The following is a 57671-nucleotide window of genomic DNA, read 5'->3' on the forward strand; positions in this document are numbered from 1 at the left end:
GGGTCACACATGAGCGCATTCCGCCAAAGACGCCGAATAAGAATGCGCACATTGAATCGTTCCATTCACAGCTAGAAAGCGACCGGCTCTCTGGCGCCGAGTTTGAGAACTACCAAGTAGCATACGCAGCCGTGACAGAATACATTACGTTTTACAACCAGCGCCGAATTCACGGTAGCTTATATGATCTGTCACCGGAACAGTTCATGCGCGCAATTGCCAACAACGAAGTGCAGCCATTCGTCGTTAAGGTCTAAGCAATCCTACGAGCAAGTGAGATTAAGGGAGCAAGACTCTAATATTGAGGGGTTAAACCGCTCAATGGTTTTTAGACCAGATGATTATCACATGTACTCAACTTTAATTTTGGGTATAAGCTTATGAATGAATTTAAAAGGAAATGGATTGATAGATTTTGTTGATGTTGAATGGTGTGGTGCGAATTGAGAGTACCGTTCACAGGAATGTAATCCAATAGTGTCATATCAAAGGTATTTCTTGCAATAGAGAAGATTAATGATATTCTAATTTTTTTAAATTTATTTGTCAAAATCAAGTACAGTTTTGGTTGTGAAAATCTGTCTTTCGGAAAGATTCTAATTATCTATTTGAATGCTAGGTTCAAGTTGATATACTTGTCCTAACATTGGCACGAAACTCATGTTTGCGAGCAACGATGGACACATGGTCAGACTCCAAACTTTCCTTCACAACCTTGTTCCTTAAACTTCTGGGAAAACAAACTAACGCCTGACCATGAACAATCCCTCCTGAGGCTATCCTTCTACAAACATCAGGGCTTGTCCAATTATATAATGGGGCTGAAGAGAAACCGTGTTTGGAGCAGACAGACATGATGTCTATAAAGCACTGTACCGTAACATGCACGCAGGCATGGTGTTACGTGACGAACGTGATACTGTTTGTGGCTTTGCGCTGTCTGTGAAAAGAAACGATCTTCTTGTTGTTGGACCCGTGATTGCAGAGAATCAAGAGGCGGCTCTGCATCTTGTTCAAAGCCTTTGTTTAGATTGGAATGGGAGAGTTCGGACCGATGTGCCAAGCGAGCAGACTTCCTTTATGGCACGGCTATCGAAATCAGGGTTCAGCGAAAAGATGGTCTCTGCGGTGATGGTTCTTGGGGCTACCTGCTTGCCTGGTCAACGTAATTGTTTGTTTAGCATCGTTGATCCGGTATTCGGATAATCCTCGCCGTTTAGAAGTCTCCTTTATGAGCCAATCATTCTTATATGACCTCTTCCGCAATCTATTTCCACTGTCATCGAACCTTTGACATGGAGTTATCTCACCAAGCTGTACGAGCACTCCAGTATGTCCAGATGAGCGGTTCCACCACCATCCAGCAGATATCCAGCCATCTGGGCCGTGCCCAGAACACCGCTTCGGAAATAGTACAGAGACTGAGACAGAAGAAGCTCCTTGAGAAGCATAGGCGCGGTGACGACGAACGGGTCGTTAAAGTGCAATCGACGGAGGCTGGTCGATTGGTGGTGCTTCAACATACGGGTCTTGATGTCGACCATCTTAGCGTCAGGTTAGAGCAAGTTTCGGAAGAGGAGCATAATCGGATCCTCCAAGGGCTAACATCGCTTCTAAAGGCTGTACGGGGTGAGGAGAAATGATTGCGATTCTTGTAATAGTGATAGTGTCTGCACTGGTCATTGCAATAGTGACAGCTATCTCAAAACAATTTCCTGGGATTGATGGATGGATTGTGGCTTTGCCCATAGTTAGTCAGACATGAAAAACTGCGAATAAGCTAGAATGAGGGAGAAAACGAAAGGTTATAGAGAGGAATGGGCATGATAATCCAATTTGACTTTTTATCAAATTCACCCAAAAAGGTACCGTATAGTGGTGGAGATGTACGGAAGGAGCATGGACCTTAATGGGAGATATCCTTTAATGGCTGAGTAACTGCATGGATATAGTTGCTTCCTTTGGTTGAAGGGGTTAATTGTGTCCATATTCACTCATACCATTATAGGAACGTTGGGGTCTTGTGCTATAAATACCAAACGCCAAGCGAATGCCTATGTCGGTATTCGTCTTTTTTGCTTGGTGAACTACATCTCCAATAGTGCTTGTTCAGCGTTTCTAAAAAGGGGATGCTTTTTATGAAACGATTAACGAATAAGATTGCGATTGTTACTGGTGCCAGCCGAGTAAACGGAATTGGTACTGCAATATATCGAGAATTAGCCAGAGAAGGAGCAGATATTTTTTTTACTCATTGGTCAAGGTATGACCGCCAGATGAAGTATTTCATTGAGGATGATTCCGCTTGGTCACAGCATTTGATGAAGGAGATCCGAAGCCTTGGAGTCCGATGCGAATCGATGGAATTGGACTTATCGCAACCAGATGCCCTGAGACAACTGCTCGATGAAGTTCATGAGAAATTAGGTTCTCCATCAATTCTTGTTAATAATGCGACGCATTCTGTTGACGTGGATTTTCGTTCGATTAGTGCGGAAATTCTCGATGCTCATTACAGTGTGAATGTAAGAGGAACGTGTCTTTTAACTGTAGAGTTTGCTCGCCAAATCGAGGGCAAACATGGTGGGCGAATCATTAACATGGTGTCAGGACAAGACAAATCACCTGAGCCGGGTAATTTGGCATACGTTTCAACAAAAGGTGCGATTTCCACTTTTACCGAAACAGTCGCTCTCGAATTGGCACCACTTAAAATCACGGTTAATGCTGTAGATCCTGGACCGACAGACTCTGGGTGGATGAGTAGCGAATTAAAAGAGTTTTTATTGCCAAAATTCCCGATGGGTCGAATTGGGGAACCATGTGATGTGGCAAAGTTAATCGTTTTTCTTGCGAGTGATGAGTCCGAATGGATTACCGGGCAAATTATTCTCTCCGATGGTGGCTTCTGGTGATGTAGCATTCTCGATCGCTCCCTGCAGTGTTCTTTAACTAAAGGGCGCAAAAATTCAAGTTCCCTGTGCCCACCTGTAATATGATTATATGATGGCGTACACTTTCGGAATCTTGCGAATTAGGTCAGTTATCTTCGATTGTATAATATATCAATATATATTAATATAAAAATAAGTTTGTATTTGGGGGAGGTATCCCATACATGATCTGCGATGCTCATGATGTTTTTAAGGCTCTCTCCGATCCAAACCGTTTAAGGATTATCCAAGGGTTATCCACTAGATGTCAAAGCGTCAATGAAATATCAGAGACGGTTGGGATGTCCCAACCATTGACATCTCATCACTTAAAAGCTCTTCGCCGGGCTGGTATTGTTCGTCAGGAGATTTGTGCTACATCTCGATATTACTGTTTATCAAATGAAATCATTCTTGATATGATTCGACTCTGTCATGAATTTATTTCAAGAGATATTTCGAAAAAAGGAATTTATTGCAGCGAACAGGAGGTAATACAACAATGATGGTGGGTACGGCGGATGGGGGAGTATGCATACTGTACCGATTCTAGGTATTTTAATGATGGTCATGATGATGTTCTTTATGAGACGTATCATAATGGGAAGGCACAATAACCATCACTATAATGATTTATCTGAAGTGATGCGTGAAATCCGTGGATTACGTCCTGATATTAAAGAACTAAAACAGCAAAGAAACAAGGAGGATTTCTGATGGAGGAATCTGATGTTTTAAACGGGCAACACCCCTATTGGGAACAGGCTTTCGGGAAGAATAAGGAAATGTTTGGGGATTCACCAAGCGAAGCCGCCGTGAGAGCTGCTGAGATATTTAAGTCTCATGGTCAAACACATATTCTAGAGTTAGGTGCAGGACAGGGGCGTGACACGTTATTCTTTGCCCGAAATGGATTTACGGTACACGCTCTTGAATATACCAAAGAAGGCGTAGATAGGATACGACAAAAAGCGTATAACCAGGGTGTATTAGACCGAATTACCGTTACACAACATGATGTACGCCAACCATTTCCGATACAAAATAACTCCTTTGACGGTTGTTATTCACATATGTTGTATTGTATGGCTTTGACGACTTCCGAACTGTCTAGCCTCAATGATCAGGTTAGAAAAGTTCTTCGTCCTAGTGGGTACAACATTTATACGGTACGTCATAAAGGGGATGCTCACTATGGGCAAGGCATTCATCGAGGAGAAGACATGTATGAAGTAGGGGGCTTTATTGTTCATTTTTTTGATAAAGCCAAAATTGAAGAGTTGACATATGGTTATCAGATTGTTGACATTCATGAATTTGAAGAGGGCGGATTGCCAAGGCGACTGTATCAGGTTACTTTAAGGAAAAACTGATCACAATCTGTTCTTGAACTTTCGGGGCCTGATGCCGAAGAAAGCTCCTTCCTCATGATTGCATAAATATCTAAACAGGGATTTTCTGGGTTATATCGTTAACGGGCAGAAGAATTCAATAAGAACGCAATCAAAATTTCCCGGCGAAGTGGTTCAAATTAAATCCAGCGTTGACATGAGTGACCAAACACGACAAAGAGAACAAGAAATCGTTTTAAGGGGCACGTGATGAGCCGATTTAAGAAGTCTATATTTTCGAATAAACGGTTTTTATCTCTACTGAGTGGGCAAGGAGTGTCTTACTTTGGCGATTCGATTGCTTCTGTGGCACTACCCATCCTCATTTTAACTGTGACTGGGTCAGGCTTCCTCATGGGCTTGGTTGGAGCATTGGAAGTTGCTCCTCTGTTCATCGTAGGTTTACCAGCGGGTGTTTGGGTAGACCGAAGGAATCGCAGTAGAGTGATGCTCCTTTCGGACTTTGGCAGAGCTGTCTTGATGGCTTTGATTCCTATTGCGTCATGGGTGCATATGCCTGTAATGCCGGTCGTTGTATTTGTGGCAATAATGAGTGGGACTTTGGCTGTGTTTTTTGGTGCAGCCTAAACCGGGATGATTCCACGTATCGTTGCACCAGAACAACTTGGTTGTGCCAACGGTTATTTTGAAGCTATCGAAAGTGCGGCGTATGCTTTCGGTCCGTCTAACACCATAGGATTAGATGCACTATCCTTTGTATTTTCGGCGTTATCGATTATCAGCTTACGTGATAACAGGAATGAGATTACTCAAAGTTCCGGTCAAGATTTTTTTGCTGAAATGCGTGTGGGTATCAAAACGGTTCTGCAGGATTCTGTATTAAAAACGATTACGTTGTTGTGGGGTAGTAATCGCTTTGTGTTCGCTGCTTTGATTCCTACTTTGACCTTCTATGTACTAAAGACGTTGCATGGAGGAGCAGAACAAGTCGGTGTCTCGGTGAGTATATACGCTATAGGTTCTTTACTAGGAACTCTGGTTGGGTCGAGAATCCCGGAACGTTTAGGCATGGTCACGGCAATGTCCGCACAGAGTTTAATGTTTGTGGGTGCAATTCTTCTTTCAGCAACTAATTGGGTCCCGATGGTTTTTGGGTGTTCTGCAATTCTAGGGTTGGGTGAAGGGCTGCTTTTGGTCATTTACCTAACATACAGAGTAAGCAGAGTTTCTGAGGATGTTGTGGGGCGAGTTTATACGATAACGTCGACAGCCACACAAGGCATGGGAGCAATTGGATACCTCGTGATTGGTAGCCTGTTAAGCATCTGGGGCGGTCACATCACATGGTTTGTACTATCTGTGTTATCCATCCTGGGCATAGCATCGTCCCTTTTACTATTGAAAAAGAAGCTAATTATTCGGCAAAACATTGAGTAGACTCAGGCAATCATTTGTTCAGGTAACAGGCGTAAAAATTCAAGTTCCCTGAGCGACCACCTGTTGTATGATTATAAGGTGGCGTACAAATTCGGCATCTTGCGCAAACGGGCAGTATAATGCCATAACATGGTCACCATTTGGGGAAGCGGTGAAAGTAAATGAATTTGGATGCGTTTGAGGCTGCAAACCATTTTGTTGAATTCCGTTTTCCAAGTTGCCAAGCTGCGTTATTGGCTGGAAGCGTTGTGAGAGGAGAAGCAACCAATACTTCTGACCTCGACATTGTTGTTTTCGATGACAGTCTCAGTTCCGCATATCGAGAATCGTTATTCGAATATGGATGGGCAATTGAAGTGTTTGTTCATAGTCTGCAGTCCTACCGGGACTTCTTCGACAGTGATTGTAAACGCGCACGTCCTTCTCTCCCAAGAATGGTAAGCGAGGGCGTTGTCTTAAAGGACTCGGGTATTATCGATGCAATCAAATCCGAAGCGAAAAAAATTCTCGAAAACGGTCCTGACCGATGGTCACTAGAGACTATTGCGATGAAGCGATATATGCTTTCCGATGCACTTGATGATTTTATTGGCTCGTCGAAGGAAGATGAAGACTTGTTTATTGCAAACACCTTAGCCGATGCCATACATGAGTTCTTTTTAAGAACACATGGACAGTGGATCGGTGCTTCAAAGTGGATTGTGCGAGCGCTCAAGCAATATGACGAAGTGTTTGCGAACGAGTTCATAAATGCTTTTACGACGTTTTATCAAACTGGGAATAAAATCAAAATAGTGAAACTCACGGATAAAGTATTAGAGCCTTTCGGTGGGAGACTGTTTCATGGTTTTTCAATCGGCAAGAACTGATAAGGTCGTTGCAGATTTTTCCGTCGCTAAAGGGCGCTGATCTCGAAGAAGGATTTGCTTACGCCGATGCATAAATATATATAGCGGAATTTTCTGGGTTCCGAGGCTATCGGGCAGGAGAGCGCAATTACACTTTTTTTCAGAATAGAGGGAATCTGATGAATGATGATTGGAAAAAAGATAGGTTTGGAGCAATTGAACGCAATGAAAACCCGATGGTCCTTACAAAAATGAAGAGTGGCTATGCAGTAATTGGAGATACTCAATTTCTTCCTGGGTATTGTGTTCTATTTGCATATCCAAAAGTTGGCTCTCTCGAAGATTTGAGTTTGGAAGCTAAGACGGATTTTTGCGAGATATGAGCATGCTGGGAGAATCAATTCAGTCTGTATGTAATCCGAGGCGAATGAATTATTCCATCTATGGAAATTCAGATGAATTTCTGCACGCTCACATCTTTCCAAGGTATGTTTGGGAACCAGAAGAAAGAAAACCTTATCCAGTGTTTCAGTATCCAAAAGAAATGTGGGTCATGCCAGCAGTGCAATATTGTGATGAGAAGAATTTGTCTTTACGTCATCAAATTACAAAGACACTCACCACTTTAATGACAAAGGATCAAAACGTTAAATAATGAATTTGAAATATCCTTGTTGAATATAAGGGCGCGAAACTGCTGTAAAGCTGTCACGAAATGCGGTGTAAATATGCCAAAGTGCTGCTAAAAATAAGCCTCCTCGGCGTTTATGTGAACATACGCTCCGTACGCACATGCATCAATACTTTCCGCCTCGTGGGTGTACAATAACGGTAAACCCATCCAGAAAGCAGAGAGGATGACCCAACCGTGACCCACCCAAACGGTGTCCACAAACACACCAACCGCCTCATCTACGAGAAATCTCCATATCTCCTGCAGCACGCCCACAATCCGGTCGACTGGTATCCCTGGGGGCCAGAGGCGTTCCAAAAAGCCGCCCGCGAATCCAAGCCCGTCTTCCTGTCCATCGGCTATTCGTAGCCCTGCGGGGCTACGAATAGCAATATACGCTGAAAGTGGAGTAGCTTATCGACCTGTCATTGGTGCCACGTCATGGCACATGAATCTTTTGAAGATGAAGAAGTTGCAGCTTATCTGAATCGTTATTTCATTTCAGTAAAGGTAGATCGCGAAGAACGGCCGGATGTCGATCACGTTTATTTGTCGATCTGCCAAGCATTTACAGGTCAGGGTGGATGGCCATTAACCGTTCTTCTCACACCTGAAAAACTGCCGATTTTTGCGGGGACGTATTTTCCTAAGCGTCGCATGTTTGGTCGTATCGGATTAATGGAGTTATTGGAGCATTTTACACGATTGTGGGAAACAGATCGGAATAGGCTTGTAAAATCCGGACAGCGTATGATTCAAGCTATGGAAGAGTCGCAAAGACAGATATCGAAAGTAGAGTATAGGCGCTGGGATTCAACGCTGTTGCATACAGTGTATGAGCAACTGGCAGATAGTTTTGACTCGCAATATGGAGGATTTGGTGATGCACCCAAATTTCCCATGCCACATCAACTCTTGTTTTTGTTAAGATATTCGCTTTTTGAAAATCAGCCAATGGCACTTCAAATGGTGGAAAAGACGTTGCAAAACATGCGAATGGGGGGAATTTTTGATCAAATTGGATTTGGTTTTTCCCGTTATTCAGTCGATGCTCGCTGGGAAATTCCCCATTTTGAAAAAATGTTATACGATAATGCCCTTCTGGCTATGGTTTATTTGGAAACCTACCAAATGACAAACAAACGTTGCTACGCAGAAGTGGCGCAAGAAATATTCGGTTATATGAAAAATTCGCTTCTTTCCCCAGAAGGTGCTTTTTATGCTGCAGAAGATGCTGATTCAGAAGGGGAAGAAGGCAAATTTTATAGTTGGGATAAAGAAGAAATTGTAAGCGTGTTGCCAGAAGAATTGGCCCAGTCGGTTATTGAGATGTTTGGCATTCAAGATATAGGGCATTTTGAAGGGAAAAATGTATTGCGTGGATTTTGGGAGCATGCTGATCTCGATATGTTCAAAAACGAACGTGATCCATATCAGATACAAAAATGGTCCCAGGATTGGCGTGAGGCTCGCCCCCTATTGCTCAAAGCGAGATCGGCCAGAACACGGCCACATCTGGATGATAAAATTCTAACCGGATGGAACGGTTTGGCGATTGCTGCATTGGCCATAGGGGCGCGTATATTGGAAGACTCTGATTTGCTTGAGTTAGCCATTCAATCAGAGGCATTCCTCTGGGGAAATTTACATTTAGAGACTGGCCTGATGGCACGCTATCGAGCAGGAGAAGCTAAATATCGCGCTTATCTTACAGATTATGCAACTTATATATGGGCGCTTGTAGAACTCTATGAAGCTTCTTATGACAAACGTTATTTGGAAAAGGCTCTTACGCTTTTACACGAAGTTGTGACAGATTATTGGGACAAGTCAGGTGGAGCTTTCTTCCTTTCAGCACATGAAATTCAAGATGTTCCTGTACGAAGCAAGATTGCGGAAGATGGAGCTATACCTTCGGGGAATAGTGTACTTGCTGTACAGATGTGCCGTGTCGGGTATTTGACGGGTGATACTCAGTGGATTCAGTTAGCGGAACAATGTTTGCAAACGTTCCTGCAAGATGCTCGTGCATATCCAGAAGCGCATATCCATCTTTTATCTACAGGATTTTGGTTCAGCTTTCCTGTGAATGAGTTTGTCGTTGTCGGCTTACGTGATCATCCGGCTACTCAGGCTATGTTAGAGCCGCTTCGACATGTTTTTCTGCCCAATTCAGTGACTCTATTCTGGGATCAACGCGAAGAAAAATCGAATATATGGGATGGACTTCCTTCCTTCACTACAGTAGAAGGGAAAACTACAGGTTATCAGTGCAGTAACTTTGCTTGCCAGGCCCCCGTGACAGATATCGCGAGTTGGTTGAGTCAATTTGCCAGTCCATCCTGATTCTTCAAAAACTAATCGTCAACAGACGTTGCGCATCCGCATATGCTCCTCTTAGGGGGGAGTGGGGATGCGCTTAGTTGTTGTACAAAATGGGGATACGTTATCATCCATAGCTAAAAAAATGGGCGTCGATGTTGAAGAAATCGCGGTTCAGAACGCACTGCCCAGTGAGAAAGTGGTAGCTGGCCAGACATTGGTTGTGCCAGGCGGAAGAAGTTATGTGTGGATGCCGGGGGATACTTTTTCTGGAGTTGCCGAGCGGTATGGTTTAACTGTTGAAACATTACGTTCCAGCAATAAAGGGATAGCCAATCCGCAACCGGGTGATATTCTCGAACTTCCGAGTCAACAAAAGGGAGGGGTAGTTGTAGCCGGTTTTCTTGAACTCACAACACCAGATCAGGACGCAAAAAATGTAAAAAAATTTGCGCCTGTATCCACAAGCATCGGCCTTTTTAGTCAGGGTATGACCTCAAATGGACAAATTGTACCTGCTAACGACGCTTCCGCTCTTCAAGCGTTTGAACAGACCCGAAGTGTACCAGCAGCCGTTTTTTCCAATTGGATTGGTGAGCAATTTAGTGCCGACGCACTACGTGTCATGCTTCAATCCGACACAGAGCAGCAGAAATATTTGAACACTTTGCTCGATATCTTAGATAGAAAAGCGTACAAAGCAGTTATCATTGATTTTGAAATGATTCCAGGTTCCTTACATACATCCTTTCTTATATTCATTGAACAATTGTCCGGATACTTGCAGCAACGCAACATTCCTCTTCTCATTTGTATGATGCCGATCACGTTGAATGATAATCCGAATGCTTCTGGCTTGGCATCTTACGATTATAGTGCTCTGCAAGCTTATGCAGATTATCTTATCGTCATGGCCTACAACTGGCACTGGGGAACAGGAAGACCTGGTCCTATCGCTCCGTTTATGAACGTTGCGTCATCCATTGAATATGCACTGAGTCAAGTGCCTCGTCAGCAACTGTTGTTAGGACTCATCCGTTACGCTTATGACTGGCTTGTTCCTTTTCAAACGGGTGAAGTCGCCGGGGTAATCGGTGTTCAAGATGCAGTACAAATCGCTATTCGAGAAAATATCCCAATTCAATTTGACCGGCGAAGCCTAACTCCCTGGTTTGCCTATCAAGACAAAAAAGGACGCATTCATGAATTATGGTTTGAAGATGCGCGCAGCTTACAGCTCAAGTTGCAGCTTGTTGAATATTTTTCTCTGGCTGGTATCGCTCCCTGGCAGTATGAACAGCGTTTTCCCCAGTTTGTCCCAATGCTTCAAGATAACTTCCAGTCAGTCAATTGGCTTTAAATTTGCCAAAATTTCTGCGCGTTTTGGTTCGAGAAAAGGTGGCAGGACAACTTTTTCACCAAGCGTTTCTGGGTTTTCATCAATGGCAAAACCGGGATCGTCCGTAGCAATTTCAAACAAAATTCCGTTAGGTTCGCGGAAATACAGGCTGCGAAACCAAAAACGATCTACCGGACCACTGTTTGGAATTCGCAAACTGCGAATTTTCTCAATCCATTGTTGATATTCTTCTTCATTGGGTGTGCGAAATGCGACATGATGGACGGCTCCGGCACCCAGTTGCGATGGGGGCAGATGAGGTTCCTCCTGTACGTGAAGTTCAGCAGCTGGTCCTCCTGGTCCCATCTCATAAACGAAGGTCTGCAAATTCTCCTTTTGCGTATACTGTCTGACTTGACGCATGTGTAGAACCTGGGACAATATGGCGTCCAGATAGCGCATATGTTGAACGGAAAGCCAAATAGGCCCTTGCCCGCGTATCTGATAAGCGGCGGGAATAGGACTTTTCTCCCAGGCGACGTGTTGATTGGATTCAGATTCATCCACTATTAGCGCAAATCGCTGACCTTCAATGTCATTGAAGAGAAGTGTGGGACGATTGTCTATCTCTTGAATCGTATTGCTAGTGATTCTATGTTCCATCAACCAGTTACGCCAAAATTTTAACGCTTCCAGTGTAGGGACACGTAAGCCAATCCTGGTAATGCTGTTACTGCCTCTCTGTTCTTTGGGAATATCCCAGTCAAAGAAGGTTAAATCATTTCCTGGAATCCCACGTGCGTCTCCACTGTAGAATAAATGATAAGCACTGACATCATCTTGGTTGACACTTCGTTTAACCAATCTAAGACCCATGATTTGCGTATAGAATTGATAATTCTTTTTTATATTGGCCGACACAGCGGTTACGTGATGGATTCCATGCAGTTGTAACGACAAGGTGATCAATCCTTTCTAAAATAACATGAAAGAAGCATCTTTAAATTGATAAGTTACATCGTTGAGTATAGCATAATCTTTTCATAACTTGTCTCATGCTGTCCCATACTACGCTCAGCCATTCAAAAATGAATTGCAGTAGACTGGAGGAGACAAAATGACACAAGAACACGGAAAACCTGCACATAACGATGCCAATAAAACACTGCCACGCGAAGAGCATGAAGAGAAGATTGTTGGTGAGAAACGCCGTTCAGGCAAACAAATGCCGAAAAAATAATCCAAAGTTCAGTTCTTTTGTGGGTCAGTTTCCCATGCTGAACAAACTGATGTAAAATAAGAGAGTTGGCAGAAAAGGTTTGTTTAAGCGTATGGAAATTTGAAATCGCGGATCCACTCGGAGAAAAATACTTTCGTTATAAAAACGAAGTAGCGACCCCGCGGCGCGGGATAGACCAAAATCCGCGATAGCGAGGAGGAAATAGAATGGAACTGACCACTTTGACTCAATTCGAGGAAGCTATTGCAAGCGGGCATGTGATTGTAGAGGTTTACGCTAATTGGTGCCCAGACTGCCGTCGTATTGAAGGTGATATGCCCAAATGGGCAGAAGAATTTGCCTCGCAGTTTCAACTTTATCGTATCAATCGCGATGAGGTTCCAGAAGTTGCTGAAAGATATGAAGTCTTGGGTATACCCACGTTTCTGGTCTTTGAAAACGGCGAGTTGAAGAATCGTCTGCTGAGTCGTGACGCCAAATCGGCACAACAGGTTCACCAATTTCTGGTTGCTGCGTACGCTTAATTAAAAGAACTGTCCATCTGTTTTCATTTGGGAAGCTTCTATTTCCACTTTTCTTGTGGATTTAGAAGCATTTTTTTGTATGAAACGAGAGTAAATTCGAAGAGTAGTCTGTCACAAATCGGATATCATGCATAAAGGTCGCTTCTACGCCCATACTGGGTATGAAGTGACCTTTTTGTTATGGTAACCAGGTTATTTCGAAAAGCAGGTAAAGGAGCGTTTACTCAATGCAAAACCAAACGCAAACCACATCGTCCATGAATATGGCGAATGCGCAATCTCTAGCACCAGGTACACTGGCAGTGAAAGATGTGCAGTATTTGCAAGACGAGATTTCTTGGCTGACAAATGCGGCTAAAAAATGTATGCATAACATTTCCTCCTGCCAAGATACCGAAGTGCAGTCCTTGCTCCGACAAATGGCTCAAACGCACATCAGGCATGCGCAATTGCTCGCAGGTCACTGCACGAATGCAGCTCAAAAGATGGCTTCTTCTCAGCACTGAATCAGACAGGAGTGTGCTATTGCGATGAATTCCGTATCTACATCGAATGTTCCATTTGCCGATCGCGAAGCGTTGACCGATGCTTTGTCCACATGCAAATATTTAACAGACTCATTCAACACAGCTGTTCGTGAAGCAGGATGCGATCATCTTCACAGTGATTTAATGACCGTTTTGACGGAAACTCACCAAATGGCTCGCCAGATTTTTCATGTGATGCAGAAAAAAGGTTGGTATCCGATTGAACAGGCTCCTGCCGACAAACTGCAAAAGGCGCAAGGTCAAATTCAAAACATGATTCAGGAAGTATCCCAAATTCCTCTTCAATAATCATTGGCGAAGAGAATATTTATTTCACCTTTCAATACGAAATTTTGCGCACTTTTCTTGTTCTTTCAAAAGAAAGGTGCGTTTTTTCATGGACAAAAGTCTGTAGGATATGAGAAACTTTCAATAAAGCACATATTTATACAAACGGGTGATGAGATGTCAGACAATGCCTTGTTATTGGATGAACGATTGCGTGAGGGTCAATGGGTTGGAGATAATGGCCATCTTTGGATTGGGCAGTGTGATGCAGTTGAATTAGCAAATACTTATGGGACGCCTTTAATTGTTTATGACGAAACACAAATCAGGACAAACATTCGCCGTTATCTGGACGCTCTGAAAAAAACAGAATTGAACTATCGTCTGACGTATGCGAGTAAGGCTTTTTGCAGTAAAGCTATGTGTCATGTGGCTTATTCAGAAGGTTGCTTTATTGATGTGGTCTCCGCTGGCGAAATGATGACTGCCTTGGCTGCTGGAGTACCAGCAAGCTATTTGCATTTTCATGGGAACAATAAGTCATTGGATGAATTGCGTTTGGCGCTCAAGCAAGAAGTGGGGCTTATTATTGTTGATAATAAAGATGAATTATTGGCTCTTTCGCGTTTAGCAGAAGAAGCAAATGGTCAAGTGGATATTCAATTGAGGATTGCACCGGGAGTTGAAGCGCATACGCATGAATATATATCCACCGGCCAGCAGGACAGCAAATTTGGTTTTGACTGGCAAAGTGATCAAGCGATTGAAGCTTTGCGATTAGCTGCAACTTTACCGGGGATTCGTGTGACAGGGTTACATGCCCATATCGGATCACAAATTTTTGATGCTAGCGGTTTTCATGATGCTGTGGAACGTATGGCAGAGTTATATAAGGAAGGGTTACTGCTTGGCCATTCACTCCAGGTACTGAATATGGGCGGTGGATTGGGAATTCGTTACACGAGTGAAGATACTCCCCAGCCACTGGAGAAGATGATATTAGGCTTAGCTGAGGCCATCAAACGTATCTTTACTCAGTTTGACATACCATTTCCTGCATTGGAACTGGAACCAGGCAGAAGCATAGTAGGTAATGCAGGAACGACGCTCTATCGGGCTGGCTGGAGAAAGCAAGTGGATGGAGTACGCAATTATGTAGCGATTGACGGTGGCATGACCGATAATCCGCGCCTAGCTCTCTATGGAGCTAAATATGAAGCTATGTTGGCCAATCGGGCAAGCGAAGCGGCTGATACGCTTTGGTCAATTGCCGGAAAATGTTGTGAAAGCGGCGATATGATTGCCTGGGATGTACCATTGCCGAATCCAGAACCTGGTGATTTAATCGCAATATTTGCTACAGGCGCCTACAATTACAGCATGGCAAGTCACTATAATCGACTGCCCAAACCAGCTGTGGTGTTTGTTCGTGAGGGCCAAGCGCGTCTGGTTGCTAGACGGGAAACATGGGAAGATTTAATACGCAATGATGTTTCACTATAAAGTTGCTTGCTGGTGTTAGAGAAAAAAGAGATAATACCCTTGGGTTGCATGCGCGCTAAGCAGGCGCGCATTTTTATTCTTGAGGAGTGAATCGAATGCGCGTCTGGCCGCTTTTGGCGTTACTGATGGTTGCCATGATGTGGGGGAGTCACGCTGTAGTTGGCAAAGCTGTTGAGGCTGAAATATCGCCTGACGCTTTGACACTTTATAGGTTTGTATTCAGTGCCCTTCTGTATTTGCCTTGGTGGCCTAAACTGGCTGCAGTTTGGCAATGGTCAGTCAAAGACAAGCTGTTACTGCTAGGCGCTGCCATATCCTCTTCCGTCTTATATCCGCTTTTTTACTATGCTTCGCTGCGCCATATTTCACCTGTTGCATCTTTGTTGTTTGTCAACGCTGCTCCACTTGTGGCCGCTCTGTTAGCTAGGTGGATGTTTGCCGAACGCATTGGCTGGATGGGCTATGTGGGGATGGTCGTCAGTTTTGGCGGTGTATTGCTTCTTGTGATCAACGAATGGCAAGGTGGATTATCTACCATCGGCATTATCGAAGTTGTATTGGCTATGCTGGCGTTTTCTATTTATACCGTTCTTTCTAAGCCGCTTTTTGTTAAAGCGAACCTGTTTGACGTTCTTGTGGGAACTACCGTTCTTGGCGCTGCTTTTCTTTGCGTGATACTGCCATTTTTCCATCCGCTTCAGTTCTATTGGTATACGCTTGTTCATTTGGGCTTTACTGGCTGGTGGGAACTCGGATATATCGTGTTGATAGTTTCCATGACAGCTTATGCTCTTTACGGTTTTGGTTTGCGCAGAGTTCCTGGTGGAATAGCGGCAGCCATCACGTTTTATCCGCAAGCTGTATTTGGAGCTTTGCTACAATGGCTGTGGTTTGGGCTGCAACCCGCTATAGGTCTCGTTTTTTCTGCTGTGTTAATTCTTGGGGGCACAGCTCTGATGCGCTATTCTGAACTCAGAAGTAAGAAAATGGAAAAAGCGGTCGTGAACAAAGCGCAAGCGATGTGAAGTGATATAATAGGAGTTGGAATTTTATCCGCAGGAAGGATACCAATAAAGAGAGGCGACAAAGCATGAGTACCCAAATGCAGGAAAGTCTGCTCGAATTAATTACCCAAACGTCCACCAATTTACCTCCTGATGTACGACGGGCAATAAAAAAAGCACAGCTTCAGGAGGAAATTGGAACTCGGGCAAGTATTGCGATCGACACGATTGTAGACAATATTGTATCTGCGGAAGAAGACGTACAACCTATCTGTCAGGATACTGGTATGCCTACTTTTATTGTTCATTGTCCTGTTGGTTTTAATCAGTTACGTATGACTGAAGATATTCGGGCGGCTGTAGAGGAAGCAACAAAACTTGGCAAATTACGTCCTAATTCGGTCGATCCGTTAACAGGAAAAAACTCCGGTAACAACCTTGGCGCTGGTACTCCGGTCATCCACTATCACCAGTGGGAGCGCGATGAGGTGGAAGTCCGCCTGATTTTAAAAGGCGGTGGCTGTGAAAATAAAAACATTCAATACGCACTTCCGGTGGAATTGCCAGGTCTCGGACGAGCTGGTAGAGATTTGGAAGGCATCCGTAAATGTATTTTGCACGCTGTCTATCAGGCGCAAGGACAAGGGTGCAGCGCTGGCTTTATTGGCGTAGGAATTGGTGGAGATCGGACAACAGGGTATGAATTGGCTAAGGAGCAGTTATTCAGGCCGCTGGATGATGTCAATCCAAATCCCACCCTTGCCGAATTGGAACAATACATTATGGATAACGCGAATCACCTGGAAATTGGCACTATGGGATTTGGCGGTAAAGTGACATTGCTTGGCTGTAAAATTGGTGTCATGAATCGTATTCCAGCTTCTTTCTATGTTTCCGTGGCTTATAACTGCTGGGCCTTTCGCCGCCTGGGTGTTGTCCTTGACGCCACAAGCGGTGAGATACGTTCTTGGCTTTATCGAGACAAGGAAGAAAAAATGGAGCGCCCAACAGGCGGATTTTCCACCGATCAGGCCATCGTCTTAAAAGCGCCCATTTCTGAAGAACAAATCCGTTCTTTAAAAGTGGGAGATGTTGTGCTGATTGAAGGAGAAATTCATACAGGACGAGACGAACTGCACAAATATTTGATGAAGCATGATTCACCAGTATCCTTGCAAGGCGGTATAATTTATCACTGTGGTCCAGTTATGATGAAGGACGATGCGGGAGAATGGCATGTGACTGCTGCTGGTCCCACAACATCCTCTCGTGAAGAACCTTACCAAGCAGATATTATTGAAAAATTTGGTTTGCGTGCTGTGATTGGTAAAGGTGGCATGGGCGCTAAAACGTTGGCTGGTTTGCAGAAATCGGGGGCTGTTTACTTAAACGCAATAGGCGGTGCGGCCCAATTTTACGCTCGATGCGTGAACAAAGTAAACGGTGTGGACTTTCTTGATGAATTTGGCGTTCCAGAAGCGATGTGGCATCTGGAAGTGAAAGGATTTCCAGCCATAGTGACTATGGATGCGCACGGCAATTCATTACACAAAGATGTGGATGAAGCCTCCTTATTAAAATTGGGGGATTTAAAAGATCCTGTCTTTGCGTAAGTGAAGTCAGCAGGAAAGGCAGATGAGTTTAATGAGTCGACATGCTCGTGTAGCGGCGACGTTTGCAGGATTTTGTTTTCTTTACAGTTTTTATCTGTACTTTGAAAAATATCAGTGGGATGCGGGGCAGATGAATCATTATATTTTTCCCGTGTTCTATTTAAGCAGTCCAAGTACATTTGAATTTCTTATCAATCTTTGGACTTGTGTCACATTAATTGTTTGGATTTGGTTTGGCGTGGCTTGGGCTCGAAGTGTGCCCTCCAGTCGAAAAAAAATACAAACAGAAGAAGAAGTTTGAGATGAATCAAGCGGGATCGTTCAAAAATGAATCCCGCTTTTTTCATACACTGTGTGAAATCGCATACATTGAGCTGGTGAGGAGTTTTGTAGACAAGTTCCAAGCATGGAGAAGAAAGGGGAAATCGAGAATGAGTACAGAAGAAAAATTATTCTCTCGAGCAGCTCTAGGTGACAACAAGGTAGATGTCAGCCAATATGCACCACCACGGTTTGAAACCCTTGAGGAAGAGCGTCTCTATCGTAAACAGCGATTAGCTGCGGCATTTCGTCTATTTTCTCGATTTGGTTTTGACGAAGGTGTAGCAGGACATATTACTGTACGCGATCCAGAACATACAGATTGCTTTTGGGTCAATCCGTTTGGCATGCATTTTGGACAAATTCGAGTTTCAGATCTGATTTTAGTCGGTCATGATGGGAAAGTGTTAGAAGGCAATCGGCCCGTTAACGCTGCTGCCTTTGCCATCCATTCGCAAGTTCATCAAGCTCGTCCTGATGTAGTTGCAGCCGCTCACGCGCATTCTATCTACGGCAAAACTTGGTCTTCACTCGGTCGTCTACTGGACCCCATTACGCAAGACGCTTGTGCTTTTTATGACGATCACGTTCTATTCGACGACTATACGGGTGTTGTTTATGATGTGGAAGAAGGACGGAGAATTGGTCAGGCTCTTGGTAAGAAAAAAGCAGCCATCCTGCGCAATCATGGATTGCTTACCGTTGGTGGCTCTGTGGATGAGGCAGCATGGTGGTTTATTACCATGGAACGTTCCTGCCAGGCGCAGCTGCTCGCTGAGGCGGTAGGAAAGCCTACGCAAATTGAACCAGAGTATGCTCGGAAAACGAGCCAGCAAGTAGGTTCGGCACTCGCTGGCTGGTTCTCCTTTCAACCGCTTTATGCGCGGATTGTGCGTGAGCAGCCTGATTTGCTGGAGTAGTGATCAAGCGGATCGAGCAAATTTCTTTTTCGCTAGTAAAATTATTTCCCAATAGGGAATAAAATCTTCTTTTCGCAGTTGCCAAAGCGCGCGTTGCGACGTTCCCGTGACGCGCGCAAACCAAAAGCAATAAGCCACAAAACCAAAAAAGTAGGCACAGGTAGAGGCTAGTGCTGCGCCAACCATGCCAAAAAAGTGTACGAGTGGAACGCAACAAGCCAGATTGATGATAACAGCTAAACCGTTCATCCAAATTGCTGTTTTGGGCTGGCCGAGCGAATTGGTAGCATATTGCAATAAAATATTGCTTGCTGCTTTAAAAATGAGTCCAGGCAAAAGAATCCAGAAGGGCAGGATGGCTTTTAAGTATGCACCATGATGGCCAAGCAGCATAAAGAGAAAAGGAAAAGCTAATGCAATGATAAATGCAAAACCGGTTGAAGTAATCAGACTTTGCCGTGAAGCTTTGGTTGTCACTGAGATGGCATCATCATGAGCTGCGCCGGTCATTCTTGCAAAGACGACGGAAACGATGGATTGTGAGAGTGTATTCAGCACTTCGGCAGCACCTACTGCCGTACCATAAATAGAAAAAATGGTTTTTCCGAGTGTACTCAGCACGTAAAAATAATCGACTCGATAGTTGAAATAATGCACTATATTGGAAATTGAAGACCACGACCCGTATGATACAGTTCCTCGCCATTCAACTTTTGAAAATCCTATGCCGAGCGCTTTTTTCCAACTTCCGACTCTTTGCGCGACACGATGATATGCGGCTGTTAAAGACAGTATCACTGCAAAGACCCAAGAGGCACTCCAAATACAGTAGCTGTAAAATAATCGATCGGCTTCGCGTCCTGGATGTATGGCCAGCAAGACAAGATAGACGAGTAAAAACACAAGCGGTTGGGCTAGGTTGGAGCGATTCAACCAAGTAATATCGTGCAGAGCATTGAGAATTCGCGTTGCGTAGTTGAAAAGAAAGGCGAGTGGCATACAAATGACCATCCAGCCCCAGGCTTCGAGCAATATATGGTGGGTTACCAGCCACCATGTGAGAGGCGTTAAAACAATCCAAATGAAAATGGATGCCACGCACAAGATCAAATTCCCGGTCTGAATAATGTTTTCCGTGTCTTCTCCGCGTTTTGGCAGAGCATAGCCATACCAATTGGTGTAACCGCCAAGAAAGTTCTGGCTGCCATTGAGCAACACCTGGCTGAATTGGAGCTGACCCCTATCGGCTACCCCGAGAAATCGACCTGTGGCAATAATGGTCAGAAAACTGATTGCAGATGATAGACCTCGGTAAATAAAAGAAAAAAATGTGGCTTTACGATTGTTCAAGAAAGGGTCACTCCATCAGTCTTTGCCCCTAGACGGCATCGACAGATTTTTGCATACGTTCAATCTGGCCTACAGTGTAACACAGCTATGGCCCAGGATTGTGTGTCGAATTCGCGGAAATTCTTGAAAATGTGATAATCTGCTTGAAGAGCGCCATTCTTGGTCAGTTTGGAAAAGACAGGGCAGGAGGGCATGTATGCGAGTAGTGGAGTGGATTGAGCGAAAACGGCGCGGGGGACATTTGTCTGGAGAGGAAATTACTCAATTGATTCGAGGGTATGTAGCAGGTGATATTCCAGATTATCAAATGAGTGCCCTGCTTATGGCCATTGTTTTTCAGGGAATGGATGAACAAGAAATCACCTCTTTGACATTGGCTATGGCTGACTCTGGAGATCGACTCACGTATCCCAAAAATCTGGGTTTTCTTGTGGATAAGCATAGTACGGGTGGAGTGGGCGATAAAACATCTATTGCACTCATGCCTTGGCTTGCTGCCATGGGTGTACCGATTGCCAAAATGTCAGGACGCGGACTGGGCCATACGGGGGGGACGATTGACAAGCTGGAGTCGATTCCGGGATTTCGTACAGAGTTGAACCAAGCGGAATTTGTACAGCAGGTAGAGGCTATAGGCATTGCTCTAGCTGGTCAAAGTGGTAATCTAGCACCGGCTGATAAAATGCTCTATGCTTTGCGTGATGTAACCGGTACGGTTGCCAGTTTGCCGCTGATTGCGTCTTCCATCATGAGCAAAAAATTAGCGAGTGGAGCAGACGGGATTGTCCTTGATGTCAAAGTAGGCGAGGGCGCTTTTATGCAGAATGAGGCGGATGCACAGGTGTTGGCTCGTCAGATGGTGCAAATAGGGACGCAGTCAGGAAAAAAAGTAGTAGCCCTTTTATCCCGTATGGATGAACCTCTTGGCTATGCAGTTGGCAATGCACTTGAAGTCAAAGAAGCGATAGACACTTTAAGAGGTTGCGGGCCGGACGATTTTACAGAACTTTGTTATGCACTTGGAATTGAGATGATGTTACTGGCAGGGTTGACGAAAAGTCCGAGTGAGGCGCGGCATAAAATGAAGGAAGCCATTGAGAATGGTCAGGCTTTAGAGAAGATGCGTCAGTGGATTGACGCACAGGGAGGCATTGGCGATGTCGTGATCGAACCAGAAAAGATATTGCCGAGGGCTCCGTTTGTGCTTACAGTTCATGCTCCGCAATCAGGAACAATCGAGAAAATTCACGCATTGGCTGCTGGCGAAATCGCGATGCGTCTTGGTGCTGGAAGAGCTACCAAAACGGATAAAATTGATGTACGTACGGGTCTGGTATTTTTACACAAAGTTGGTGCAGAACTTCAAGCTGATCAACCGCTCGTGGAAATTCATGCTCGTTCTGAGCAGGAAGCGTTGGCTGTGCAGAACGATGTCTTGCATCTCTTTGAGTGGGGAAATCACACCTCCAAAATCCCACCTTCGATTGTGATTGGGCGAGTTGTGGCAGAGGTGGAAGATGTGGATACGCAGCTTTTAGCAACTGCTCAACAAGCCATGAAGCAAGCGTACGTCCCTTATTCGCGGTTTCCAGTGGGTGCGGCCCTGAGGCTTGCCAGTGGGCGAATAATCAGCGGCTGCAATGTCGAAAATGCTTCCTATGGATTGACCAATTGCGCAGAGCGCAGCGCTATTTTTCGTTTTGTTTCCGAAATTGGAGTCGAGCACGATAGGATTGTAGCTATAGCTGTGGCAGGAGATACCGAAGAAGCGATTGCTCCTTGTGGAGCTTGCCGTCAAGTTATGGTGGAGTTCTGCTCTCCAGATACACCTGTTTATTTGAGCAATTTACAAGGAAAAAGAGTTCAGACCAGCGTAGGCGAATTGTTACCAGGATCTTTTGGTTCTTCACAATTACGCTCTCATTCGAGAGATTGTTAAAGGAGAAAAATTCATGCTTATCTCTCGGGATGCACATTTTACTGCAAACGATGAAAACACTGGTGATGAGACTAGAGCTTTGCCAGAAAGGGCAGAAATAGACAGCCGCTATAAGTGGAAACTGGAAGATTTATATGAGACAGATGAACTTTGGCAACAGGATGCGGCAAGACTGCAAGCGGAACTTCCAAAATTGTCAGCATACGCTGGTAAGTTAGGTCATTCAGCTGCCGATTTGCTTTGCGCCTTGCAATTGTCTGATCAAATCGAACAGAAGGCGAGTCGCCTTTATGCGTATGCGCATATGCGCGCCGATGAAGACAGCCGCAACAGCGTTTATCAAGCGCTTTCCGAGCAGGCGCTTTCTCTTATTGTGCAAGTTCAAAGTATATCGGCTTTTCTTGTCCCAGAATTGCTTGCTATACCTGCTGATGTTCTTGAACGTTTTTATACGGAAGAACCTGTTTTACAGATGTATCGTTTTGCCATCGAACAAATTACCCGACAAAAGCCACATGTACTGCCTGCCAATGAAGAGTTGTTGCTGGCTTACACTGAAGAAATGGCCGGATCGCCACGTAACATTTTTTCGATGTTTAACAATGCAGATTTGACGTTCGATCCGATTCAGGACGAATCAGGAAGAATATTGCAGGTGACGCACGGGCGATATTTGACATTATTGGAAAGCAGTAGCCGCGAAGTGCGTCGTCAAGCTTTTGAGTCGGTATATACTGCGTATGAAAAATATCAGAATACGCTTGCAGCAACCTATCAAGCCAGCGTTAAAAAAGACGTTTTCTACGCCAAAGTAAGGCATTATCCATCCGCTCGCGAAGCGGCACTATTTCCCGATAATGTGCCTGTTGCCGTGTATGACCGTCTGATTGAGGCGGTTCATGCTTCCATTCCTACTTTGTCCAAGTATCTGCGCTTGCGTCAATCAGTCCTTTCGCTCGATAAACTTCATATGTACGATCTCTATACACCGCTTGTAGCGGATGTGGAGTCGAAGATTTCGTATGAAGAGGCAGTCGAAACCGTCTTAGAATCCTTGCAGCCACTTGGTGAAGAATATGTTGCAGTAGCTCGCAAGGGTATATTTGAAGATGGTTGGGTAGACGTTTACGAAAATCGTGGTAAACGAAGCGGAGCCTATTCAACAGGTGCCTATCCGGCACATCCCTATATCTTGCTCAATCACACCGAGAATCGACATGGAATGTTTACACTGGCTCATGAGCTAGGCCATGCTATGCATACGTATTTCTCCTATCAAAATCAACCACATGTTTACGCGCATTACACCATTTTTGTTGCAGAAGTGGCTTCAACCTGCAATGAATCTCTTCTATTTCACCATCTGTTGAAGAAGACAAGCGACAACTTGCAACGAGCAGCTTTAATCAATCATCACTTGGAAACCATCCGCACTACGCTAGTTCGACAAACATTGTTTGCTGAGTTTGAAATGTTGGCTCATGCTCATGTCGAAGAGGGTGGGGCTTTAACAGCAGAGTGGTTAAAGCAGACCTATAAAAAATTGATTGAATTATATTTTGGAACCGTTTGTCATGTGGATGATCAGATAGCTATGGAATGGGCCAGAATTCCCCATTTCTACAATGCTTTCTACGTGTACAAGTACGCCACAGGTTTATCTGCAGCACTCGATTTGTCTGAACAGATTCTCAAAGAGAAGGAACCAGCAGTAGAGCGCTATTTGCAATTTCTTAAGAGTGGAGGTTCGGATGAACCGATTGCTCTGTTGCAGAAGGCGGGCGTAGATATGCTTTCACCGGAACCTGTTAAAAAGGCTTTACAACGGTTCGACACTCTGGTTGACGAGTTGGCTTCCACTCTAAATGTTGCCTTATAAGAGTTCATGTGCTTGATGAAAGTGCGCATAGGCCTGCCCATTGGCAGGTCTTTGCGCTACTGCAGATTAAGATAGCTAGACAGCTTTACTTCCAAAGGTTTGGCTGTCTGGTTTGTCTACATCATCGTATGTATTTGATTTTTCCTCTTGGACGATGATTAACCTTTCAGTGCAGAGACGCTATGAGGCAACGGTAATTGGACAATGACCGTAGTACCTTCGTTGGGTTTGGAATGAAATCGAATACATCCGTGATGGGCTTCTATCATTCTGCGACTTACCAAGAGTCCTAATCCTGTTCCCGTTTTTTTGGTGGTATAAAAAGCTTGACAAAGTTTGCTTACATCGGCAATACCACAGCCGTTGTCCCTTACTCTAATTTCTACATGGTTAGGATACTCTTCGACCGCAATGGTTACTTTACCACCTGATTTACAAGCTTGAACTGCGTTTTGGACAAGGTTAATTAAAACTTGTTTTAATTGACAGTTATCAGCCAGTGTATAAACAGGTGTTTCTGGCAATTCTTCCGTTAAATCAATATTTTTTAAAGTTGCTTCTGGTTTTAAAAATTCTTTTACCGATTGAACAATATCGTTGATATTTTCCATCGTGAAATGGGAGTCCTGTGGTTTGGTAAGACACATAAAATCTTTCAGTAGAAGTTGGACTCTGTCGAGTTCCTTAATGGTGATTTGTAAAAAATGTTGATCTTGCGGCGAGCCGGTACGCTGCATAAACAGTTGCAAGAAACCGCGTGCGGTTGTGAGGGGATTGCGTATCTCATGAGCAATCCCTGCTGCCAATGAGGAAAGTGTTGAAAGCTTCTCTAGTTCCTCAAGTTTTTGGTGCATTTTGACTTCTTCTTGATTGTCCATAAAAAGTGTCAATCGAAGGGTGGAAGCGGAGTCCAGAGAAGTCCAAACCCATTGATGGACGCGAAAATGGCTGCCTGAGCAACTCCACTTCGTTTCCTTGTTCCACGTTAGAGCAAATTTTTTCATTTGTGCGCGGATTTCAGGAAGAATAGCGCTAGGGTGATACTCGTAAATTAAGTCGTTGTCTTCGCTGTGCAAAAGTGCGTGTATATTGTATTGCGAGAAAAACAATGGCAGCCAGGACAAAGATTGCATTTCTTGCCAACGCGATTCATAAGCAGTTTGTATACCTGCGACTAAAAAGTCAGCTTGCCAACCCAAGGATTCTTCTCTAGAGTTGTCAGCTTTTAGACAGGCAAGGTAGCCAATTCGCAAGGATCGACTTTCTCCGACAGACAATTTGCGTATACATATCTGACCTGTCCATTTTGAAAAAGGTGAATGTCGTATTCCGTTATCTCTTCTGGACATATCTTCGAGCGTGCAGACAGGAATTTTTTCTCCTGGGTGGATGCCTTCTTTCCACAGCAACCATTGATATTTCGTCTCACCATGTATGTGAATCATTTTACCTGTATCGGAAATTAGACAGATGACAAGATCGGTTGGCCAATCTAGTTCCGGAAGATGCTTGAGGAAATCATGAAAGGCGTTTTTGAGCTTATTTTCTAACCAGTTTTGAATGGCTGGATTGGTTGGGTCAGTCTGTCGCTGTGTTTTTTGCGGGAAAAATTCGTCTGAAAGTGGAAAAAAGGAAGCACATTTTTCATTATGTATGATCTCGTTGATATTTTCAAAAGTAAGTAATTCTTTCAAGGTTTAGCCACCTTCAGTTCTTACAATTTGGAATATCTCTCCTTTTTTATTATCTGCGAGGTTATATCAGGTAGCAAGAGTCAATTTTATGATTTCCCCTGATTCGACAAAGGTTATCAAGATTCGAGTTGTTCTTTATGTGTCGGAAAAGCCGCACGTTTAAATTTTTGCGTGCGGCCATACTTTTTGACAAGCTAGTTGCGGATCATCTGGAGGTTCGCAACCACAGTTCTGATATGGTTTGTTGTTTTGTTTGGCATAAGCTTGGGTTGCTTCGTGAAGCCTTCGAAAAACTTGGAGCAAAGGTTCGTGAAGTACATCTAATCCTCGGGAAGTGACACCTCCCGGTACGGTGATGGAAGATTGAATCTCCTCCATGGTCATTCCCGAATGTAAAAGTTCTAATGTTCCTTCTACCGTAGCCAGCAAAGCTTCTCTGGCTTCATTCTCTGTGATGCGTCGTGTATTAGCTGCTGCTTTTGACCATGTAAGCAGAATTTCTGCAAAAAATGCAGGGCCACAAGAAGTTAAATCAGAGAAAATTCGAATTTGCGACTCTTGAATGAAAATCGGTTTGGCAATAGCAGCAAAAAGCGTTTGTAGTTGAGTAACCGACGAAGTATGACTGGGCGGAACAGATAGTAATATGGAACCTTTGTTCACATGCTGTGTCAGACTGGGGACACAGAGAAAAGGTGTTGCTTTGCAGTGTTTACCGAGTTCGGCTAAAGAGAAAGCTGTGCATGTCGTTCCTAAGAGTTGATGCTCTTGAAGCATGGGGGCTACTTGGGCCAGCAAATGGGGCAAATCTTTTTTTCCCACGCAAAGTAATACAACTTCACAGTTTTGGATCCAGTTTGACAAGTCGAGTTCAGCAGTAATATGCGGATATTGCCTGCTTAATTCGACTGCCTTGGCAGGTGTGCGATTATATACCCAAACTTGTTTCTCAACGGTTTGGGAGAAAGCTTTGGCAAGCATGCTTCCCATATTTCCGCAACCAATGACACCAATTCCCATCTAACATCCACCTCCCTCGTCCAATGGCAGCTTCTTGTAAAGTGTGACGGGGCATTTTGTTTCTGTTATGTATATCTATTCATAGGGATTTGTCCGCTTGCCCACGTTCAAAAAAAGAAGAAGCGGGTACTCCTGCTGTTGCCTGTTTGGCGGGAGTACCCTTACGTTGATCCTATTTTTTATTCATTGGGAGGCAATTTGCTTTTTAAAATATGTGGACGACCTTGAATGCGTGAAGTAGGTCTGCGAAAAAGGATTTCTGTTAAACCGCCTCGCCAACGCCAGGGAATAACAGGCCAGAAATAGGGAATGCCAAACGATTTGCGCGTGGCGAGAAAAATGAGCAGGGCAACACAACTTACAGCAAATCCAATTCCAGAAGCGTTAAACAGGTGCCCGATTTGTGTACAGGCAAGAATCCAGTAGCGCGACATTTGATTGGCTGTGGCCAACTCGTAAGAAGAGATGGCAAATTGGCATATGAGGACAATGGACATATAAACGAGTACTTCCGGATGAAGCATTTGGATTTTAGCCGCTAGAGATCCAAAAACGAGGGCCGCAATAATTGATACCATACTACTGATTTGAGTAGGGGCATTCATAACAGCCAAACGCAAAACATCAAGCGCTACTTCAGCAAGAATCAACTGCATCCAGAGGGGAAGCGGCAAGTTGTTGTCTGCAATAAAAAAATGAAAGATATGCGGCACGTGTCGAGGCGCGTAATTCACCCAGAGAAAAAGACCTGGCAGCATGATGCTGACCAAAACAGAAATGATGGACAGCCATCGCAAATAAGTTCCAACAACTGGATAACTATGGTATTCTTCTGGATTTTGCACCAATTGCCAGAAGGTGATGGGTGCAATAATGACCTCAGGACTAGTATCTACAATAATCACCACATGACCTTCAACCAGAGCTGTTGCCGCAACGTCAGGGCGCTCTGTATAGCGAACGCTCGGATAAGGATTCCATTTGGTGTCGATAATCATATCAGTCACAGCTTGTTCAGCCATGGTAATGGTTTCTGACTGAATGCTTTGCAACCGCTGACGAACGAGATCGACCATTTGGGGGTTGGATATATCCGCTAAATACATGAGTGTGACGTCAGTTTTGGAGCGAGTGCCAATTTGCATCAACTCCGTTCGCAAGGAAGGTTCCCGCAGGCGACGGCGAATCAGTGCAGTATTCTCCAGCATTGTTTCCACAAACGCGTCTCGAGGGCCACGAATAACACGCTCTACTTCTGATTCAGTAATACTGCGCATGGGATAAATACGAGTGTCAATCAGAAGAGCTTGATGATAGCCTTCAATAAATGTCACCAGAGGACCAGAAAGAATAAAGCGCACCGCATCTTGCATTTTATCCACCATCTGTACCTGCACAAAACCAACATGCTTGTTAAGATAGTGGCACAGTTCCTCTATATTGTGGATTTGCTCAGGGTGTTCATTCTGAAACATCAGCACGTGTTTCTCTAGTTCCTGCAAAATCAATACCATATTCATAGTGAGAAAATATCCGTTGAGGACATACGACATCATCTGTAAATTCCCATACCCAAACGGTTTAGCCATAATATCCCAACTATGTCCTGGACCTTGACCAATTCCCAACAGCTCGTTCAGATAGTCAACGTTTTCGTTCAAACGGCTGCTTATTTTAGGGGGATGAATGGTGGTTGTCATAAATGAGAGCAGCCTCCTTGTTTCCATATACCGTTTAGCTTTTTCTTAATAAAGAAAGCGTATTCATGACGATTTCGCGAATTTTTCCGTTGCTTGACGTTTTGCCTTTGGTACAATGGAGTGAGTGTGGAATTTAAACAAGGGGGTTCGATTTTGAAAAAAAAGACGGTCAAAGATATTTATTGGCCAGGAAAACGTGCGCTTGTTCGCGTGGATTTTAACGTGCCGATGGATGACTCAGGAAATGTAACAGACGATACGCGTATTCGAGCAGCATTGCCAACCTTGCAATATTTGTTACAAGAAAATGCCAAGGTTGTTGTAATGAGTCACTTGGGTCGACCAAAGGGGAATCGTGTTGAAAAGTACTCTTTACGTCCTGTAGCGCATACTTTGCAAAAATATCTTCCTAACGTTTTGGTGAATTTTGTCTCTGATTCTGTTGGTGAAGAGGTTGAAAATGCTGTACAACATATGGCGCCAGGCACCATTTTGTTGCTGGAGAATGTGCGTTTTTATGCGGGTGAGGAAAAAAATGACGAATCACTGGCCAGACAGCTTGCCTTGTTAGGAGATGTTTTTGTCAACGACGCTTTTGGTGCTGCACATCGTGCCCATGCCTCGACTGCTGGAGTAGCGCGTTTTTTGCCTACTGTTGCAGGTTTTCTTATGGAACGTGAGGTCGAGGTTTTGACACAAGCGCTAGAGTCGCCGGATCGACCTTTCCTTGCTATTATCGGCGGTGCTAAAGTCTCTGACAAAATTGCTGTTTTGGAAAACTTAATTCAAAAAGTAGATGCTCTTTTGATTGGCGGGGGAATGGCGAATACGTTCCTCGCAGTGCAAGGCCATGATATGGGCAACTCGCTGGTTGAAGAAAATGCCAGAGAGGTTGCGTTACGGCTACTTCAGCGGGCAGAGGAGTTAAAGAAACCTTTACTTTTGCCAAGTGATGTCGTAGCTGCCAAGGCTTTTGCAGCAGATGCTGAGTATGCTGTGAAGTCTGTAGGTGAATTACAGGCAGATGATATGGCGCTAGATATTGGCCCAGAGACTGTTAAACAGTATCAACAGGTGATTCAAACGGCAAAGACTGTGCTTTGGAATGGTCCTATGGGTGTTTTTGAAATGCCTGCGTTTGCCAAGGGTACTTTTGCAATTGCCGAATCGCTCGCTTCTGTATCTGGAACAACCATTGTAGGTGGTGGAGATTCCGTTGCTGCTGTTGAAGCAGCTGGTTTGGCGGACAGGATGTCGCATGTTTCCACCGGTGGAGGAGCTTCACTTGAATTTTTGGAAGGCAAAGTTCTACCCGGCGTTGCTATTATTGAAGATAAGCAGTCTTAACATTGTAGAGAGCAGGTGATGGGATGTCGCGCGTACCCATGCTGATTGGCAATTGGAAAATGAACAAAACGTTGCAGGAAGCACGTGATTTCGCTCAACGTTTAGGCCAACAATCCATGCATCTCAAGCCAGGTTGCGAATACGCCATCTGTGCTCCTTATACTAGCCTGCACTTATTGCGAGTTATGTTGCCCGCACAGGTACAACTGGGGGCACAAAACGTATACCATGAAGTGAGCGGGGCATATACAGGAGAAATTTCTGCGCCTATGCTTGTAGATTTCGGGACGAAATTTGTCCTTGCGGGACATTCTGAGCGCAGAGCGATATTTGGTGAGAGCAACGAGATGATTGCCAGAAAAGTATCCACCATTATGAAAGCGGGCATGACGCCTATACTTTGTGTAGGTGAAACGATAGCCGAGCGAGAAGCAGGTCAAACTGAACATGTGGTAAAGGAACAGGTATTGAGCGGTCTTGCCAATCTTGAATCTGGTGAAGTAGAAACGCTGGTTATTGCGTATGAACCTGTTTGGGCAATTGGTACGGGCAAGACAGCCAGCGTGGACGATGCTGGACAGGTGATTGGCTGGATACGCCAAATTCTAGTTGACCAATTTTCCTCATCCGTGGCTAACCATGTGCGCATTCTTTACGGGGGAAGCGTAAAAGCAGATAATATTGCTTCATTTGTCGGGCATCCTGAAATCGATGGCGGACTGGTAGGCGGAGCAAGCTTGGAAGCTGATAGTTTTGTTGGCATGGCAAAAGCGATAGAGGGTGGACAACGGTGAGCGAGTTCGAAAGAAAAGCCATTCCCTCTGGCCGAGGACCTGTTGCGCTGGTCATACTAGATGGGTTTGGGCTGCGGGAAAGTAGTGAAGGCAACGCTGTGCGATTGGCCAAAAAACCAAATTTCGATTCCTTATGGGCCAAGTTTCCTCACACAACTCTAGAAGCTAGCGGTGAAGCGGTAGGACTGCCGGAAGGGCAGTTTGGCAATTCTGAAGTTGGCCATTCCAATATAGGCGCAGGACGGGTTTTATATCAGGATTTTACGAAAATATCCAAACAAATTGAAACGGGATCATTTTTTGAAAATGAAATTCTGCTAAAAGCTATGCGTTCTGCCAGTCGAAATCAACGAAAACTGCATTTGATGGGGTTAGTGTCGGATGGCGGCGTGCATAGTCATATCCATCATCTGTTTGCGTTATTGCGCATGGCGTATGCCCGTAATGTACCCCAAGTGGTGGTTCACGCTTTCCTCGATGGTCGCGATACACCTCCTACAACGGGCCTGGGTTATCTCCAGCAGCTTCAGGAACAAGTTGAACAGGCTGGTAACGCTGTGATAGGCACCGTCCAAGGCCGCTATTACGCTATGGATCGTGACAAACGCTGGGAGCGAACGGGTCGAGCGTATCGCGCTTTAGTCTATGGAGAAGGCGAGAAAACACAAGACTTGTTGAGTGCAGTGAGTGACAAGTATGCTGCCGGGATTACTGACGAATTTATGGAACAACTCGTTCATGTTGATGTGCAAGGACAGCCACTTGGCAATATCGAGGATGGAGATGCTGTCATTTTCTTTAATTTTCGTCCCGATCGCGCTATTCAATTATCCATGGCTTTGACCGATGAACATTTTCAAGGCTTTGATCGAGGTCCAAAGCCCCCTAAGGTGCATTTTGTTTCTATGACAAAATACGCGGATGAAATTCATGCTCCTATTGCTTATCCTCCAACCTCACCTGTTCATACCTTCGGAGAAGTGGTGAGTCAGGCGGGGCTGACGCAACTACGTATTGCTGAGACCGAGAAGTATCCGCACGTGACTTTCTTTTTTTCTGGCGGTAAAGAGACACCCTTTGCCGGAGAAGAACGTGTTCTTGTTCCTTCGCCGAAGGTAGCCACTTACGACTTGCAACCCGAAATGAGTGCCTATGAGGTAGCGAAACGGGCCAAAGAGCGAATTCTGTCTGGTGAAATCGACGTGATGATTTTAAATTTTGCCAACCCTGACATGGTAGGACACACCGGCAGTTTGGAAGCGGCTATTCGCGCTGTTGAGGCAGTGGATGAGTGTCTTGGCGAAGTCTACCAGGCCATCGAGGAAAAAAATGGGGTTGCGTTGATTACGGCTGATCACGGTAATGCAGATATCATGATTGATCCGCAGACAGGCGGCCCTTGCACCACGCACACCGTCAGCCCGGTGCCCATGATTGTGACTGAACCGGGACTCGTTCTTCGATCAGGCATCTTAGCTGATATTGCCCCGACTATGCTGGATTTACTTGGCGTTGAGCCACCCAAAGAAATGGAAGGAAAGACGCTCATTATACATTCTTGAAGGTGAAGTATAACAGCAAAATGAAATTTAATTTGGGAGGAATTAAACTATGTCAGAGATTTTTGATATTCAAGCTCGCGAGGTATTGGATTCTCGAGGCAATCCAACAGTGGAAGTTGAAGTGGAATTGGAGAGCGGTGCCGTTGGGCGTGCAATTGTACCGTCCGGTGCGTCGACAGGAGCACATGAGGCAGTGGAGTTGCGTGATGGAGACAAGTCCCGTTATGGTGGCAAAGGTGTGCTCAAAGCAGTAGAAAATGTCAATACCCTCATCACTCCTGAACTGATTGGTGAAGAAGCTGACGATTTGATCGCCATCGATAGTCTGCTTTGTGAGTTGGATGGTACACCGAACAAAGGAAAATTAGGAGCTAATGCTATTCTTGGTGTCTCAATGGCTGTTGCTAGGGCTGCTGCCATGGAAGCTGGCCAACCACTTTATCGCTATCTCGGCGGTTTTCACGCACATCTTTTGCCGACACCGATGATGAATATTCTCAACGGTGGTAAACATGCGGATAATACAGTAGATATTCAGGAATTTATGGTCATTCCGCATGGTGCGCCTACTTTTCGTGAAGCGCTTCGCATGGGAGCCGAAATTTTTCACGCTCTTAAATCGGTGCTTTCTGCAGAGGGGCTGGCTACAACAGTAGGTGATGAGGGCGGTTTTGCTCCCAACTTAAAGACCAATGAAGATGCGATTCGCATGATTGTAAAGGCTATTGAAAAGGCAGGTTATCAACCGGGCGAGCAAGCGTCGATTGCGCTTGATGTGGCTTCAACAGAGTTGTTTGAGAAGGGTCATTACGTTTTTAAAGGAGAAGGTGTAACTCGTTCTTCGGACGATCTCATTGCGTACTATGAGAAACTGCTCAGTAGCTATCCCATTCTTTCCATAGAAGATGGTCTAGCGGAAGACGACTGGGAAGGATGGTCCAATCTCACTCGTGTTCTGGGATCAAAAGTGCAGTTGGTCGGTGACGATTTATTTGTTACCAATACAGAACGTCTGAAACGAGGTATTGAGTCGCAAGTAGGCAATAGCATTCTTGTGAAAGTCAATCAAATCGGTACTTTAACAGAGACTTTTGAATGTATGGAGATGGCGAAACGAGCTGGATACACAGCAATCATTTCACATCGGAGCGGTGAAACGGAAGATACAACAATTGCTGATGTAGCTGTGGCGGCCAATGCTGGACAGATTAAGACAGGCGCACCTAGCCGAACGGATCGGGTGGCTAAATATAATCAGTTGCTTCGTATTGAGGAAGAACTGGGCAGCGCAGCACGTTATGCTGGAAAATCCGCATTTGTCCGTAAAGGTTGAGTTATGATACACTCATCAGAGGAATACTCTGATTAGTGTTTGCGGTTTTGGACAGGAGGTGACAGATATGCTGGCAGCCGCAAAAGTCGTGTTGGTCATTCTCTGTGTGCTGCTTGTGACAGTCATTCTCCTGCAGTCCGGTCGTAGTGCAGGTTTGTCCGGCGTCATTACAGGTGGGTCCGATCAGGCAAACACGCGCAAGCCGAAAGGGCTCGACAGTTTACTTGGCCGCGTGACCGTGGTACTGGCTATCTTCTTTTTCCTGTTGACATTGTTCATTGCCTATTTTTCCAATCATCCGCATTGACGTATGGTTGATAGAATCGTTGGGGAAACGCAAACCCCAAAATGAAAAGTTGCGCAAAATCAAAAACCGCCCTCTGGGCGGTTTTTTCTATCGGAGTTTGAGGAAAAGGATTGGATTTTTCTGTATGTCAACAATGTATGGCTTGAAAGAGTCGTCTCTGAGCCATACTGCATAGAGTGGACAAAGACCAGATGGCAGGAACTTTAGCCCAAACAGAGGAATTGTAAGAGTACCAGGTGTGAGACAGAGGCTGGCGGTCAAAAAGGAGTGACGGACATTGAACAATGAATGGCAGTCGCGACTGCTCGATTATCTAGAAAATGAGGCAAACGGCTTGCTTTCTGTACGGGAATTAACTGACGCACTTGGCGTGGAGAGCGGAGATGATTTCCGTGAATTTGTAAAACTGCTGGCGGCTATGGAAGAAACGGGTCAAATCGTGCGCACCCGTAGTGATCGTTATGGATTGCCAGAACGAATGAATTTAGTGGTTGGGCGTCTGCAAATGAAGGCGCGTGGTTACGGGTTTGTGATTGCCGAGGATGGCAGTGAGGATATCTATATTCCAGGTACGGAAATGAACGGTGCCATGAGTGGCGACAAAGTGATGGTTCGTGTTGAAGCTGAGAACAAAATGAAAACCGGATCGGCGAAACATAGGGAAGGACGAGTTATTCGCGTTCTGGAACGGCAAGTTGAGCGTGTGGTAGGTCGCTTTGTCAAACATGAGAAACATGGCTTTGTCACTCCGGCTGACAAACGTTTTCCGCAGGATGTGTGGATTGGACCTGACCACTTGCTGGACGCACATGACGGTTATGTAGTGGTAGCAGAAATTTTGGAATACCCTACAGCTACACGCGGCCCTGTTGGCAAAATTGTCGAAGTGTTAGGACATCCTGACGAGCCGGGCATGGATATTCTTACGATAGTACGTAAATACAACCTGCCAGAAAAATTTTCGGATGAAGTGTTGGCTGCTGTCGAACGCATTCCGCGCACACTTTCTGAAAAAGATTATGAAGGCAGACGGGATTTACGTTCAGAACGAATTGTCACGATTGACGGCGAGGATGCTAAAGATTTAGATGATGCAGTCCATGTGAAGCGGCTTAAAAACGGTCATTTTGAATTAGGAGTTCATATAGCGGATGTAGGGTATTACGTGAAAGAGGGAAGTTCTATCGATAAAGAGGCTTATCGCCGGGGAACGAGTGTCTACTTGGTTGACCGTGTCATTCCTATGTTGCCGCAACGACTTTCCAACGATATCTGCTCTCTTAATCCACAAGTGGATCGGCTGACCTTGTCTTGCATCATGGAGATTGATGAAAAAGGAGCAGTGGTTAGTCACGATATTTTTCCCAGTGTTATTCATACGCGGGAGCGTATGACATACAACAATGTACGGAAAATTCTGCTCCGCGAGGACGAGGAGGTTATGCAACGGTACCGTGATTTGTTGCCCGATTTTGAGCTTATGGAAGAGTTGGCATTGATTCTGCGTGAAAAGCGAATGCGTCGCGGTGCGGTGGATTTTGACTTTGATGAAGTCAAAGTTGTGGTCGATCCGCTAGGAGCGCCCGTGGATATTGTAGCGCGTCAACGTTCAATTGCTGAACGAATTATTGAAGAGTTTATGTTGGCCGCAAATGAAACTGTGGCAGAGCATTTTCATTGGCTTGGCGTACCGTTTGTCTATCGGATTCACGAAGAGCCGGATATGGGCAAAATGCTCGACTTAAATCAGTTCTTGCATAATTTCGGATATTCTATTCGTGGAGTTGGCAATCGTGTTCATCCGCGTGCTTTGCAAGATGTATTGAATGAACTGCAAGGCAAGCGCGAGCAGCGTATGCTCTCTTCGCTGATGTTGCGAAGTATGCGTCAAGCGCGTTACGCACCAGAGTGTACGGGACATTTTGGCCTTGCAGCAGAATACTATACTCATTTTACTTCGCCTATTAGGCGCTATCCAGATCTTGTCATTCATCGAATTATTCGCGAGAATTTGCTGGCCCCATTTTCCGCAGAACGTGAAGGCGCGCTTGCTGCTTTTGTGGCTGATGCTGCTGTCCAGTCCAGTGAACGAGAACGCATTGCCCAAGATGCTGAGCGCGAATGCGATCAACTTAAAATGGTGGAGTATATGCAAGCTCATCTATTTGAGCCTTTTGATGGGTTGATTTCAGGTGTCACAAATTTTGGCTTGTTTGTCCAATTGCAAAACGGTGTAGAAGGTTTGATCCATATTTCGTATTTAACGGATGACTACTATGCGCTCAATGAACGTTTGATGGCGCTGGTCGGTGAACGTACAAGACGTGTTTTTCGATTGGGCGATCCGGTTCGGGTGCAGGCGATTGCGGCCAACAAGGAGACTTTGTCGATTGACTTTGAACTGTTGGAGCATTTGCGCGAAGCTACGTTTGTTTCGTCAGGTAGAGGTGGAGAGATTATTTACGATGAAGATCTTTCTCATACGGAACGTCGAAGAGCTATAGAAGAAAGGCGTTTGCGCAGCGAAGAAGGAGAGGCTCGTGGACGTCGCCGAACTCGAGAACGATTGTTGGCAGATACACATGGGAATAACTCATCGGCATACGGAACGGCAAGAAGAGAGACGGATCGTCCGAAAGACAAAGCGAAGCGCAATCAAAAAAGACGTAGCAGTATAGAAATTGGTCATGCCAGTGTCTCTCACGGGGGTTATGAAGGGCCTGCTTGGGCGGGAAAAAGCCGTCGCAAGAAAAAGCGGTAGAGGGTTTCGCTTGTGGCAGCCAATCTGTCTGTAGTAACATGGGAAGCACGTGAAATCGCGCGGGAATCCTGGACAGATTGAGGTGAGTTTTGTGGCCAAAGGCTCGGATAAAGTGCTCGCGCAAAATCGTAAGGCTTACCATGATTATTTTATTGAAGATACGTATGAAGCAGGACTGGTCTTGACGGGATCGGAAATTAAATCGATTCGCAAAGGTTCTGTGAATTTGCGAGATGCTTATGCGCGTGTGGAGAACGGAGAAGTGTTTATTCACCATATGCATGTAGCTCCTTATGAACAGGCGAATCGTTTTAATCACGATCCCATGCGTACTCGCAAATGTTTGCTACATCGTGAGGAAATTCGCAAGTTGATTGGTATGGTTAGGGAACGTGGCTATACCTTGGTGCCCACAAAAATTTACTTGCGTAACGGCTTTGCCAAAGTGGAATTAGGTTTAGCTCGTGGTAAAAAATCGTATGACAAGCGAGAATCTCTTAAGCAAAGAGATGCTAATCGTGAAATTCAGCGAGCCCTTCGCGATCGCCAAAAAAGCTGAAAAACGAGCGGTTGTTTTCTTCTAGAAACGAGTTTCCAGAAAAACAAAAATGGTTAGGAATGCACTAGAGGAATAGCCGTGAGGCTTCTATGTACCCAACACAGTCTTGTTTGAATTGGATATCGTTGTATAGATTGCTCTAACTTTCAACTTGTCAAATGTCCGTTTGTCACGTAGTATATGAAATGTAACGTCTGAACGCTAAGGCTTGGTGTAGAGCCTTTTGACAAACCATATTGTTCGTTCCAGACGTCCCGTCACGGGGGCGTTATGGATTCGACGGGGATTGTTTGAGCGTGTAACGGCGGGTCGTGGGGCTGCGTGGCCACGTAAAAAACGCAGACCTAAGAATAACTGGCAAAGCTAAGAAGAACTACACCACAAGCAATACCCTCGCCCTGGCTGCCTAATTTGCACCAGGCCGTCACCTTGTAAGTCGCCCGTGCTTACCTTGTGACGTCAACTGAGCGGGATAGCTCATAGGCTCTGTCTGCAGCCTGTGAGTGAAAATTAGCAGACTTACTCCAGTCTAAGCGTGTGCAACCGCGTAGCTGGAGGAAATGCAAAGGTTGCACTACACCCGTAGATGTTCACGTGGCAAAATCTTCGGACGCGGGTTCGACTCCCGTCGCCTCCACCAAAACATGCAAAACCACGACCAACCCGTCGTGGTGTGATTTGAAGCATAAGTTCGCCGTTGTGGCAGACTTATGCTTCTTTTCATTTTAAAAGACATTCATTAATCAGTGGAAAAACGATAGGATTGTCACTCACAAGCCCTTAATCAGGTTGGACAACCTCTCAAAAATGTAGGAGACTTCAGTCATCCGGACGTTGTCCCATGGAACGCAGGAAATATTCATTACAGTTTAAACAACAAATCGTTCAGGAGTGACTACTGTAATTCCAGGTCGATAATTTTGGGGAATCCGGAATGCTACAATACTCTCAGGAAGCATTGATTCAAGGGAGGCGGCCACGTGGGAACATGGAGCGGGAGGCAACGGGTTTGTTGTTCGTGTCGATTTTGGTCAGGGGGAAGGGACATCAATTTCACTGCCACAACCTTTAAAGCTCTGGACTCGAAAGGTAAATGCAATGGTCCGGCAGGGAGTTTTCGTGGCTTGGAAATGCGCGAGAGTGCATCATGCTCCAAATGGGAAGCATTTCGTTAACCATCCATGATCAAATTCATGGATTGAGATGAGGTGGCAGCATGAATCATCATGCCAATCCATTCATTCCACACCGATGGATACGGAGTCGGAGACGCGCCGATGTGTTCCAGTGGTTTTTTTATCTCTTTCTCTGGGGAGCAACGGTGGCATTAGGGGTGTGGTTAGGATATCGAATGGGGTCTGTCCGCTCCGGATTCATCGCGGGATTATCTCTAGTTACAGTCTGTCTGTTCTATGCGAGTGTTTGCTTGTCTTGGCATCTCAGAAAATTGGTACAACAGGAACAGTCGGAATCTGATGTAGCAAGGGTTAAAAGGCTGCTAGTTCCTTTATGCGAACGTGCAGGTTTAAGAGCACCACGAATTTTCATAATGAGTACTCCTGCGGCCAATGCTTGCGCAGCCGGAGTACTACATGGCATGCGTTACGTTGGTGTAACCAAGGGAGCGCTGAAGCTGCTCGATGATCGTGAACTGGAGGCGGTTTTGGCCCATGAAGTGACTCACCTGAAGCGTAGGGACAGTTTATTTGATGGTTGGTGGATTGCTCTTTCAGGAGTAGTGGTTTGGATTAGCGCCTTCAGTGTTGGGTTCGGAATTGCTTCTCTTATGTCTTCCACACGAGCCCAAAATGACAAAGACCGTTCGTCAGGTGCTGGCATGGGAATCTTTATGATCTTCGCCGGTATAGTGTTTGGGGTTGTTTCGGTTTTCTTTATTCAAGTCGTCCTGCATAACATCATGCGTCGAAGAGAGTATAGGGCAGACGAGGGTGCTGTCATCTTGACCGGATCAGCCACTCCTTTGATTCACGCATTGAAAAAGCTGGAATCGTCCGATCCGATGCTGGGCACTCAATCCGCACTAGCCATGCTCTTTTCGGTAAATCCTGCCCCCAAGAAGGGTTGGTGGGATGCCTTGTTTGCAACACATCCTAAGACATCCAAGCGCATAGCTCGGCTTCAGGTTCTCGCACGTGAATTGGGGGAGGTAAACCATATATAATCGAAAGACAGAAAAACAACAGAATGTACAAGTATCAAAATTAGAACGATTGTACTCTCAAGTCGGGAAACGAATCACTCAATGGGAGTGGATCAAAAAATTCTGGCACCAATCCTGAGCAGGCATGCGTGTCTGGCTATGCTTTCGGAACAATCACAAAATCACACTGTGCACCCATGCACAGATTCTAAGTTTGAGTCGTTCTATCTTTTATTACATCCGCTATTCTTATAAGTTGAATAAATTTTATTAATATTTTTGTATTTCAAATGAAAATGTAAACCAGAATAGATTGGAGATGCTTAGAAATGATTTTTTGTATCCATAAAATAAATTTAAAAAAATGCCTATTTGTTTTCTCTATTATTTTACCACTACTTTTTGTATACGGATGTGGCATACAACTGAACCATCCTCAAACTAAAAACACTAATCAGCCTATGGGTTCAAAATGGGATACATTGATAGATAAATATAATCATGAACTGCCATTTCATATAAAATTACCTACCGATTTAGACACGAACTGGATACTTGAAAATATTCAAATTTCTCATCCACCAGTAAGTCAATCAAGGAAATTAGATCAAGTTACAATTTTATATGGTAATAAAAAATCCCACCAAGCCATTTTTATAACTGAACAAAGTAATAAAATAACAATAGATGGGTATCAAAAAGAAATTCAATTAGACGGATATACAGCTTTAATAAGTGGACAAAAAAATAATTCTCAAAAGGGAACGGACATTTACGTTTGGGATGGGAAATTATCCATTGATACGATGGGAACAGGAGATATACCTCTATCTCTTCTAGAAAAAGTAGAAGTTAATTTGTTAAGAAATTAATCAAGTTTCGCACCTGGTTTGAGTCAATAAATTCTTTGTATGACTAGTATCCCAGAAGATAAAATGAAAAAACACCCTTATTTTCTGCTGGACGGAAGTTGCTGAGACAACTATCTTGACTTTATGGCTGATTAGGTGTATGCTTTTATTGTTCAAGTGAGATCGTTTATATGTGTAAACATTCTGAGCCGTTCAATTTTGCGCCTCATAGTGGGTGCAGATTTGAACGGTTTTTATACTAAAACGAATTGAACAAATTTTGTGCCAAAAGAGCACTACGGAGGAATTTAGGATGCATCAAGGAACAGTGAAATGGTTTAATTCAGAAAAAGGATTTGGCTTCATTGAAGTTGAAGGCGGAGACGATGTTTTCGTGCATTTTAGCGCCATTCAAGGAGACGGATATAAGACTCTTGAAGAAGGTCAACGTGTAACGTTTGATATTGTTCAGGGTCCAAAAGGTCCTCAAGCAGCAAACGTAGCCTAACTTCATCTATGAATGGACTGTCCTCGAATCATTCATCATGATTGCTCAGGGCGGTCCATTTCTCTTTATATACCAGCGCTTCATCGACACCTTCCGGTATACTCACTTCTAGAGAAGAATCTTGTAGAATTGGCTATCTCTTATGATCCAAGTCCTTCTATTCCTCGTATCCCTCCATTAGAGCGATTGATACCTAGTCGGTTTCCTGTAGCATGAGAAAGAGAGATGAGAACCATGTTTTCAAATCAAACTAATCATAATTGGCTAAAAGATTTAGAAAGTTATCAAAATCCAAGTATTTCAAAAAGTTTGTGGCAATTATTGAATACCATCGTGCCACTTTTACTATTATGGACAGGAGCCTATCTCAGCTTTTCTATTTCTATTTGGCTCTCCATTCTCTTAACGATTCCGGCAGCCGGTTTTTTGGTTCGGGCGTTTATCATCTTTCACGATTGTGGTCACCATGCTTTCTTTAGAAGTCGAAAGGCGAATGATATAGTCGGCGTTTTCATTGGTTTGATCACGTTTTTTCCTTATCACTACTGGAAGTATGAACACAGTGTACACCATGCTGGCAATGGAAATCTGAGCCGCAGAGGCATGGGTGATATCACGACACTTACTGTGAATGAATATCGAGAACTATCTCATGGCAAACGACTTCTCTACAGACTATACAGAAATCCTTTGATCATGTTTGGTCTTGGTCCTCTTTTCCTGATTCTCATACAGTACCGTTTCAATAGAAAAGGAGCTGGGCGAAAAGAACGTTTCAATACCTACCTGACGAATGGAGTTCTGCTGGGAGTTTTGGCATTCGGATGCTGGGCCTTAGGTTGGGAACGATTTTTGTTGGTTGAAGGTCTAACTCTTTATTTAGCAGGATTGGCGGGAATTTGGTTGTTTTATGTTCAGCATCAATTTGAAAACAGCTATTTTGAACAGGCAGAAAACTGGGATTATGTGACCGCTGCGCTTCAAGGCAGTTCTTTCTATAAATTGCCGAAAGTGTTGCAATGGATAACAGGAAATATTGGTTTTCACCATATTCATCATCTCGGCCCAAGAGTACCTAATTACAATCTTCAACGTGTTTATGACCAATTCACATATCTTCAGGAAGTTACTACGGTAGGTTTGCGCTCCAGTTTAAAGTGTTTACGTTTCAGGCTATGGGACGAGGAGAAAAAGAAATTCGTAGGCTTTAAAGGTGTAACAATAAGTTCTCGGTGGACTGCTGATTTCAGTGAAAGATAATGCATTCTATCATAAAAAACCCTCTATACAGAGATTTTGCAATCATATACTCTGTATAAAGGGTTTTTAGGGTCTAGATTATCATTTTACAAATTGAATGAGTGTTTCACAGCGAAAGGCTCTTTTTAATGTATAATAATTTTCTGAATCATCATTTTAATCATTGCCTCTTATTTCTATGCACATAAGGCTTAATCTCCGTTCATTGAATCAACGGGATTACCTGACGATTTGGATTGGAGAGGTCGCCGAGTGGATGTCTTTTGTTTAGGATGTGTTTTGCTTGAAAGCTGAGCTTAAAAATGTGGCTGCCAAGAAAATTCTCACAGAAGCCAAAGGTTATTTGGATGTCGGTTTTACACATTCCTTGAATCCATACAGCGGATGTGTCTTTGCTTGTCGTTACTGCTATGTCAGAGAACTGCCGATTCAAAAGTTTAGAGATCTGGATTGGGGAAATTGGGTGGATATGAAAACCAACGCAGCAGAGAATTATCGAAATGAGATGTTGAAGCTGCGTAAGAAAAACAAAGCTGTAAAGATTTTCATGTCTTCTGCCACGGATCCCTATCAACCCATAGAACGGGATGCTCAAATTACACGCTCTGTTATGGAGCAAATGGTAGAAAATCCACCCGATTTTTTGCAAATACAAACGCGTGGACCGCTAGTGACCAGGGATTTAAATTTATTAGTCCAACTGAATGAGAAATGTGAGGTTTGGGTATCTATGACCCTGGAAACGGATCGGGAGGATGTGAAGCGAATTTTTGCTCCTTTAGCGCCGGGAATTCAACGGCGATTGGAAGCCTTACGAGAAATTCATGAAGCTGGAATATCAACGCAAGCCGCCATTTCTCCTGTTTTGCCCTTCACACCAGATTTTCCTAAATTGTTAAATGGATGGGTCGATCGCGTTTGGATAGATACGTTGAGTATAGGCGATGGTTCTCTTGGCAAACGTTCAGAGAGACTAGGGATGCCTCAGTTATTTCAAGAACATGGATTCATAGATTGGTACAAAAGCGATTTGCATCTTCAAGTGGCACATTATTTTAAAAAATTTTTTCCTCAAGATAAGGTGCTTGTTTCTAGAGAGGAAGCGTTTTTATCTACCTCTGTGCGCCAAAAATGAGGGTTGTCGAAAGTGTCAATTCTATCTATCAAAAGCTTCAATCAACCCCCATCTATCTGATGATACATCAGAAACATTCTCAAAATCTCTTTCTTCTTGAAATTGGAGTACTAGTTCGCCTATGATTAGATTATATTTGATGCATAAGAAGACGATTGACAATTGCATAGTGAAGAAAAGGTTTTGTTTGGAACGATGAAGGAACCACGCTTTTAGCATTCTCGTTCGCAGACAAGTTTAAGAGGGAAACCGGTGAAAATCCGGTGCGGTCCCGCCACTGTAAGGGGGAGCTGTGATTCATTGCCACTGAGCATGCGCTCGGGAAGGGAATTGACAGCTACGATCCTAAGCCAGGAGACCTGCCTTTTCTTAAAACACCCATGGATGGAATCGAGCATCATGAATATGTAAGATTTCCTCTAGGAACCTACGGTCGATAGGGAGGTGTTTGTGGACGACTTTTGTCGTGTACAAGCACTCTTTCGAATTCGAAAGAGTGCTTTTTCATTCAAGAGTTTCTGCAAACCCTCCTCTTGCTTGCAAAACATTGAGGAGGTTAAACATGAAAGAAATCACATTACTTGTTGGTCATGGTAGTCGAGATGCGGATGGAAATGAAGAATTTCTAGAATTTGTCCAACGTATGCGCCATCAATTGCCGGATCAACATTTTGAAGCATGTTTTTTGGAGTTGGCCACACCTACTATTCCACAAGGAATTGACGCTTGTGTTCATCAGGGAGCAGAACGTATTGTTGTAGTCCCAGTCATTCTACTCGCTGCTTCACATGTTAAACTGGAAATCCCCGAATTTCTTGATGCCGCCAGAAAAAAATATCCACATGTCGATATGGTATACGGCAGAAATATTGGACTTCATGAGCAAATGGTCGACTTGCTCTGTGAGCGTTTTGCCGAGCAAGCAGCATCTATATCTGAAATGAATATTTCTGAAACAGCCATTGTCTTGATGGGACGAGGCAGTAGCGATCCTGATGCAAACGGTGATTTATACAAAATAGCTCGTTTGTTGTGGGAACGGACGGGTGTCTTGAGTGTTGAAGTTTGTTTTACAGGAATCACTTTCCCAAGACTTCCCGATGGTGTTCACCGCGCTGTATCGCTCGGTGCTAAACGTGTAGTAGTGGTTCCTTACTTCTTGTTTACAGGTGTCCTTATCAAGCGGATGAAAGGTGTTCTGCAAGATTTACAAACCGTTTATCCTGACATTCCGCTATCGATGGCAGAATACTTCGGCATGCATTCCCGCCTATTTCACATCGTGATCGACCGCATAGAAGAAGCAGCTGCAAAGCAAGCGTTCATGAACTGCGACCTTTGCAAATATCGCAAACTAGCAGCGCACGAACATGCTCATGATCACACACATGATCACACACATGATCACACACATGATCATGATCACAATCACTCACACGAGCATGCCCACCCTGCAGCTCACAACCATTCGTTGGTTCATAGTGAGTAACCCATTTCCTATTCATTACAGGAGGGCAAATATGGCAGGTATGGTTTATCTCATAGGCGCAGGACCGGGTGATCCTGGGTTGTTGACATTAAAAGCGAAAGAATGTCTGGAGCGTTCGGAAGTTGTCATCTATGACCGACTGGTATCTCCAGAAATCATGGCGTTTGTGCCGAACCATGTGGAGCGGATCTATGTAGGCAAAGAAGCTCATCACCACACACTTCCACAAACTGAAATTGAGACTTTGCTGGTGGAAAAAGCTTTGCAAGGTCTTACGGTCTCCCGTCTAAAAGGGGGCGATCCGTTTGTGTACGGAAGAGGTGGAGAAGAAGCGGAGTTTCTGGTTGACCAAGGTATCCCGTTTGAAATTGTTCCAGGTATTAGCTCGGTTATTGCTGTACCCGCATACGCAGGTATTCCCTTGACTCATCGAACACTTTCTGCGGGATTTCACGTGCTCACTGGTCATGAATGCCTCTATTCTTCAGGAACACCTTGGGATGCTGTAGCACTATCAGGTCAAACCATGGTTATCTTGATGGGAATGGGACATCTTCAAGAAATAGTCCAGAAACTGATAGATTGTGGGCGTCATCCAGAAACACCCGTTGCAATTATTCAATGGGGAACAACAATCAAGCAACAAGTCGTGTCAGGAACACTTGAAAACATCTGTCTCTTGGTGGAAGAAGCTCGTTTGCAGGCTCCAGCAGTCATAGTGGTTGGCGATGTGGTCAGAATGCGGGAGAAGTTGCAATGGTTTCAACCTTCTGTAGAGATAGCTCAATGACTGGAGAGGAGGGAATCATATGGAAGGTAAAATTTTGATTGTTGGATTTGGACCAGGCAGCTTTGAACATATCACTGTACGAGCTCGCGAGGCAATTCAGGAAAGTGAAGTCATTATTGGGTATAACACGTATGTCGATTTAATTCGTGACTTATTGACTCATCAAGAGATTGTCCGCACAGGTATGACGGAAGAAGTCAGTCGGGCACAAAAGGCGGTAGATTTGGCTGTTCATGGTCAGGTTGTAGCTGTGATTTCAAGTGGAGATGCTGGTGTGTACGGCATGGCGGGATTAGTGTATGAAGTGCTCATTGAGCGTGGCTGGCATCCGGGAGAACTTCCGATTGTTGAGGTTATTCCCGGCATTTCTGCCATCAATTCTTGTGCCGCTCTTTTAGGTGCTCCCATCATGCATGATGCTTGTACCATCAGTTTATCTGACCACCTGACTCCTTGGTCTATCATTGAAAAACGCATTGAAGCTGCAGCTTCAGCAGATTTTGTCATAGCTTTATACAATCCCAAAAGTGGTCGGCGTACTCGGCAAATTGTGGAGACACAGAGAATTCTTCTCAAGTACCGCAATCCGAAAACACCAGTCGGTTTGGTGAAAAGCGCTTATCGAGATCGGCAACAAGTTATTCGTACAACACTTGATGATATGTTGAACCATGAGATTGGTATGTTAACAACTGTAATTATTGGTAACTCATCAACGTTCTACCACGATCATCTCATGATTACACCACGCGGATATCAGCGCAAATACACATTGGATACAGCCGAACAACGCTTGCGGCCTGGAGAGCGTCTCAAGCCTGAGAATGAGCCGTGGTCATTGAATGCCGCGCAGGAGTCGCTGCTTAGAAGTCGTATCGAACCCCAATCTTTGCAGAATCAATCCATCATCTCTGAGTCGGAACATCGGACGCCTCGTGATTGGGCTGCCGCCGCTTTACAAACTTTGCATCAGGGTGAGGCAAGCTCATTAAACGCTGCAGGTTCAACTGGCTTTGCCACAAAGATGCCAGTTCCTCGTGCGTCTATTTTTGAAGTTGCCGTCAGTCCCGGGATAGCTAACAAGAAGTTTAGTTCTTCCCAATTGGTTTTAATCGCCGATTTAGTTGGGGAGCAGGGAGAGATTGAGTATACAACTGCGCATCAGCTAATTCTTCGCACGGTTACAGAGGATGCGGAATCGTTGGTGCAAAGCTTGCGTGCTGCGGGCTTGATGGTTCTACCCGTGGGTGAAGTGATTAAAATTAAGGCTTGTGATTTTTGTGACGGTGAAAAGCATGAGGGGATTCCTTATGCAGAGGAAATTTCCAGGCGACTTGCCGGTCTTCCTGTAGAAAAGGAACTGCGTATTGGTTTTAATGGGTGCGCAATGTCCTGTTACGGGGCAGTCAGCGAGGATATTGGACTTGTCTTTCGCAAAGGAAAGTTTGATCTTTTCCTTGGTGGAAAAACAACGGGTCGCAACGCAGCGCCTGGTCAACGAGTGGCAGAGGGAATCCCGGCTGAAGAGATGCCGGATTTATTAGAGCGGATTGTTTCCGCATATCGGGAAAATGCATTTCCTGACGAGAGATTTCATAAGTTTTTTGCTCGAGTCGGAGAGATTGAAGGATTTATGCATCGAGATCGGCCGCAAACTGTGGTGGCTGATGCGGTTTGTGGCTCTTAGAAGGAGGGTGTGCCAGTGATTTTCTTTATGGCAGGCACAAGTGATGCTCGTGAATTGGCTATAGCCCTACAAAAGGCTGGTTATCCGCTTCTCGCCAGTGTGGTTACGGAGAATGCTGCAAAAATTTTGCAAGAGGCAGGCGTGCCGGCGCGGTTTGGACGGCTGGATGTGTCTGCGATGACCGCTCTCTTGCAGGAACTTGGGAGCACCCTAGTGGTGGATGCGAGTCATCCATTTGCAGAGGAAGCCCACCGTACTGCCATGGCAGCGGCCAGTGAATGCCAATTGCCGTATATTCGCTATGAGCGATCGAGACAAAATTTTGGCAATGATGATTTGATTACGTATGTAGATACATACGAAGAAGCAGCTCTGGTGGCGGCTCAAAAAAGAGGCAGTGTCATGTTAACCACGGGTAGCAAGACCTTGCAAATTTTTACTGAGAAATTGCTTGGCCAGCCAGATATACGTTTAGTTGCCCGCATGTTGCCGAGAATTGACAATATGCAAAAATGTGCCGAACTCGGAATGGATCAAAAAAACATTATAGCGATGCAGGGACCTTTCTCCAAAGGATTAAATGAAGCATTTTACCGACATTATGGAACTACTTTGGTGATTACGAAAGAAAGTGGTGGGCCAGGTGCGGTGGATGAAAAAGTGGAAGCTGCTCTGGATATGGGAATTGAGGTTGTGGTGATTGGGCGGCCTAAACTCGATTATGGTTTAGCGTTTTCGTCTATAGAGGCTGTTCTCGAAGAGGTGGCCAAGCGTTATAGCTCATAGGAGGCGAGGTTATGAATTTTAACACAGATTTTCAGCCAGTGACGACACAGCCGCAAGAAATAGAAGAAAAAAGTTTCAAAATCATTACAGAAGAACTGGGCGCGCATCCGTTTACGGACGAGCAATTTCCAATAGTACAGCGTGTGATTCATGCTTCGGCAGATTTTGAACTTGGACGTAGTTTAGTTTTCCACCCCCATGCGGTACAAGCTGGCATTCGAGCGATTCGTGAGGGACGAGCTCTCGTTGCGGATGTGCAGATGGTCCAAGTTGGTATAAGTAAGCCGCGCATCGTCAAATACGGAGGAGATGTGCATGTCTATATTTCCGATCCGGACGTAGCCGCAAAAGCAAAGGAACTGAATACCACACGTGCCATCGTTTCCGTTCGCAAGGCGTGTGAAGCACATGATGGAGCCATCTTTGCGATTGGCAACGCTCCTACAGCGCTCCTTGAATTGATTCGGCTCGTCAAAGAAGGTTCAGCCAAGCCGAGTTTGATTGTTGGGGTTCCGGTAGGTTTTGTCTCAGCCGCTGAGTCCAAGGAGGAACTGATGAAACTGGATATTCCCTTCATCACAAACCGAGGACGTAAAGGTGGAAGTCCGGTTGCCGTAGCTGTGATCAACGCGCTGTCTATTCTTGCTGACGCACAGGGTCGGTGATGATGTTTGACTGAGATGTTAGATGTGCCGGAGGGGCCACTTCGACATGGATACACCACAGGCGCATGTGCAACCGCCTGTACAAAAGCTGCCTTGCTGGCTCTCATCCAACAGCAGCCAGTATCGGAATCCACCATTTGGATTCCGGCAGGTGAATGGGTGACGTTTCAAGTGCATGATGTCCATTTTTCGCCCAACGAAGCGCAAGCTGCAACCATTAAAGACGGTGGGGACGATCCCGATGCGACGCACGGTGCGACAATAGTGGCTACCGTTTCCTGGGCAGAGACTCAAGGTGTAGACATTGACGGAGGCGTTGGAGTGGGACGCGTTACAAAGCCGGGACTCCCAATTCCTGTCGGTATGGCGGCTATTAATCCAGTTCCACGGCAGATGATTCAGTCAACAGTGGAGTCGGTACTTTCCGAATATGGCATTGAACAAGGCGTTAAAGTGGTCATCTCTGTACCCAACGGTGAAGAGATTGCCAAAAAGACTTTAAATGCTCGCCTGGGCATTTTGGGTGGAATCTCTATTTTAGGAACGCGTGGTATTGTCGTTCCTTTTTCCACAGCTTCCTATCGGGCGAGTATTGCTTACGCGATGAATGTTGCCAAAGAACAAGGAATCTCTACAGTGGTACTGACGACTGGTGGTCGTAGCGAGAAATACGCCATGAAGATGTTTCCGGATTTGCCTATAGAAGCGTTTATAGAGATGGGTGATTTTGTCGGTTTTTCCGCTAAACATGCCAAGCGAGTAGGCATGAAAGAGATTCGCTTTGTGGGAATGATGGGTAAATTTTCTAAAGTGGCACAGGGTATCATGATGGTTCATGCCAAAAGCGCTCCCATCGATTTCTCGTTTCTAGCTGATTTAGCGAGGCGAGTGGGTGTGTCTGAGCAACAAGTCGAAAGCATCCTATCAGCCAATACAGCCAGTCAAGTAGGTGATTGGATGGTGGAGTGGGGATACCCTCAATTTTTTCAAGAAGTTGCAAATTCTTGTTGTCAGCAAGTGCTTCAGCATATTGGTGGTGGCATGCGTATTGCTACATATTTGACCACTTTGAACGGCGAATATCTAGGAGGAGCTGAAATTGAAGGATAAGCAAATTTTAATCGTAGGAATCGGGGATGATGGCAAAGCCGGATTATCCGTCCGTACTTTAGAACGGATCGCCGCTTCTGCCATCCTTTATGGCGGAGAACGGCAACTATCCTTCTTTCCGGATTTTCCGGGAGAAAAAAGAGTTATTCGTAGTCCTCTGCAGGATACGATTCAAGAAATCGAACAGTCGTCTACACAGCAATCCGTGACCGTGCTTGCGAGTGGTGATCCGTTATTTTACGGCATAGGAGCCACTTTAGCCCACAAATTAGGACGGGAACGCGTTGAAATCATCCCTCATTTAAGTTCTGTTCAGCTAGCTTTTTCCAGGGCGGGAGAGAGTTGGCATGCCGCAAAAGTAGTGAGTTTGCATGGCAAGTCGATACGCGGTCTAGCCCAAAAATTGCATGGCGTACCTGTAGCTGCTTTGCTGACAGACGATGTCCATACACCTTCAGTCATTGCTGAATATCTGAAGAAGTTTGAGATGAATGAATATGACGCATTCGTGGCAGAGCATTTGGGAAGCGAGCAAGAGAGGACAGGATGGTATTCTCTGGATGATTTAATCCAAACTGACTTTTCACCGCTCAACGTTGTGTTGCTGAAGCATCGTAAGAACGCGAAAGTTCCTGTATTTAAACTGGGTATGGATGACGAAAGTTTTGCACAGCGTAAACCGGATCGGGGTCTGATAACGAAACGGGAAATTCGTGTCTTGGCACTCTCGGAGCTTGCTTTACAACCGGGAGGAGTCCTTTGGGATATCGGCGCTTGCACTGGATCGGTATCGATTGAAGCCATTCTTTCGACACCTCATCTGCAAGTTTATGCAGTGGAAAAAAATGAAGGTGATTTGCAAAACCTTTTTGAGAACCAAGTGAAATTTCGCACCGATTTCGTCGCCATCCATGCCAAAGCCCCGGAAGGACTGGATGGATTTCCAGATCCAGATGCTGTGTTTCTTGGAGGAAGCGGCGGCGAGTTGATTGAGCTTCTGACTCTTTGCGCAGAGAGACTACGACCTGGTGGTCGCATTGTGGTCAATGCCATAACGATTGAAAATCTTTATCAGGCGCAGCAAACACTGCAAAAACTCGGATTTCAGGTTTCTATTACACTGGTTCAGACATCGCGCAGTAAGCCTATCTTAAATTTGACCCGCTTGGAAGGTATGAATCCGGTGTATTTGGTTACGGCATGGCGCGCAGAAACAGAGGAGGATGAAAACCATGTCCGTTAAACCGGGTACCTTGTATGGCGTAGGCGTCGGTCCGGGAGATCCAGAACTCATTACAGTTAAGGCGTATCGATTGATGCAAACGGCGCCTGTAATTGCTTATCCAAACAAAAGAATGGGTAGCAAGAGTTATGCGCTGGAAATTGTTGAAATGTATGTCGATCCGGCAGAAAAGACGATGCTGGGGCTTGTATTTCCTATGACCAAAGATCCGCAACTTTTGCAACAACACTGGACGGACACGGTAGCCAAAGTCTGGTCATATCTCAGCGAAGGACAAGATGTGGTCTTTGTCACAGAAGGAGACCCTAATCTATACAGCACCTTTATTCACATGAGTCGCCTCATGCAGAAAGAGTATCCAGAAGTCAATATTGTTTCAGTTCCCGGTATATCATCTGTCAATGCAGCTGCCAGTCAATTGGGGGTGCCGTTAGCAGACGGCGATGAAGTGGTAGCTATTGTTCCAGCCAACCACGATCAAGAGGCCATGCGCGAAGCTTTGAGAATGCACGATTGTGTAGTGTTCTTGAAAGTAGCTAAAGTTCTCGATGAAATGATAGAGATTTTGGAGGATATGCAACTTCTTGATAAAGCGATGGTATGCAGTAAAGTGACCTCTTCAGGAGAACGGATCTGGAAAAATGTACGAGAACTCCAAGGTTCTTCTTTGAATTATCTGACTCTTATGGTGGTGAGAAAATGACACTACAAGCCAAGGTATACATTGTGGGTGCAGGGCCTGGAGACGTCGAGTTAATTACCGTAAAAGGCATGCGAATTTTACAACAAGCTGACGTGGTGCTTTATACAGACAGTCTTGTACGGGATGAGCTTATCAAGTATGCCAAGCCAGAAGCTGATATATACAAAAGTGCGGGAATGTCTCTGGAAGAGATTGTGAATCTTATGGTAAAAGCAGTTCGGGAAGGGAAAAGTGTGGCACGTGTGCATACAGGAGATCCTTCTGTATTTGGCGCGATTTTAGAACAAATATCCTTGCTTCGTAAAGCAACCGTGGCTTACGAGATAGTTCCCGGAGTCAGTTCGGTCTTTGCGGCAGCTGCGGCCGTTGGCGCTGAATTAACTGTGCCTGATCTCACCCAAACGGTCATTCTGACTCGTATGGGCGGGCGCACACCTATGCCCGAAGGTGAACAACTGCGTGAATTGGCCAATCATCATTGCACAGTCGCACTCTACCTCAGTGCAACGCTGGCGAAGAAAGCGGTCGATGAATTTTTGCTGGCTGGATGGGAGCCTGATACGCCTGTCGCAGTGGTCCAAAAAGCTACTTGGCCAGATCAAAAAATCATTCGTACGACACTTTCTGGACTGGTTCGTGCAATGGGTGATGCGCACATTTCTAGTCATGCTATGATTCTTGCCGGTTGGGCGCTTGATCCAGATTTGCCGGACCAGGGTCAACACAAGTCAAAATTGTACGATCCGTCTTTCACTCACAGATACCGCAAAGGAGTGATAGCGGTTGACTAAGCTTTATGCGGTCGTGGCTATTACCAAGCACGGGACAGCCATTGCACGTCAACTTCAGGAGAAGATGGCTGATGTCGATGTGTATTATCCAGAGAAATTTGCCCGAGGCGATGAATCCTCACGAGATATTAAGGTATTTTCCGGTTCTGTCGTCCAGCATGTTCCTACATTATTTGCGAGTTACAGCGGATTGATTGGCATCTTCTCGCTAGGAGCTATGGTGCGATTGATTGCACCGCTTTTACGAGATAAAAAAACTGATCCAGCCGTAGTCGTGATTGACGATCGCGCTGAGCACGTGATCAGTGTTCTTTCTGGACACTTGGGAGGCGCAAACGATTTGACGCATCGTGTTGCCCATGCCTTGGGGGCTCGTCCTGTGATTACGACCGCTTCAGATGTTGGGCAGACCGTTGCCGTGGATTTACTCGGGCGTGCTTACGGTTGGAGTATCGAAAATTTTGAGAATGTGACACCCGTGAGTGCCGCGGTTGTCAATGAAGAGCGGATACTGATTGTCCAAGAAGCAGGGGAAACAGACTGGTGGCCTTATTCTCAACCTCTGCCAGGCTATATTTCCGTTTTGCATAGCATTGAGGATGCCAAACAACAGCCATTCGATGCGGCTCTGCTCATTACCCCAAGGCTTCTCAGCGCAGAAGAGGCGCAAACATTTTTACAAAGAGGTGTTCTCTATCGCCCTAAAGTTGTGGTTCTAGGCGTTGGCTGCAATCGTGGTACGGAAGCTGCTGAAATTGAACAAGTGATTGCCGAGACACTTCAGAAGGTCGGCCTTTCCATTTTGAGTGTGCGCAACTTAGCAACCATAGATCGGAAGGCAGATGAACCGGGATTACTCGAAGTCTGTCAGAGAAACAACTGGCCGCTTGTTACATACACAGCTGAAGAACTGAACCAAGTACCTATTCCAAACCCATCTGAAACGGTTTTTAAATATGTAGGAACGTATGGAGTATGTGAGCCAGCAGCACGACTTTCCTCAGGAGCAGAAGACTGGATAGTTGAGAAAGTGCGCAGCGGTAATGTAACCGTGTCTGTTTGTCTCGTTCCTCATCAAAAAGGGGGTTCGTTATGAGACAGCCACGTATAGTCATCGCTGGAACCCAGAGTGGAGCAGGAAAAACAACCGTAACTTTAGGTCTTATGGCGGCGCTGAGAAGACGTAAGTTGCAAGTTCAGGGTTTTAAAGTTGGACCTGACTATATTGATCCGAGCTATCATTCAGTGGTTACAGGTCGAGTCTCTCGCAATCTGGACACTTGGATGATGACACCAAGCATTGTACAGGAAGTGTTTGAACGTGGAAGTCGAGGATCGGATATATCCGTCATTGAAGGTGTTATGGGAATGTATGACGGAAAAGATCCGCTATCCAATCTTGGAAGCACCGCAGAAATGAGTTGCTTGTTAAAGGCGCCTGTTTTGCTGGTTTTAAATGTGTCCAGTATGGCTCGAAGCGCGGCGGCTATGGTTCTTGGTTTTCAAAAATTGGATCCCGATGTGCCACTCGCAGGAGTTATTGTCAACCAAGTTGGCAGTGTCGGACATTTCGAATTGGTCAAAGCAGCGATTGAACAAATGTGTGGTATTCCTGTTGTGGGTTATCTTGGTAGACATACCGTACTGCAAATTCCTGAACGTCATTTAGGTCTAATTCCAGCTCTAGAACGTGGTGAGATGTCTGGGTTGTTTGATGCGCTTGCAGATGCTATAGAAGCCACTGTTGATGTTGATAGTATCTTGAAAATAGCTCAAGAAGCAGAAGAGTTACCTTCTGTTCCACCTGTGTTGTTTGCGGGTAAAAAACGGGAACCGTTAGTCACCATTGCTATAGCCAAAGATAGCGCTTTTAATTTTTACTACCCAGAAAATCTGGAGTTACTCGAATGGTATGGTGCTCGTCTGGTTGAATTCAGTCCATTGCGTGGCGAAAAGGTTCCAGAGAACGCCGATGGTGTCTATATTGGTGGTGGTTTTCCAGAAGAATTTGCTGCTGAACTGAGTCGTCAGGAAGAAGTCCGTCAAAGCTTACAGCGTGCTCTCCAAAATGGGTTACCTGTTTTTGCAGAATGCGGGGGGTATATGTATCTCACGGGTTCTATTAAGGATAGACAAGGAGCTGTATACGACATGACGGGGGCCATACCCGCTAGTGTGGAAATGCAACCTAAACTGGCGGCTTTGGGTTACAGAGAGGTGACAGCTTTGCAAGATACACTCTTACTCTCTGCTGGTGAACATGCGCGTGGACATGAATTTCATTATTCAACGATAAAACTTGATATCAATGAACAGTGGTCCTTTGCCTACGAGTCGTCTGGAATGCGCGGAAAAAAGACGGAAGGATATGCGAAAGGCAATTTGCTTGCTGCATATACGCATTTACATTTTGCTTCTAATCCTCGCATGGTAGAGCGTTTCATTACCGCCTGCAGACGTTATCGAAAGTTAGGGTAGGGGGAGTGAAATTGGCTAAACATTTAATGGTTATGGGTACATCTTCTAATGTTGGGAAAAGTGTTCTATGTACGGCTCTCTGTCGAATTTTGACGCAAGAGGGTTTGCGCGTAGCTCCTTTTAAAGCACAAAACATGTCCCTTAATTCAGCAGTGACACCGACAGGGAGAGAAATTGGTCGAGCACAGGCTGTGCAGGCAGAAGCTTGCGGGATACCCGCAAATGAACATATGAATCCCGTATTGCTCAAGCCAACCCGAGGGCAAAAATCACAAATCGTATTGCAGGGCAGGGTTTATCAAACCCAGTCTGCGCGAGAGTATTTTCTTGAACGTACTCGTGAAATTTGGGACGCCGTTGTGGAGAGTTACCAGTATCTCGCTATGCGTCATGAATTGCTGGTGATTGAAGGGGCGGGTAGCCCTGTTGAAATGAATTTAAAGCCCAGAGATATTGCGAATATGCGAATGGCTGAACTGGCAGACGCAGCTGTACTGCTGGTAGCGGATATAGATAGAGGCGGGGTATTCGCCTCGCTTGTAGGGACGTTGCAACTGCTCAACGCCAGTGAACGGGCGAGAGTGAAAGGAATACTCATCAACAAGTTTCGCGGTGACAGAAGTTTATTTGAGGACGGAGTACGGATGTTGGAAGAATATACGGGCGTACCGGTATTGGGTGTGATTCCACATATTCCGGATTTGGGGATTGATGAAGAAGATTCCGTAGCGCTCGATGAATCTCGCTATCGACTGCAGCAGAGCACTCATCTAAGTCAAGATTCAATACACATAGCAGTGATTCAAGTTCCACATATATCCAATTTTACAGATTTCGATCCGCTTTTTCTTGATCCGACGGTGCACGTTTACTTTTGCCGAAAACCAGAAGAAGTTGGTAGTCCCCATGCGATTATCTTACCGGGAAGCAAGAATACTATCGATGACCTTCAATGGTTGCGTGAAACAGGATTTGCTAACGTGATCCGCCAAAAACGTGAAGAGGGTGTATTCTTCTTTGGCATATGTGGGGGATATCAAATGCTGGGAGAGGAAGTACGCGATCCTGGCGGACAAGAGTCGCAAGTTCCAGTTTGTTCTGGTTTCGGGTTTCTACCCATCATAACTACACTTCAGGATGTCAAAACAACCGTACTCGTTCATGGAGAACTGCAAAATATCTTTTCTACCATTTCTGTGCGTGGTTATGAAATACATATGGGAGAGAGTATCGGCACAAGTAAATATGTTCCATTTGCCGTGATTCAAGAAATCTCGGATGGTCATAACCGTAAGGATGGCGCCATGAATGAGGATGGAACAGTCATTGGAACCTATCTTCACGGTATTTTTCATAACGACTCTTTTCGTCAGAAGTGGTTGTCCATGCTTCGTCAACACTTTGGACTTACTCCATCGGAAGCGTCGAATTGGTCTATAGATCAGGTTCGCTCACAAGCCTTCGATCGATTAGCGGCAGTTGTGAGAGAGAATATGGATATGGAAAAGCTTTACGAGATCATTCAATGGGAAGAGGAGCAGCCCAATGAGTCATTCCTTTCTCAATAAAGCCCAACTTGGTGAATGGGCAGAACGAAGAGCACACGCCCGTTTGCGAGATTTAACCAAACCACTCGGCAGTTTAGGAGAATTAGAGCATCTGATTGCACGCTTAGCTCGTATCACAGGGCGAGTCATACCCAAACTGGAGCGTCCAGCGTTGTTGATGTTTGCGGCCGATCACGGTGTTACTAGAGAAGGTGTTTCTGCGTATGGGGATGAAGTTACTGAAGAAATGGTAGTCAATATCTGCATGGGAGGAGCTGTCAGCAGTGTATTGGCTCGCCAGCAGGAAATTCCCATTACGGTTGTGGATGTTGGAGTGCGCAGTCGAGTTCGTCACCCTGCAGCTCATGTTTGTAAAGTTGATTTAGGTACAAAAAATTTGGCCATTGAACCTGCTATGACTCGTCAGCAGGCAGAACAGGCAGTCGAGACTGGCAAACAATTTGCCAATCAGCTTATCCATGCAGGTCATGATGTGATTCTGGTTGGTGAGATGGGCATTGGCAATACAACTGCTTCGAGTGCCATGGCCGCTCAATTGCTCCAATGCTCGATTTCGGAGGTACTTGGTAGGGGAACGGGTCTGAATGATGATGCATTGGCCAAAAAATCTGAAGTACTCTCCAAAGCTGTAACCTTGCATTCCCCTTTCATTCAAAACGATTGGGATATATTAGTCAGATTGGGTGGATTTGAAATCGCAGCGATTGCAGGAGTCATTTGGGCTGCCTCTGAGAGAAACGTACCTGTCGTTCTGGATGGATTTATTACCTGTACAGCAGCGCTTTGGGCGGTTCAGGTAGAACCGAGATCGAGCGAATATTTGCTGGCCTCTCATGTTTCTGCCGAACCGGGACATCGTTTGGTTTTGCAAAAGTTAGGTTTGAGGCCACTTCTGGATATAGGCATGCGGTTAGGTGAAGGCTCTGGTGCCCTGTTGAGCTTTCCTATGATTCGTTTAGCTTGTCATATTATGGCGGAGACAGCCACATTTACGGATGCTCGAGTAAGTCATCCGCATCGTATTCAACAGGAAACATCAGAAATGGCAGCAAACGTAGAGCATGAAGCTGGTAAGATTGGATTCACGCCTATCCAGTTGGATTTTAACAAGGAAGAGCAGGCTGCTGTTTATAAAGCCATACTGGCACGTCGCGACATACGTGTTTTCTTGCCAGATCCTATACCGGATAGCGTACTGCAGAGAATTTTGCTGGCTGCTCATCATGGACCGTCCGTTGGTTATATGCAGCCTTGGAATTTTATTGTTATTCGTGACAAACGGATACTTCAGGAGTTGCAAAAGGTGGTTGAACGAGAGCGGGTTCGGGCGGCTGAAAACTATTTGGATTTAGAACAA

General features: G+C 45.1%; 56 protein-coding genes, 1 other RNA gene, 1 pseudogene and 1 riboswitch (1 of these 59 running past the window's edge). Of the genes and pseudogenes, 52 read left to right on the top strand and 6 right to left on the bottom strand.

All coding sequences use genetic code 11. The features are described from left to right. The 13 genes from BUA75_RS11490 to BUA75_RS16155 form a co-directional block, all read left to right on the top strand. A partial coding sequence (locus tag BUA75_RS11490) for an integrase core domain-containing protein (protein WP_165612009.1) occupies positions 1-257 on the top strand: 257 nt, incomplete at its 5' end. Between the two features lie 577 nt (positions 258-834). Further along, positions 835-1206, top strand: a complete 372-nt coding sequence (locus BUA75_RS11495; protein WP_072874752.1) for a GNAT family N-acetyltransferase — start codon at positions 835-837, stop codon at positions 1204-1206. Between the two features lie 89 nt (positions 1207-1295). Beyond that, a complete protein-coding gene (locus BUA75_RS11500) occupies positions 1296-1643 on the top strand; it encodes a MarR family winged helix-turn-helix transcriptional regulator (RefSeq protein WP_165612010.1) in 348 nt (115 codons plus the stop codon). Beyond that, positions 1640-1765 carry a hypothetical protein gene (locus BUA75_RS16435; RefSeq protein WP_278247874.1) on the top strand — a complete coding sequence of 42 codons (126 nt, stop codon included), beginning with the start codon at positions 1640-1642 and terminating at the stop codon, positions 1763-1765. The genes BUA75_RS11500 and BUA75_RS16435 overlap by 4 nt, the downstream gene beginning before the upstream one ends. 373 nt (positions 1766-2138) lie before the next feature. Then, a complete protein-coding gene (locus BUA75_RS11505) occupies positions 2139-2915 on the top strand; it encodes an SDR family oxidoreductase (protein ID WP_072874754.1) in 777 nt (258 codons plus the stop codon). Between the two features lie 203 nt (positions 2916-3118). Further along, positions 3119-3439 carry an ArsR/SmtB family transcription factor gene (locus tag BUA75_RS16570; protein ID WP_072874755.1) on the top strand — a complete coding sequence of 107 codons (321 nt, stop codon included), beginning with the start codon at positions 3119-3121 and terminating at the stop codon, positions 3437-3439. A 25-nt stretch (positions 3440-3464) separates the two neighbouring features. Next, a complete protein-coding gene (locus BUA75_RS11515; protein WP_072874756.1) occupies positions 3465-3650 on the top strand; it encodes a hypothetical protein in 186 nt (61 codons plus the stop codon). Continuing rightward, complete coding sequence (locus BUA75_RS11520) at positions 3650-4306, top strand: class I SAM-dependent methyltransferase (protein ID WP_072874757.1); 657 nt, start codon at positions 3650-3652, stop codon at positions 4304-4306. The genes BUA75_RS11515 and BUA75_RS11520 overlap by 1 nt, the downstream gene beginning before the upstream one ends. A 228-nt stretch (positions 4307-4534) precedes the next feature. Continuing rightward, positions 4535-4912, top strand: a complete 378-nt coding sequence (locus BUA75_RS11525) for an MFS transporter (protein ID WP_129583633.1) — start codon at positions 4535-4537, stop codon at positions 4910-4912. Positions 4913-4918: 6 nt separating this feature from the next. Next, a complete protein-coding gene (locus BUA75_RS11530; protein ID WP_072874759.1) occupies positions 4919-5722 on the top strand; it encodes an MFS transporter in 804 nt (267 codons plus the stop codon). A 161-nt stretch (positions 5723-5883) separates the two neighbouring features. Continuing rightward, positions 5884-6591 (top strand): nucleotidyltransferase domain-containing protein, encoded by a 708-nt coding sequence (locus BUA75_RS11535; RefSeq protein ID WP_083574310.1) that lies wholly within the window; start codon positions 5884-5886, stop codon positions 6589-6591. Between the two features lie 158 nt (positions 6592-6749). Beyond that, on the top strand, positions 6750-6953 hold the full coding sequence (locus BUA75_RS16150; RefSeq protein ID WP_207549756.1) for a hypothetical protein: 204 nt from the start codon (positions 6750-6752) through the stop codon (positions 6951-6953). 44 nt (positions 6954-6997) lie between these two features. Beyond that, on the top strand, positions 6998-7225 hold the full coding sequence (locus BUA75_RS16155; RefSeq protein ID WP_207549757.1) for a hypothetical protein: 228 nt from the start codon (positions 6998-7000) through the stop codon (positions 7223-7225). Positions 7226-7312: 87 nt separating this feature from the next. Here the strand turns inward: BUA75_RS16155 and BUA75_RS16300 are convergent, their stop codons facing one another. Continuing rightward, positions 7313-7561 (bottom strand): hypothetical protein, encoded by a 249-nt coding sequence (locus BUA75_RS16300; RefSeq protein ID WP_242650319.1) that lies wholly within the window; start codon positions 7559-7561, stop codon positions 7313-7315. On the opposite strand from BUA75_RS16300, the pseudogene BUA75_RS11550 reads away from it, so the two are divergent. Together BUA75_RS11550 and BUA75_RS11555 are read left to right on the top strand one after the other, a co-directional pair. Next, positions 7505-9589: pseudogene (locus BUA75_RS11550) on the top strand (thioredoxin domain-containing protein). The gene BUA75_RS16300 and the pseudogene BUA75_RS11550 sit on opposite strands and share 57 nt — an antisense overlap. A gap of 67 nt (positions 9590-9656) precedes the next feature. Further along, entirely contained in the window at positions 9657-10925 is a 1269-nt protein-coding gene (locus BUA75_RS11555) for a LysM peptidoglycan-binding domain-containing protein (protein WP_072874762.1), read from the top strand. On the opposite strand, the gene BUA75_RS11560 is transcribed toward BUA75_RS11555, so the two are convergent. After that, the gene (locus BUA75_RS11560) at positions 10908-11864 is read right to left on the bottom strand and encodes a ring-cleaving dioxygenase (protein ID WP_072874763.1); all 957 of its coding nucleotides are present in this window, start codon (positions 11862-11864) and stop codon (positions 10908-10910) included. The two genes, BUA75_RS11555 and BUA75_RS11560, sit on opposite strands and share 18 nt — an antisense overlap. A gap of 157 nt (positions 11865-12021) precedes the next feature. Here BUA75_RS11560 and BUA75_RS16440 point away from each other — a divergent pair, with 157 nt between their 5' ends. From BUA75_RS16440 to BUA75_RS11600, 9 genes are all read left to right on the top strand, one after another. Continuing rightward, positions 12022-12144, top strand: a complete 123-nt coding sequence (locus tag BUA75_RS16440; RefSeq protein ID WP_255567414.1) for a hypothetical protein — start codon at positions 12022-12024, stop codon at positions 12142-12144. A 206-nt stretch (positions 12145-12350) separates the two neighbouring features. Beyond that, the gene (locus BUA75_RS11565; RefSeq protein WP_072874764.1) at positions 12351-12668 is read left to right on the top strand and encodes a thioredoxin family protein; all 318 of its coding nucleotides are present in this window, start codon (positions 12351-12353) and stop codon (positions 12666-12668) included. Positions 12669-12895: 227 nt separating this feature from the next. Continuing rightward, a complete protein-coding gene (locus BUA75_RS11570) occupies positions 12896-13174 on the top strand; it encodes a hypothetical protein (RefSeq protein WP_083574311.1) in 279 nt (92 codons plus the stop codon). 24 nt (positions 13175-13198) lie between these two features. Next, positions 13199-13504: a spore coat protein gene (locus tag BUA75_RS11575; RefSeq protein ID WP_072874765.1), complete on the top strand. Its 306-nt coding sequence runs from the start codon at positions 13199-13201 to the stop codon at positions 13502-13504. Between the two features lie 156 nt (positions 13505-13660). Beyond that, the gene (lysA, locus tag BUA75_RS11580) at positions 13661-14986 is read left to right on the top strand and encodes a diaminopimelate decarboxylase (protein ID WP_072874805.1); all 1326 of its coding nucleotides are present in this window, start codon (positions 13661-13663) and stop codon (positions 14984-14986) included. Between the two features lie 95 nt (positions 14987-15081). Beyond that, on the top strand, positions 15082-16011 hold the full coding sequence (locus BUA75_RS11585; protein ID WP_072874766.1) for a DMT family transporter: 930 nt from the start codon (positions 15082-15084) through the stop codon (positions 16009-16011). 65 nt (positions 16012-16076) lie between these two features. Beyond that, positions 16077-17603, top strand: a complete 1527-nt coding sequence (locus tag BUA75_RS11590; protein ID WP_072874767.1) for a FumA C-terminus/TtdB family hydratase beta subunit — start codon at positions 16077-16079, stop codon at positions 17601-17603. 22 nt (positions 17604-17625) lie between these two features. Continuing rightward, positions 17626-17904 (top strand): hypothetical protein, encoded by a 279-nt coding sequence (locus BUA75_RS11595; protein WP_072874768.1) that lies wholly within the window; start codon positions 17626-17628, stop codon positions 17902-17904. Positions 17905-18034: 130 nt separating this feature from the next. Beyond that, complete coding sequence (locus tag BUA75_RS11600) at positions 18035-18844, top strand: class II aldolase/adducin family protein (protein ID WP_072874769.1); 810 nt, start codon at positions 18035-18037, stop codon at positions 18842-18844. A 3-nt stretch (positions 18845-18847) separates the two neighbouring features. Here BUA75_RS11600 and BUA75_RS11605 read toward each other — a convergent pair whose 3' ends face one another. Further along, a complete protein-coding gene (locus BUA75_RS11605; protein ID WP_072874770.1) occupies positions 18848-20194 on the bottom strand; it encodes a lipopolysaccharide biosynthesis protein in 1347 nt (448 codons plus the stop codon). 196 nt (positions 20195-20390) lie between these two features. On the opposite strand from BUA75_RS11605, the gene BUA75_RS11610 reads away from it, so the two are divergent. Continuing rightward, the gene (locus BUA75_RS11610) at positions 20391-22133 is read left to right on the top strand and encodes a thymidine phosphorylase (RefSeq protein WP_072874771.1); all 1743 of its coding nucleotides are present in this window, start codon (positions 20391-20393) and stop codon (positions 22131-22133) included. Between the two features lie 13 nt (positions 22134-22146). After that, positions 22147-24012 (top strand): oligoendopeptidase F, encoded by a 1866-nt coding sequence (pepF, locus tag BUA75_RS11615; protein ID WP_072874772.1) that lies wholly within the window; start codon positions 22147-22149, stop codon positions 24010-24012. Between the two features lie 158 nt (positions 24013-24170). Here pepF and BUA75_RS15530 read toward each other — a convergent pair whose 3' ends face one another. The 3 genes from BUA75_RS15530 to BUA75_RS11630 form a co-directional block, all read right to left on the bottom strand. Beyond that, positions 24171-25706: an ATP-binding protein gene (locus tag BUA75_RS15530; RefSeq protein WP_083574312.1), complete on the bottom strand. Its 1536-nt coding sequence runs from the start codon at positions 25704-25706 to the stop codon at positions 24171-24173. Positions 25707-25865: 159 nt separating this feature from the next. Beyond that, on the bottom strand, positions 25866-26726 hold the full coding sequence (locus tag BUA75_RS11625) for a pyrroline-5-carboxylate reductase dimerization domain-containing protein (RefSeq protein ID WP_072874773.1): 861 nt from the start codon (positions 26724-26726) through the stop codon (positions 25866-25868). Between the two features lie 179 nt (positions 26727-26905). Further along, a complete protein-coding gene (locus BUA75_RS11630; protein WP_072874774.1) occupies positions 26906-28426 on the bottom strand; it encodes a spore germination protein in 1521 nt (506 codons plus the stop codon). Positions 28427-28579: 153 nt separating this feature from the next. Between BUA75_RS11630 and BUA75_RS11635 the strand changes: the two genes are divergently transcribed. From BUA75_RS11635 to cobT, 26 genes are all read left to right on the top strand, one after another. After that, positions 28580-29773 (top strand): phosphoglycerate kinase, encoded by a 1194-nt coding sequence (locus BUA75_RS11635; RefSeq protein ID WP_072874775.1) that lies wholly within the window; start codon positions 28580-28582, stop codon positions 29771-29773. 23 nt (positions 29774-29796) lie between these two features. Beyond that, positions 29797-30567: a triose-phosphate isomerase gene (tpiA, locus tag BUA75_RS11640; RefSeq protein WP_072874776.1), complete on the top strand. Its 771-nt coding sequence runs from the start codon at positions 29797-29799 to the stop codon at positions 30565-30567. Continuing rightward, the gene (gene gpmI / locus BUA75_RS11645; RefSeq protein WP_072874777.1) at positions 30564-32129 is read left to right on the top strand and encodes a 2,3-bisphosphoglycerate-independent phosphoglycerate mutase; all 1566 of its coding nucleotides are present in this window, start codon (positions 30564-30566) and stop codon (positions 32127-32129) included. Before tpiA ends, gpmI begins: the two co-directional genes overlap by 4 nt. Positions 32130-32178: 49 nt before the next feature. Further along, the gene (gene eno, locus BUA75_RS11650) at positions 32179-33462 is read left to right on the top strand and encodes a phosphopyruvate hydratase (protein WP_072874778.1); all 1284 of its coding nucleotides are present in this window, start codon (positions 32179-32181) and stop codon (positions 33460-33462) included. Between the two features lie 67 nt (positions 33463-33529). Then, entirely contained in the window at positions 33530-33769 is a 240-nt protein-coding gene (secG, locus tag BUA75_RS11655) for a preprotein translocase subunit SecG (protein WP_072874779.1), read from the top strand. A gap of 277 nt (positions 33770-34046) precedes the next feature. Beyond that, on the top strand, positions 34047-36530 hold the full coding sequence (gene rnr / locus BUA75_RS11660; RefSeq protein WP_072874780.1) for a ribonuclease R: 2484 nt from the start codon (positions 34047-34049) through the stop codon (positions 36528-36530). Between the two features lie 91 nt (positions 36531-36621). Further along, on the top strand, positions 36622-37089 hold the full coding sequence (smpB, locus tag BUA75_RS11665; RefSeq protein WP_072874807.1) for an SsrA-binding protein SmpB: 468 nt from the start codon (positions 36622-36624) through the stop codon (positions 37087-37089). Positions 37090-37350: 261 nt separating this feature from the next. After that, positions 37351-37729: a transfer-messenger RNA gene (gene ssrA / locus BUA75_RS11670) on the top strand. Positions 37730-38305: 576 nt separating this feature from the next. Continuing rightward, on the top strand, positions 38306-39271 hold the full coding sequence (locus BUA75_RS11680) for a M48 family metallopeptidase (RefSeq protein WP_072874782.1): 966 nt from the start codon (positions 38306-38308) through the stop codon (positions 39269-39271). Positions 39272-39579: 308 nt separating this feature from the next. Further along, positions 39580-40122, top strand: a complete 543-nt coding sequence (locus BUA75_RS11685) for a hypothetical protein (RefSeq protein WP_072874783.1) — start codon at positions 39580-39582, stop codon at positions 40120-40122. Positions 40123-40414: 292 nt separating this feature from the next. Then, positions 40415-40609, top strand: a complete 195-nt coding sequence (locus BUA75_RS11690) for a cold-shock protein (protein WP_072874784.1) — start codon at positions 40415-40417, stop codon at positions 40607-40609. 234 nt (positions 40610-40843) lie between these two features. Further along, positions 40844-41869: a Delta(5) desaturase DesA gene (gene desA / locus BUA75_RS11695; protein ID WP_072874808.1), complete on the top strand. Its 1026-nt coding sequence runs from the start codon at positions 40844-40846 to the stop codon at positions 41867-41869. Positions 41870-42152: 283 nt separating this feature from the next. Next, a complete protein-coding gene (locus BUA75_RS11700; RefSeq protein WP_072874785.1) occupies positions 42153-43004 on the top strand; it encodes an SPL family radical SAM protein in 852 nt (283 codons plus the stop codon). Positions 43005-43206: 202 nt separating this feature from the next. Beyond that, positions 43207-43385: riboswitch (cobalamin riboswitch) on the top strand. 181 nt (positions 43386-43566) lie between these two features. Then, positions 43567-44493 (top strand): sirohydrochlorin chelatase, encoded by a 927-nt coding sequence (locus BUA75_RS11705; protein WP_072874786.1) that lies wholly within the window; start codon positions 43567-43569, stop codon positions 44491-44493. A gap of 31 nt (positions 44494-44524) precedes the next feature. After that, positions 44525-45283, top strand: a complete 759-nt coding sequence (cobA, locus tag BUA75_RS11710; RefSeq protein WP_072874787.1) for a uroporphyrinogen-III C-methyltransferase — start codon at positions 44525-44527, stop codon at positions 45281-45283. Between the two features lie 19 nt (positions 45284-45302). After that, on the top strand, positions 45303-46970 hold the full coding sequence (gene cobJ, locus BUA75_RS11715; RefSeq protein ID WP_072874788.1) for a precorrin-3B C(17)-methyltransferase: 1668 nt from the start codon (positions 45303-45305) through the stop codon (positions 46968-46970). A 15-nt stretch (positions 46971-46985) separates the two neighbouring features. Next, positions 46986-47756, top strand: coding sequence for a precorrin-6A reductase (gene cobK, locus BUA75_RS11720; RefSeq protein ID WP_072874789.1), 771 nt, complete (start codon positions 46986-46988; stop codon positions 47754-47756). Positions 47757-47767: 11 nt separating this feature from the next. Continuing rightward, a complete protein-coding gene (locus tag BUA75_RS11725) occupies positions 47768-48421 on the top strand; it encodes a precorrin-8X methylmutase (protein ID WP_072874790.1) in 654 nt (217 codons plus the stop codon). A gap of 15 nt (positions 48422-48436) precedes the next feature. Next, positions 48437-49531, top strand: a complete 1095-nt coding sequence (locus BUA75_RS11730) for a cobalt-precorrin-5B (C(1))-methyltransferase (RefSeq protein ID WP_072874791.1) — start codon at positions 48437-48439, stop codon at positions 49529-49531. Further along, complete coding sequence (locus BUA75_RS11735; RefSeq protein ID WP_072874792.1) at positions 49521-50774, top strand: bifunctional cobalt-precorrin-7 (C(5))-methyltransferase/cobalt-precorrin-6B (C(15))-methyltransferase; 1254 nt, start codon at positions 49521-49523, stop codon at positions 50772-50774. Before BUA75_RS11730 ends, BUA75_RS11735 begins: the two co-directional genes overlap by 11 nt. Beyond that, entirely contained in the window at positions 50764-51477 is a 714-nt protein-coding gene (cobI, locus tag BUA75_RS11740; protein WP_072874793.1) for a precorrin-2 C(20)-methyltransferase, read from the top strand. The genes BUA75_RS11735 and cobI overlap by 11 nt, the downstream gene beginning before the upstream one ends. Next, positions 51474-52268 carry a precorrin-4 C(11)-methyltransferase gene (gene cobM, locus BUA75_RS11745; protein ID WP_072874794.1) on the top strand — a complete coding sequence of 265 codons (795 nt, stop codon included), beginning with the start codon at positions 51474-51476 and terminating at the stop codon, positions 52266-52268. Before cobI ends, cobM begins: the two co-directional genes overlap by 4 nt. Before the next feature lie 64 nt (positions 52269-52332). Continuing rightward, positions 52333-53364, top strand: coding sequence for a cobalt-precorrin 5A hydrolase (locus BUA75_RS11750; protein ID WP_083574315.1), 1032 nt, complete (start codon positions 52333-52335; stop codon positions 53362-53364). Then, complete coding sequence (locus BUA75_RS11755; RefSeq protein WP_072874796.1) at positions 53361-54746, top strand: cobyrinic acid a,c-diamide synthase CobB; 1386 nt, start codon at positions 53361-53363, stop codon at positions 54744-54746. The genes BUA75_RS11750 and BUA75_RS11755 overlap by 4 nt, the downstream gene beginning before the upstream one ends. Before the next feature lie 5 nt (positions 54747-54751). Beyond that, the gene (locus BUA75_RS11760) at positions 54752-56314 is read left to right on the top strand and encodes a cobyric acid synthase (protein WP_238413648.1); all 1563 of its coding nucleotides are present in this window, start codon (positions 54752-54754) and stop codon (positions 56312-56314) included. Further along, positions 56292-57671 carry the 5' portion of a nicotinate-nucleotide--dimethylbenzimidazole phosphoribosyltransferase gene (cobT, locus tag BUA75_RS11765; protein WP_072874798.1) on the top strand. Its footprint extends 390 nt past the window's final position, so 1380 of the gene's 1770 nt are visible here — the first part of the coding sequence; the start codon lies at positions 56292-56294; its stop codon lies beyond the right edge, outside the window. The genes BUA75_RS11760 and cobT overlap by 23 nt, the downstream gene beginning before the upstream one ends.

Source organism: Alicyclobacillus tolerans, from assembly GCF_900142255.1.
Lineage (GTDB): Bacteria > Bacillota > Bacilli > Alicyclobacillales > Alicyclobacillaceae > Alicyclobacillus_I > Alicyclobacillus_I tolerans.

What these genes read in the sequence shown, in the direction of transcription:
- BUA75_RS11500 (WP_165612010.1), top strand. Translation starts at nt 1,296, where the DNA reads ATGGAGTTATCTCACCAAGCTGTACGAGCACTCCAGTATGTCCAGATG.
- BUA75_RS16435 (WP_278247874.1), top strand. Translation starts at nt 1,640, where the DNA reads ATGATTGCGATTCTTGTAATAGTGATAGTGTCTGCACTGGTCATTGCA.
- BUA75_RS11505 (WP_072874754.1), top strand. Translation starts at nt 2,139, where the DNA reads ATGAAACGATTAACGAATAAGATTGCGATTGTTACTGGTGCCAGCCGA.
- BUA75_RS16570 (WP_072874755.1), top strand. Translation starts at nt 3,119, where the DNA reads ATGATCTGCGATGCTCATGATGTTTTTAAGGCTCTCTCCGATCCAAAC.
- BUA75_RS11515 (WP_072874756.1), top strand. Translation starts at nt 3,465, where the DNA reads ATGCATACTGTACCGATTCTAGGTATTTTAATGATGGTCATGATGATG.
- BUA75_RS11520 (WP_072874757.1), top strand. Translation starts at nt 3,650, where the DNA reads ATGGAGGAATCTGATGTTTTAAACGGGCAACACCCCTATTGGGAACAG.
- BUA75_RS11525 (WP_129583633.1), top strand. Translation starts at nt 4,535, where the DNA reads ATGAGCCGATTTAAGAAGTCTATATTTTCGAATAAACGGTTTTTATCT.
- BUA75_RS11530 (WP_072874759.1), top strand. Translation starts at nt 4,919, where the DNA reads ATGATTCCACGTATCGTTGCACCAGAACAACTTGGTTGTGCCAACGGT.
- BUA75_RS11535 (WP_083574310.1), top strand. Translation starts at nt 5,884, where the DNA reads ATGAATTTGGATGCGTTTGAGGCTGCAAACCATTTTGTTGAATTCCGT.
- BUA75_RS16150 (WP_207549756.1), top strand. Translation starts at nt 6,750, where the DNA reads ATGAATGATGATTGGAAAAAAGATAGGTTTGGAGCAATTGAACGCAAT.
- BUA75_RS16155 (WP_207549757.1), top strand. Translation starts at nt 6,998, where the DNA reads ATGAATTATTCCATCTATGGAAATTCAGATGAATTTCTGCACGCTCAC.
- BUA75_RS11555 (WP_072874762.1), top strand. Translation starts at nt 9,657, where the DNA reads ATGCGCTTAGTTGTTGTACAAAATGGGGATACGTTATCATCCATAGCT.
- BUA75_RS16440 (WP_255567414.1), top strand. Translation starts at nt 12,022, where the DNA reads ATGACACAAGAACACGGAAAACCTGCACATAACGATGCCAATAAAACA.
- BUA75_RS11565 (WP_072874764.1), top strand. Translation starts at nt 12,351, where the DNA reads ATGGAACTGACCACTTTGACTCAATTCGAGGAAGCTATTGCAAGCGGG.
- BUA75_RS11570 (WP_083574311.1), top strand. Translation starts at nt 12,896, where the DNA reads ATGCAAAACCAAACGCAAACCACATCGTCCATGAATATGGCGAATGCG.
- BUA75_RS11575 (WP_072874765.1), top strand. Translation starts at nt 13,199, where the DNA reads ATGAATTCCGTATCTACATCGAATGTTCCATTTGCCGATCGCGAAGCG.
- lysA (WP_072874805.1), top strand. Translation starts at nt 13,661, where the DNA reads ATGTCAGACAATGCCTTGTTATTGGATGAACGATTGCGTGAGGGTCAA.
- BUA75_RS11585 (WP_072874766.1), top strand. Translation starts at nt 15,082, where the DNA reads ATGCGCGTCTGGCCGCTTTTGGCGTTACTGATGGTTGCCATGATGTGG.
- BUA75_RS11590 (WP_072874767.1), top strand. Translation starts at nt 16,077, where the DNA reads ATGAGTACCCAAATGCAGGAAAGTCTGCTCGAATTAATTACCCAAACG.
- BUA75_RS11595 (WP_072874768.1), top strand. Translation starts at nt 17,626, where the DNA reads ATGAGTTTAATGAGTCGACATGCTCGTGTAGCGGCGACGTTTGCAGGA.
- BUA75_RS11600 (WP_072874769.1), top strand. Translation starts at nt 18,035, where the DNA reads ATGAGTACAGAAGAAAAATTATTCTCTCGAGCAGCTCTAGGTGACAAC.
- BUA75_RS11610 (WP_072874771.1), top strand. Translation starts at nt 20,391, where the DNA reads ATGCGAGTAGTGGAGTGGATTGAGCGAAAACGGCGCGGGGGACATTTG.
- pepF (WP_072874772.1), top strand. Translation starts at nt 22,147, where the DNA reads ATGCTTATCTCTCGGGATGCACATTTTACTGCAAACGATGAAAACACT.
- BUA75_RS11625 (WP_072874773.1), bottom strand. Translation starts at nt 26,726, where the DNA reads ATGGGAATTGGTGTCATTGGTTGCGGAAATATGGGAAGCATGCTTGCC.
- BUA75_RS11630 (WP_072874774.1), bottom strand. Translation starts at nt 28,426, where the DNA reads ATGACAACCACCATTCATCCCCCTAAAATAAGCAGCCGTTTGAACGAA.
- tpiA (WP_072874776.1), top strand. Translation starts at nt 29,797, where the DNA reads ATGTCGCGCGTACCCATGCTGATTGGCAATTGGAAAATGAACAAAACG.
- eno (WP_072874778.1), top strand. Translation starts at nt 32,179, where the DNA reads ATGTCAGAGATTTTTGATATTCAAGCTCGCGAGGTATTGGATTCTCGA.
- secG (WP_072874779.1), top strand. Translation starts at nt 33,530, where the DNA reads ATGCTGGCAGCCGCAAAAGTCGTGTTGGTCATTCTCTGTGTGCTGCTT.
- BUA75_RS11680 (WP_072874782.1), top strand. Translation starts at nt 38,306, where the DNA reads ATGAATCATCATGCCAATCCATTCATTCCACACCGATGGATACGGAGT.
- BUA75_RS11685 (WP_072874783.1), top strand. Translation starts at nt 39,580, where the DNA reads ATGATTTTTTGTATCCATAAAATAAATTTAAAAAAATGCCTATTTGTT.
- BUA75_RS11690 (WP_072874784.1), top strand. Translation starts at nt 40,415, where the DNA reads ATGCATCAAGGAACAGTGAAATGGTTTAATTCAGAAAAAGGATTTGGC.
- desA (WP_072874808.1), top strand. Translation starts at nt 40,844, where the DNA reads ATGTTTTCAAATCAAACTAATCATAATTGGCTAAAAGATTTAGAAAGT.
- BUA75_RS11705 (WP_072874786.1), top strand. Translation starts at nt 43,567, where the DNA reads ATGAAAGAAATCACATTACTTGTTGGTCATGGTAGTCGAGATGCGGAT.
- cobA (WP_072874787.1), top strand. Translation starts at nt 44,525, where the DNA reads ATGGCAGGTATGGTTTATCTCATAGGCGCAGGACCGGGTGATCCTGGG.
- cobJ (WP_072874788.1), top strand. Translation starts at nt 45,303, where the DNA reads ATGGAAGGTAAAATTTTGATTGTTGGATTTGGACCAGGCAGCTTTGAA.
- BUA75_RS11725 (WP_072874790.1), top strand. Translation starts at nt 47,768, where the DNA reads ATGAATTTTAACACAGATTTTCAGCCAGTGACGACACAGCCGCAAGAA.
- BUA75_RS11730 (WP_072874791.1), top strand. Translation starts at nt 48,437, where the DNA reads ATGTTAGATGTGCCGGAGGGGCCACTTCGACATGGATACACCACAGGC.
- cobI (WP_072874793.1), top strand. Translation starts at nt 50,764, where the DNA reads ATGTCCGTTAAACCGGGTACCTTGTATGGCGTAGGCGTCGGTCCGGGA.
- cobM (WP_072874794.1), top strand. Translation starts at nt 51,474, where the DNA reads ATGACACTACAAGCCAAGGTATACATTGTGGGTGCAGGGCCTGGAGAC.
- BUA75_RS11750 (WP_083574315.1), top strand. Translation starts at nt 52,333, where the DNA reads ATGGCTGATGTCGATGTGTATTATCCAGAGAAATTTGCCCGAGGCGAT.
- BUA75_RS11755 (WP_072874796.1), top strand. Translation starts at nt 53,361, where the DNA reads ATGAGACAGCCACGTATAGTCATCGCTGGAACCCAGAGTGGAGCAGGA.